The 55319-nt window shown below is 70.5% G+C and carries 55 protein-coding genes, 1 tRNA gene and 2 pseudogenes (2 of these 58 only partly in view); 36 read left to right on the top strand and 22 right to left on the bottom strand.

The annotated features are described in order from the left end of the window. From Leucomu_RS11050 to Leucomu_RS15975, 3 genes and pseudogenes are all read left to right on the top strand, one after another. Positions 1-1394, top strand: partial view of an L-aspartate oxidase gene (locus Leucomu_RS11050; protein WP_128387264.1) — the 3' portion only. 106 nt of this gene lie to the left of the window's left edge; 1394 of the gene's 1500 nt are visible here — the last part of the coding sequence; its start codon lies beyond the left edge, outside the window; it ends in the stop codon at positions 1392-1394. Next, the gene (gene nadC / locus Leucomu_RS11045; RefSeq protein ID WP_128387263.1) at positions 1388-2236 is read left to right on the top strand and encodes a carboxylating nicotinate-nucleotide diphosphorylase; all 849 of its coding nucleotides are present in this window, start codon (positions 1388-1390) and stop codon (positions 2234-2236) included. The genes Leucomu_RS11050 and nadC overlap by 7 nt, the downstream gene beginning before the upstream one ends. Continuing rightward, positions 2233-3413, top strand: a pseudogene (locus Leucomu_RS15975) (cysteine desulfurase family protein). The gene nadC and the pseudogene Leucomu_RS15975 overlap by 4 nt, the downstream one beginning before the upstream one ends. A gap of 95 nt (positions 3414-3508) precedes the next feature. On the opposite strand, the gene Leucomu_RS11035 reads toward Leucomu_RS15975, so the two are convergent. Continuing rightward, on the bottom strand, positions 3509-4783 hold the full coding sequence (locus Leucomu_RS11035) for a DUF4192 family protein (RefSeq protein ID WP_128387262.1): 1275 nt from the start codon (positions 4781-4783) through the stop codon (positions 3509-3511). A gap of 207 nt (positions 4784-4990) precedes the next feature. Next, positions 4991-6766, bottom strand: coding sequence for an FAD-binding protein (locus tag Leucomu_RS11030; protein ID WP_128387261.1), 1776 nt, complete (start codon positions 6764-6766; stop codon positions 4991-4993). A gap of 78 nt (positions 6767-6844) precedes the next feature. Between Leucomu_RS11030 and Leucomu_RS11025 the strand changes: the two genes are divergently transcribed. Next, positions 6845-7777, top strand: coding sequence for a LysR family transcriptional regulator (locus Leucomu_RS11025; RefSeq protein WP_017883069.1), 933 nt, complete (start codon positions 6845-6847; stop codon positions 7775-7777). Between the two features lie 36 nt (positions 7778-7813). On the opposite strand, the gene Leucomu_RS11020 is transcribed toward Leucomu_RS11025, so the two are convergent. The 3 genes from Leucomu_RS11020 to Leucomu_RS11010 are packed head-to-tail and all read right to left on the bottom strand — an operon-like array spanning position 7814 to position 10268. Beyond that, positions 7814-8497 carry a DNA alkylation repair protein gene (locus tag Leucomu_RS11020; RefSeq protein ID WP_128387260.1) on the bottom strand — a complete coding sequence of 228 codons (684 nt, stop codon included), beginning with the start codon at positions 8495-8497 and terminating at the stop codon, positions 7814-7816. Next, complete coding sequence (gene sufU, locus Leucomu_RS11015; protein ID WP_128387259.1) at positions 8494-8964, bottom strand: Fe-S cluster assembly sulfur transfer protein SufU; 471 nt, start codon at positions 8962-8964, stop codon at positions 8494-8496. The genes Leucomu_RS11020 and sufU overlap by 4 nt, the downstream gene beginning before the upstream one ends. Then, on the bottom strand, positions 8961-10268 hold the full coding sequence (locus Leucomu_RS11010) for an aminotransferase class V-fold PLP-dependent enzyme (protein WP_194294550.1): 1308 nt from the start codon (positions 10266-10268) through the stop codon (positions 8961-8963). The genes sufU and Leucomu_RS11010 overlap by 4 nt, the downstream gene beginning before the upstream one ends. Before the next feature lie 132 nt (positions 10269-10400). On the opposite strand from Leucomu_RS11010, the gene Leucomu_RS11005 reads away from it, so the two are divergent. Further along, complete coding sequence (locus Leucomu_RS11005) at positions 10401-11042, top strand: trimeric intracellular cation channel family protein (protein ID WP_128387257.1); 642 nt, start codon at positions 10401-10403, stop codon at positions 11040-11042. Between the two features lie 61 nt (positions 11043-11103). Here the strand turns inward: Leucomu_RS11005 and Leucomu_RS11000 are convergent, their stop codons facing one another. Together Leucomu_RS11000 and Leucomu_RS10995 are read right to left on the bottom strand one after the other, a co-directional pair. Beyond that, positions 11104-12375 (bottom strand): MFS transporter, encoded by a 1272-nt coding sequence (locus Leucomu_RS11000; RefSeq protein WP_128387256.1) that lies wholly within the window; start codon positions 12373-12375, stop codon positions 11104-11106. Between the two features lie 133 nt (positions 12376-12508). Further along, on the bottom strand, positions 12509-13468 hold the full coding sequence (locus Leucomu_RS10995; protein WP_164884544.1) for a DsbA family protein: 960 nt from the start codon (positions 13466-13468) through the stop codon (positions 12509-12511). A 104-nt stretch (positions 13469-13572) separates the two neighbouring features. Between Leucomu_RS10995 and rsmI the strand changes: the two genes are divergently transcribed. The 9 genes and pseudogenes from rsmI (at position 13573) to Leucomu_RS15540 (ending at position 22682) form a co-directional block, all read left to right on the top strand. Continuing rightward, entirely contained in the window at positions 13573-14406 is an 834-nt protein-coding gene (gene rsmI, locus Leucomu_RS10990) for a 16S rRNA (cytidine(1402)-2'-O)-methyltransferase (RefSeq protein ID WP_128387254.1), read from the top strand. Continuing rightward, positions 14403-14900, top strand: a complete 498-nt coding sequence (locus tag Leucomu_RS10985; RefSeq protein WP_128387253.1) for a hypothetical protein — start codon at positions 14403-14405, stop codon at positions 14898-14900. Before rsmI ends, Leucomu_RS10985 begins: the two co-directional genes overlap by 4 nt. Positions 14901-15003: 103 nt before the next feature. Continuing rightward, positions 15004-16053: an FKBP-type peptidyl-prolyl cis-trans isomerase gene (locus tag Leucomu_RS10980; protein WP_128387252.1), complete on the top strand. Its 1050-nt coding sequence runs from the start codon at positions 15004-15006 to the stop codon at positions 16051-16053. Positions 16054-16175: 122 nt separating this feature from the next. Next, on the top strand, positions 16176-17267 hold the full coding sequence (gene dxr, locus Leucomu_RS10975) for a 1-deoxy-D-xylulose-5-phosphate reductoisomerase (protein ID WP_017883079.1): 1092 nt from the start codon (positions 16176-16178) through the stop codon (positions 17265-17267). A gap of 54 nt (positions 17268-17321) precedes the next feature. Beyond that, positions 17322-18884 (top strand): M50 family metallopeptidase, encoded by a 1563-nt coding sequence (locus Leucomu_RS10970; RefSeq protein WP_128387251.1) that lies wholly within the window; start codon positions 17322-17324, stop codon positions 18882-18884. 126 nt (positions 18885-19010) lie between these two features. Next, the gene (gene ispG, locus Leucomu_RS10965; protein WP_128387846.1) at positions 19011-20141 is read left to right on the top strand and encodes a flavodoxin-dependent (E)-4-hydroxy-3-methylbut-2-enyl-diphosphate synthase; all 1131 of its coding nucleotides are present in this window, start codon (positions 19011-19013) and stop codon (positions 20139-20141) included. Between the two features lie 75 nt (positions 20142-20216). Further along, positions 20217-21025 (top strand): annotated as a pseudogene (locus Leucomu_RS10960) (LOG family protein); the annotation flags it as partial. Positions 21026-21157: 132 nt separating this feature from the next. Next, positions 21158-21430: a hypothetical protein gene (locus Leucomu_RS15545; RefSeq protein ID WP_228407396.1), complete on the top strand. Its 273-nt coding sequence runs from the start codon at positions 21158-21160 to the stop codon at positions 21428-21430. Between the two features lie 64 nt (positions 21431-21494). Then, positions 21495-22682, top strand: coding sequence for an amidase (locus Leucomu_RS15540; protein WP_128387250.1), 1188 nt, complete (start codon positions 21495-21497; stop codon positions 22680-22682). Here the strand turns inward: Leucomu_RS15540 and Leucomu_RS10950 are convergent. Continuing rightward, the gene (locus Leucomu_RS10950) at positions 22654-23571 is read right to left on the bottom strand and encodes a LysR family transcriptional regulator (protein ID WP_164884543.1); all 918 of its coding nucleotides are present in this window, start codon (positions 23569-23571) and stop codon (positions 22654-22656) included. The genes Leucomu_RS15540 and Leucomu_RS10950 overlap by 29 nt on opposite strands. Positions 23572-23727: 156 nt before the next feature. Between Leucomu_RS10950 and Leucomu_RS10945 the strand changes: the two genes are divergently transcribed. The 9 genes from Leucomu_RS10945 to Leucomu_RS10910 all read left to right on the top strand — a co-directional run bounded on the left by Leucomu_RS10945 (position 23728) and on the right by Leucomu_RS10910 (position 32295). After that, on the top strand, positions 23728-25317 hold the full coding sequence (locus Leucomu_RS10945) for an amidohydrolase (protein WP_128387248.1): 1590 nt from the start codon (positions 23728-23730) through the stop codon (positions 25315-25317). Positions 25318-25389: 72 nt separating this feature from the next. Continuing rightward, positions 25390-25560, top strand: coding sequence for a hypothetical protein (locus Leucomu_RS15535; protein ID WP_228407078.1), 171 nt, complete (start codon positions 25390-25392; stop codon positions 25558-25560). Beyond that, entirely contained in the window at positions 25557-26351 is a 795-nt protein-coding gene (locus tag Leucomu_RS10940) for an ABC transporter substrate-binding protein (protein ID WP_228407077.1), read from the top strand. The genes Leucomu_RS15535 and Leucomu_RS10940 overlap by 4 nt, the downstream gene beginning before the upstream one ends. A 53-nt stretch (positions 26352-26404) precedes the next feature. Further along, positions 26405-27370, top strand: a complete 966-nt coding sequence (locus Leucomu_RS10935; protein WP_128387247.1) for an amino acid ABC transporter permease — start codon at positions 26405-26407, stop codon at positions 27368-27370. Then, a complete protein-coding gene (locus Leucomu_RS10930; RefSeq protein WP_128387246.1) occupies positions 27367-28131 on the top strand; it encodes an amino acid ABC transporter ATP-binding protein in 765 nt (254 codons plus the stop codon). Before Leucomu_RS10935 ends, Leucomu_RS10930 begins: the two co-directional genes overlap by 4 nt. Then, positions 28128-28889: a cysteate racemase gene (gene cuyB / locus Leucomu_RS10925; protein ID WP_128387245.1), complete on the top strand. Its 762-nt coding sequence runs from the start codon at positions 28128-28130 to the stop codon at positions 28887-28889. The genes Leucomu_RS10930 and cuyB overlap by 4 nt, the downstream gene beginning before the upstream one ends. Next, positions 28886-29926 (top strand): P1 family peptidase, encoded by a 1041-nt coding sequence (locus tag Leucomu_RS10920; protein ID WP_128387244.1) that lies wholly within the window; start codon positions 28886-28888, stop codon positions 29924-29926. Before cuyB ends, Leucomu_RS10920 begins: the two co-directional genes overlap by 4 nt. Positions 29927-30206: 280 nt before the next feature. Further along, entirely contained in the window at positions 30207-31196 is a 990-nt protein-coding gene (locus Leucomu_RS10915) for a GGDEF domain-containing protein (protein ID WP_164884542.1), read from the top strand. 97 nt (positions 31197-31293) lie between these two features. After that, complete coding sequence (locus Leucomu_RS10910; protein WP_128387242.1) at positions 31294-32295, top strand: IS481 family transposase; 1002 nt, start codon at positions 31294-31296, stop codon at positions 32293-32295. A 75-nt stretch (positions 32296-32370) separates the two neighbouring features. Here the strand turns inward: Leucomu_RS10910 and Leucomu_RS10905 are convergent, their stop codons facing one another. The 3 genes from Leucomu_RS10905 to Leucomu_RS10895 are packed head-to-tail and all read right to left on the bottom strand — an operon-like array spanning position 32371 to position 36811. Next, positions 32371-34740 (bottom strand): ATP-binding cassette domain-containing protein, encoded by a 2370-nt coding sequence (locus Leucomu_RS10905; protein ID WP_128387241.1) that lies wholly within the window; start codon positions 34738-34740, stop codon positions 32371-32373. 38 nt (positions 34741-34778) lie between these two features. Beyond that, positions 34779-35558, bottom strand: coding sequence for a response regulator transcription factor (locus Leucomu_RS10900; protein WP_128387240.1), 780 nt, complete (start codon positions 35556-35558; stop codon positions 34779-34781). After that, positions 35555-36811, bottom strand: coding sequence for a sensor histidine kinase (locus tag Leucomu_RS10895; RefSeq protein ID WP_017883409.1), 1257 nt, complete (start codon positions 36809-36811; stop codon positions 35555-35557). Before Leucomu_RS10895 ends, Leucomu_RS10900 begins: the two co-directional genes overlap by 4 nt. Before the next feature lie 145 nt (positions 36812-36956). On the opposite strand from Leucomu_RS10895, the gene Leucomu_RS10890 reads away from it, so the two are divergent. Genes Leucomu_RS10890 through Leucomu_RS10875 form a run of 4 tightly spaced genes read left to right on the top strand, consistent with a single transcriptional unit; the run spans position 36957 to position 41106 of the window. Beyond that, positions 36957-37982 carry a tripartite tricarboxylate transporter substrate binding protein gene (locus Leucomu_RS10890; RefSeq protein ID WP_017883408.1) on the top strand — a complete coding sequence of 342 codons (1026 nt, stop codon included), beginning with the start codon at positions 36957-36959 and terminating at the stop codon, positions 37980-37982. Beyond that, complete coding sequence (locus Leucomu_RS10885) at positions 37979-38593, top strand: tripartite tricarboxylate transporter TctB family protein (RefSeq protein ID WP_017883407.1); 615 nt, start codon at positions 37979-37981, stop codon at positions 38591-38593. Before Leucomu_RS10890 ends, Leucomu_RS10885 begins: the two co-directional genes overlap by 4 nt. A gap of 1 nt (position 38594) precedes the next feature. Beyond that, positions 38595-40115 carry a tripartite tricarboxylate transporter permease gene (locus tag Leucomu_RS10880; protein ID WP_017883406.1) on the top strand — a complete coding sequence of 507 codons (1521 nt, stop codon included), beginning with the start codon at positions 38595-38597 and terminating at the stop codon, positions 40113-40115. Positions 40116-40134: 19 nt separating this feature from the next. Continuing rightward, positions 40135-41106: a CPBP family intramembrane glutamic endopeptidase gene (locus Leucomu_RS10875; RefSeq protein ID WP_128387239.1), complete on the top strand. Its 972-nt coding sequence runs from the start codon at positions 40135-40137 to the stop codon at positions 41104-41106. A 127-nt stretch (positions 41107-41233) separates the two neighbouring features. On the opposite strand, the gene aroQ is transcribed toward Leucomu_RS10875, so the two are convergent. Further along, the gene (aroQ, locus tag Leucomu_RS10870; protein WP_031289793.1) at positions 41234-41674 is read right to left on the bottom strand and encodes a type II 3-dehydroquinate dehydratase; all 441 of its coding nucleotides are present in this window, start codon (positions 41672-41674) and stop codon (positions 41234-41236) included. A gap of 125 nt (positions 41675-41799) precedes the next feature. On the opposite strand from aroQ, the gene trmB reads away from it, so the two are divergent. Both trmB and Leucomu_RS10860 read left to right on the top strand, forming a co-directional pair. Beyond that, positions 41800-42546 (top strand): tRNA (guanosine(46)-N7)-methyltransferase TrmB, encoded by a 747-nt coding sequence (gene trmB / locus Leucomu_RS10865; RefSeq protein WP_017883403.1) that lies wholly within the window; start codon positions 41800-41802, stop codon positions 42544-42546. A 30-nt stretch (positions 42547-42576) separates the two neighbouring features. Then, positions 42577-44091: an MFS transporter gene (locus Leucomu_RS10860; protein ID WP_128387238.1), complete on the top strand. Its 1515-nt coding sequence runs from the start codon at positions 42577-42579 to the stop codon at positions 44089-44091. A gap of 492 nt (positions 44092-44583) precedes the next feature. On the opposite strand, the gene Leucomu_RS10855 is transcribed toward Leucomu_RS10860, so the two are convergent. From Leucomu_RS10855 to Leucomu_RS15205, 3 genes are all read right to left on the bottom strand, one after another. Continuing rightward, positions 44584-44997 (bottom strand): rhodanese-like domain-containing protein, encoded by a 414-nt coding sequence (locus tag Leucomu_RS10855; protein ID WP_194294548.1) that lies wholly within the window; start codon positions 44995-44997, stop codon positions 44584-44586. Positions 44998-45315: 318 nt separating this feature from the next. Continuing rightward, a complete protein-coding gene (locus tag Leucomu_RS10850; protein WP_128387237.1) occupies positions 45316-46734 on the bottom strand; it encodes an MBL fold metallo-hydrolase in 1419 nt (472 codons plus the stop codon). A 193-nt stretch (positions 46735-46927) separates the two neighbouring features. Continuing rightward, complete coding sequence (locus Leucomu_RS15205; protein WP_017883397.1) at positions 46928-47113, bottom strand: hypothetical protein; 186 nt, start codon at positions 47111-47113, stop codon at positions 46928-46930. A gap of 109 nt (positions 47114-47222) precedes the next feature. Between Leucomu_RS15205 and Leucomu_RS10840 the strand changes: the two genes are divergently transcribed. The 7 genes from Leucomu_RS10840 to Leucomu_RS10810 all read left to right on the top strand — a co-directional run bounded on the left by Leucomu_RS10840 (position 47223) and on the right by Leucomu_RS10810 (position 51069). Continuing rightward, positions 47223-47519, top strand: a complete 297-nt coding sequence (locus tag Leucomu_RS10840) for a metal-sensitive transcriptional regulator (protein WP_128387235.1) — start codon at positions 47223-47225, stop codon at positions 47517-47519. A 58-nt stretch (positions 47520-47577) separates the two neighbouring features. Continuing rightward, positions 47578-47650, top strand: a tRNA-Arg gene (locus Leucomu_RS10835). 193 nt (positions 47651-47843) lie between these two features. Continuing rightward, positions 47844-48119, top strand: coding sequence for a hypothetical protein (locus Leucomu_RS10830; protein ID WP_128387234.1), 276 nt, complete (start codon positions 47844-47846; stop codon positions 48117-48119). A gap of 56 nt (positions 48120-48175) precedes the next feature. Continuing rightward, positions 48176-48421 (top strand): hypothetical protein, encoded by a 246-nt coding sequence (locus Leucomu_RS10825; RefSeq protein ID WP_128387233.1) that lies wholly within the window; start codon positions 48176-48178, stop codon positions 48419-48421. A 360-nt stretch (positions 48422-48781) separates the two neighbouring features. Beyond that, on the top strand, positions 48782-48988 hold the full coding sequence (locus tag Leucomu_RS10820; protein WP_128386390.1) for a hypothetical protein: 207 nt from the start codon (positions 48782-48784) through the stop codon (positions 48986-48988). A gap of 63 nt (positions 48989-49051) precedes the next feature. Beyond that, the gene (locus Leucomu_RS10815) at positions 49052-49711 is read left to right on the top strand and encodes an SOS response-associated peptidase family protein (RefSeq protein ID WP_128386389.1); all 660 of its coding nucleotides are present in this window, start codon (positions 49052-49054) and stop codon (positions 49709-49711) included. Between the two features lie 104 nt (positions 49712-49815). Next, positions 49816-51069, top strand: a complete 1254-nt coding sequence (locus tag Leucomu_RS10810) for a Fic family protein (RefSeq protein ID WP_128387232.1) — start codon at positions 49816-49818, stop codon at positions 51067-51069. Between the two features lie 103 nt (positions 51070-51172). Here the strand turns inward: Leucomu_RS10810 and Leucomu_RS10805 are convergent, their stop codons facing one another. The 7 genes from Leucomu_RS10805 to Leucomu_RS10780 all read right to left on the bottom strand — a co-directional run. Further along, the gene (locus Leucomu_RS10805) at positions 51173-52279 is read right to left on the bottom strand and encodes a helix-turn-helix domain-containing protein (RefSeq protein ID WP_164884541.1); all 1107 of its coding nucleotides are present in this window, start codon (positions 52277-52279) and stop codon (positions 51173-51175) included. Then, positions 52266-52901 (bottom strand): hypothetical protein, encoded by a 636-nt coding sequence (locus tag Leucomu_RS15200; protein ID WP_164884540.1) that lies wholly within the window; start codon positions 52899-52901, stop codon positions 52266-52268. Before Leucomu_RS15200 ends, Leucomu_RS10805 begins: the two co-directional genes overlap by 14 nt. A gap of 192 nt (positions 52902-53093) precedes the next feature. Further along, the gene (locus Leucomu_RS10800) at positions 53094-53417 is read right to left on the bottom strand and encodes a hypothetical protein (RefSeq protein ID WP_128387230.1); all 324 of its coding nucleotides are present in this window, start codon (positions 53415-53417) and stop codon (positions 53094-53096) included. A gap of 4 nt (positions 53418-53421) precedes the next feature. Continuing rightward, entirely contained in the window at positions 53422-53670 is a 249-nt protein-coding gene (locus tag Leucomu_RS10795) for a hypothetical protein (RefSeq protein ID WP_017883455.1), read from the bottom strand. A 3-nt stretch (positions 53671-53673) separates the two neighbouring features. After that, positions 53674-54204: a hypothetical protein gene (locus Leucomu_RS10790; RefSeq protein ID WP_128387229.1), complete on the bottom strand. Its 531-nt coding sequence runs from the start codon at positions 54202-54204 to the stop codon at positions 53674-53676. Further along, a complete protein-coding gene (locus tag Leucomu_RS10785) occupies positions 54201-54947 on the bottom strand; it encodes a hypothetical protein (RefSeq protein WP_128387228.1) in 747 nt (248 codons plus the stop codon). The genes Leucomu_RS10790 and Leucomu_RS10785 overlap by 4 nt, the downstream gene beginning before the upstream one ends. Before the next feature lie 81 nt (positions 54948-55028). Continuing rightward, positions 55029-55319, bottom strand: partial view of a hypothetical protein gene (locus tag Leucomu_RS10780; RefSeq protein WP_128387227.1) — the 3' end only. 501 nt of this gene lie beyond the right edge of the window; 291 of the gene's 792 nt are visible here — the last part of the coding sequence; the start codon falls outside the window, past its right edge — the gene reads right to left on this strand; the stop codon is at positions 55029-55031.

Raw genomic sequence — 55319 nt, 5'->3', positions numbered from 1 at the left:
CCGACGAGGCCGAGCGCGCCGCGTCGGGCGGCAGCACCGCCCTCGCGCAGGGCGGGATCGCCGCGGCGATCGGTTTCGGCGATACGCCGGCGGCGCACTTCGCCGACACCGTCGCGGCGGGGGCGGGGCTGGTCGACGCCGAGGCGGCGGAGGTGCTGACCGGCGAGGGCGCCCGAGCGGTGCGAGCGCTGCTGCGGGGCGGTTTCGACGCGGACCGCGCCGAGTCGGGGGCGCCGCGCCTCGGGCTGGAGGGGGCGCACGGCCGTGCCCGCATCGTGCACGCCGGGGGCGATCGCACCGGCGCAGTGCTGCACGAGCATCTCGTGGCGCGCGTGCTGGTCGAGGCGGCTGCGGGGCGGATCGAGCTGCTGGAGGATCGTGTCGCCGTCGAGCTGCTGAGCGAGGCGGGTGCGGTGCGCGGCGCGGTGCTGCGGAGCACCGTCGGTGAGGCGCTGGAGGATCGTCGCGCGGATGCGGTGGTGCTCGCGACGGGCGGGTACGCCGCGCTCTACGAGCGCTCGACCAATCCGACCTCTTCGCGCGGCGAGGGAGTGGTGCTGGCGGCGCGGGCGGGCGCGGTGCTCGCCGACCTGGAGTTCGTGCAGTTCCATCCCACGGTGCTGCACGGCTCGGGCGTGCTCGTGTCCGAAGCGGTGCGCGGTGCGGGCGCAGTGCTGCGCGACGGCTCGGGGGCGCGCTTCATGGTGGGGCGGCATCCCCTCGCGGAGCTCGCGCCGCGCGATGTGGTGTCGCGCGAGATGCAGCGGGCGATGCTGGAGCGTGGGGAGTCGCGGCTGTGGCTCGACGCGAGGTGCGTCGAGCGCGAGGGGGGAGCCGGATCGCTCGCCCGCCGCTTCCCCGGGATCACCGCCGCGGTCGCCGAGCACGGCATCGACTGGAGCCGAGAGCTCGTGCCCGTCTCGCCCGCGGCTCACTACACGATGGGCGGCGTCGCCTCCGACCTGCGGGGCCGCACCTCGGTGCCGGGACTGTTCGTCGCGGGAGAGACGGCGGCGACCGGCGTGCACGGGGCGAATCGCCTCGCTTCGAACTCGCTGCTCGAGGGGCTGGTCTTCGGCCGCCGGGCGGGAGACGCCGCCGCGGGCTTCGCGAGGGCCCGCGGTTCGTGGGTGCTCGAGGGAGCCGGCATGCGCGCGCTCGTCGCCGAGGCACGGCCGGGGGCGATCGCGACCGGCGGCCCCGACACGAGCCTCCGTGCGATGATCGCGCTCGCTGCGGAGGCGCGAACCGAGTCGCGCGGCGCCCACCAGCGGCTCGACGCGCCGCGCACCGACCCGGCGCAGGCCCGCCGCCGGGCCTTCGCGTTCGCCTTCGCGAGCGCCCCCGAGTCTTCCCCGGATCCTGATCGGCAGAGGAGCCTTGTGCAGTGCTGACCCCACACATCATCGAATCCGTCGTACGTTCGGCGCTCGCAGAGGACGCGCCGTGGGGCGACCTGACCGTCGAGCTCGCGATCCCGGCGAGCGCCGAGATCGATGCGCGCCTCGTCGCCCGGGAGTCCGGCGTCTTCGCGGGCGGACCGCTGATCGTCGAGACCTTCCGGCAGCTCGACCCGCGCATCGAGGTGACGGCGCTCGCCGACGAGGGCGAGGCGTTCGCCGCCGGGCGGGCCCTCGCCCGCATCGCCGGCCCTGCCCGCGGGGTGCTCACCGGCGAGCGGGTCGCCTTGAACCTCTGCCAGCGGATGAGCGGCGTCGCGACACTCACCGCCCGGTACGCCGCCGCCGTCGCCCACACGCAGGCCCGCATCGCCGATACGCGGAAGACCACTCCGGGCCTGCGGGCGCTCGAGAAGCACGCGGTGCGGGCGGGCGGCGGATCGAACCACCGCTTCGGGCTCTCGGACGCGATCATGGTGAAGGACAACCACCTCGCCGCCCTCGGAGCCGTCGACGACGCGTCGATCACGAGCGCGCTGCGGCGACTGCGGGAGCGCGCCGGCCACACCACCTCGATCGTGGTGGAGGTCGACCGTCTCGAGCAGATCCCGCCCGTGCTCGACGCCGCGCCGACCGGCATCCTGCTCGACAACTTCTCGATCCCCGAGCTGGTCGAGGGCGTGCGTCTCATCGACGGCCGGGCGATCGCTGAGGCGAGCGGGGGCGTCGACCTCGACACCGTCGCGGGGATCGCCGAGACCGGCGTCGACGTCATCTCGGTGGGCCGGCTCACGCACGGCGCACGCGCGCTCGACCTGGGGCTGGACGCGCCGTGAGCCTGCCGAGCCCCGCGCAGCACGCTCAGCGCTATCTCGACGCGGCTGCGACGGCGCCGCTCAGGCCCGAGGCGCGGGCGGCCGTGGTCGCGGCACTTGACGGGGGGCCCGCCAACCCGTCGAGCGTGCACCAGGCGGGATACCGCGCGCAGCAGACCGTGGAGGCCGCGCGCGCCGCGATCGCCTCGGCGATCGGGGCGCGGCCAGGCGAACTCGTATTCACCGGCGGCGGCACCGAGGCCAACAACCTCGCGATCATCGGGCTCTCGCTCGCCGCGCCGCGCGGTCGGCACCTCGTGACCACTCCGATCGAGCACCCCTCGGTGCTCGAGAGCTGCCGCTTCCTCGAACGGGTGCACGGCTTCGAGCTGAGCCTGCTGCCCGTGGACCGGCACGGGCGCGTCGATCCTGCGGACGTCGCCGCGACGCTGCGCGACGACACGACGCTGGTCTCGGTCGGCCTCGCGAACGCCGAGGTCGGAACCGTGCAGCCGATGCCCGAGATCGCAGCCGAGGCCGGGTCGCGCGGGGCGCTCGTGCACACCGATGCCGTGCAGGCGGCGGCCTCGCTGCCCGTGTCGTTCGGCGGCCTCGGCGCGACCGCATGGCCAGGCTCCGGGGTCGACGCGATGACGGTGGCCTCGCACAAGTTCGGCGGCCCGCAGGGGGCCGGCGCCCTGCTCGTGCGCGCCCATCTGCCGCTCGAACCCCTGCTGCACGGCGGGGGCAGGAGGGCGGCCGGCGCTCGGGCACCGAGAACGTGGCGGCGATCGCCGGTTTCGCGGCGGCCGTCGCCGCCTCCGCCCGAGAGATCGGCACCCGCGCCCTCGCGCTCGCGCGCAGTCGCGACGAACTGGTCGAGCGTGTGCTCGCCGAGGTGCCGGGAGCGCGGCTCACGGGGCATCCGAGCGAGCGGCTGCCGGGGCACGCCTCCTTCGTCATGGCCTCGGCGAGCGGCGAGTCGCTGCTGGTGGCGCTCGACGCGGCGGGGTTCGCGGTCTCGTCGGGATCGGCCTGCGCCGCGGGGAAGGATGAGCCGTCGCCCGCGCTGCTCGCGATGGGGCTCGCGCCCGAGCTCGCGCAGACGGCCGTGCGCTTCACCCTCGCGAGCGCCATCGACAGCGCCGACATCGAGCGCGTGGTGAGCGTGCTGCGTGCTGAGATCCACTCGCGCTGACCGGCACTGCGACTGGCGCTGCGAGCCGCGGATCGACCCGTGCATCGACCCGCGCGTCGGCAGCTCCCGCGTGCCCGGTGTCGCGCCTCCCGCCATCATGCCGCGCTCGAGACGGGGCTCGGAAGGGGGCGGGCGACGGGTGACGCGGCGATGAGCCGCTCGGTCATGCGTGCGAGCTCGTGCTGCGGATCGATGGCGAGCGCCTCGCCCAGCTGCTGCGCGGCCACGGACTGGGAGCCGCTCAACCACCACAGCCAGGCGCTGAAGGCGAGCAGCGCCGGCCGCAACTCGTCGGGCGTAACCGATACCGCCTCGATCACGCGCTCGCGCAGCGGCGGCAGCCGCCGCTGGTCGGTGAACTCGGGAGAGAGGTGGGCGAGCAGCCGACGCAGCGTCCAGCCCGCCTGCCTGGACGGCCCCGACCCGGCGTCGAGGTCGACGGGCACCGCCACGAACTGCGCCGGCCCCAGATCTTCTGCGAGCTCGACGGGGAAGAGCGGCCGCGTGAGCACCCCGAGGGCGAGCAGCAGCCACCGGTCGGGCAGTTGCGCGCAGCGGATCAGGCGCGCCGTCATGGCGGGGGCGAGGGGCCGCTGTTCGTCGCGCAGCGCCTCGACGACCCGCGCGGTGTCGTGCATCCAGGCGTAGGCTTCGGGCGGCGCGGGGTGCGTGCACTGCTCGGCCGACACCGCGGCGAACTCCCGTCGGGCCGGCACGGGGGCGCGCCCGCCGCCCGACGAAGCCCCTGCCGTGCGGGAACGAAAGTGCGCCGGTTCGAACGGGGGCAGCTCGGCGAGTGCCGCGAGCACCGCGTCGCGACGCTCGGGGGCCGGTTCGGGGATCGCCCCGAGCTCGGCCAGATCGCGAGGAGCCTCGCCGTTCGCACCCGCTTCGAGCGCGATCGGGCTCTCTGCGATCTCGCTGAGCGGGCGCCCGCCCCTGGGAGCCGTCGGGTCGAGGTAGCTGATCCAGCCGTCGGGAGCTCGGCAGCAGAGCTCTCGCAGGCGGACGCCGTCTCGTTTCAGACGGCGCTCGATGCGTCGCGCGAGCGACCGCCACGGCGGCCCGTCGGACTCGGCGAAGGTTCGGGTGCAGGTGATGACGACGGCCGGCGGCGAGGCGCGCTCGCCGTCGAGCCCGCGCAACGTGCCGCTGATGAAGTCGAGCAGCGGAGCGGTGTGCCCGGGCGTCTCGTCGGGCGGCAGGTCGAGGCGCATCGCCTGGCCCGTTCGCGAACCGGAGAAGAACACGACGAAGATGCTGTCGTCGGCGGTGTAGCCGACGAGGTGGGGGAGAGCTGCGAGGAAGTCTGCGGTGCCGCGGCAGGTCAGTACGCGGCGCTGATCGTCGGGGGTGCTGGAGGGTGTCATGATCCGATCCTGCGCGGGGCGGGCGCGCGAATCGGGCTTATGCACAGGCAGCCGGCCGATTCGGGTGGAACTCACTCGAATCGGCCGGCTGTGAGCGAAGTGCGGTGATCCGGATCCCGAGCCCGGGCCCGGATCTCAGACCCGACCCCCGGTCCCGACCGGGGCCAGGACCGACCCCGGCCCGCGGAGGCCCGTGATCGGGCCGGGCTACTCGACCAGCTTGCCCTCGACCGAGTCGTCGGCGTCGGCGTAGGCGAGTGCGCGGAACGACTCGGGAACCTCGGGCAGCGGCTCGAACACCGCACCGGCAGACGGCGACCACACGAAGTTGCCGCGCAGCTCATCGCTCTGCTCGGGGAAGTCGGAGCGGTTGTGGCAGCCGCGGGTCTCGCGCCGCTCGACGGCGCACTCCAGGGTCGCTCGGGCCGCCAGCATCGATCCGAAGAGGTCGAAGGCGTGCGCGAGATCGTCGAATCCCGCGATGTCGGGGTGGGCGGTGACCTTCGCCACGCGCTCCTCGAGGGCGTCGAGCTTCTCGAGGCCCTCGCGCAGGCCCGCCTCGCTGCGCACCACACCCGCGTGCTCGGTCATGAGATCGCGCAGCGCCCGCTGCAGACGGCGCGGGCTCTCGGTGCCGTCGCCCGTGAGCAGCGCCCGCATCTCGGCGCGCGCCTCGGCGACGGCGGTCGGATCGCGCGTGATCTCGGTGAGGCCGGTGACGTACTCGGCGGCGTCGGTGCCGGTGATCCGCCCGTACACGAGCAGCTCGATGAGGGAGTTGCCGCCGAGGCGGTTGGCGCCGTGCAACCCGCTCGACGCCTCGCCGATGGCGTAGAGCCCGTCGACGCCGGTGCCGTGATCCTCGGGGCGCACCCACACGCCGCCCATGGAGTAGTGGGCGGTGGGCGCGATCTCGATGGGCTGCTCGGTGATGTCGAGCATCTGCAGGTCGATGAGGGTGCGGTACACCCGGGGCAGCTTGGAGAGGATCTGCTCGCGCGGCAGGTGCGAGACGTCGAGGAAGACGCCTCCGTTCGTCGTGCCGCGCCCCTCGGCGATCTCGGTGTAGCTCGCGAGCGCGACGCGGTCGCGGGTCGAGAGCTCCATGCGCTCGGGATCGTACTTCTCCATGTAGCGCTCGCTGAGCGCGTTGCGCAGAATGCCTCCCTCACCGCGGGCCGCCTCGGAGACGAGGGTGCCGGCGGCCTCCGCCGGCTCGAGGATGCCCGACGGGTGGAACTGCACGAGCTCGGCGTCGCGGATGCGCGCGCCGGCGAGGGCTGCGAGGCGGAACGAGTCGCCCGTGTTCTCGTCGCGACGCGACGAGGTGTTGCGCCAGATGCGGGTGTGACCGCCGGCGGCGAGGATCACCGCGTCGGCGTGGATGACGACGGGGGTGCCGTCGACGATGTCGAAGCCGTAGGCGCCGAAGATGCGCCCGTCGCTGACGAGCAGGCGGGTGATGTAGATCGTGTCGACGATGGGCACGCGCAGCTCGGCGGCGCGGCGCATGAGGGTGCGCTGGATCTCGAGACCGGTGTAGTCGCCGGCGTAGCAGGTGCGGCGGTACTTGTGCGCGCCGAAGAAGCGCTGGCTGATGCGGCCGTCGTCCTCGCGGGCGAAGGGCATGCCCCAGCGCTCGAGCTCCTCGATTCCCTGAGCCGCGCCGCGGGTGACGACCTCGACAATGGCGGGGTCGGCGAGGAAGTAGGATTCGCGCAGCGTGTCGGCGGCGTGCTGCTGCCAGCTGTCCTCGGGATCGACGGTGCCGAGGGCGGCGTTGATGCCGCCCGCGGCGAGCGTGGTGTGGGCGTCGTGGGCGCGGCGCTTGCCGACGGCGAGCACCTGCACGCCGCGCTCGGCGAGCTCGATGGACGCGCGCAGGCCCGCGCCGCCCGTGCCGATGACGAGCACGGAGGTCGAGAGGAGCCGCTCGGGGCGGGTGGATCCGGGAGTGTCGGTGGTGGCTGCGATGGTGTTCATGCGGACCACGCTAGGCACCCACCGATGATTACTCCAATGAATAGATTGGATCATTATGATGCGGATAGGCTATGAAGTGTGAATCTCGAACAGCTCCGCGGCTTCGCCGAGGTGGCCCGCACCGGGCACTTCACGCGCGCCGCCGAGCACCTCCACCTCGCTCAGCCCTCCCTCAGCCGTCAGATCGCGAGCCTCGAGACCGAGCTCGGCGTCGAGCTGTTCCACCGAGCGCGCGGCAACGTGGCCCTCACCGCTGCGGGCGAGCGTCTGCTGCCGTTCGCGCGGCGCATGCTCGCCGACGCCGAGACCGCACGCGGCGAGATGGCCGAGCTCGCCGGCCTCAGACGGGGCAGGATCCGGCTCGGGGCGACCCCCACGCTGTGCACGAGCCTCGTGGCCGACGTGCTCGCCGAGTTCCGGGGCAGGCACCCCGGCATCGACATCGAGATCCTCGAGCGCGGATCGCGCAGCCTCCTCGCAGCGCTCATGGAGGGCGGGCTCGACCTCGCGCTCATCGTGACGAGCGTCTCGTCGGGCGCGGCCCGAGCGGTGCTCGAACGGGAGCCGATCCTGAGCGAGCGCCTCGTCGCCGTCTCGGCGGCGAGCGAGCCCGACCCGTTCGCCGGCGCCGCGCCGGTGGGCCTCGGCGAGCTGAGCCGGGTGCCGCAGGTCGTGTTCCCCGAGAACTACGACCTGCGAGTCACGATGGACGCCGCATTCCGCAGCGCGGGCGCGGCCCCGCTCGTGGCGGTCGAGGGCGCCGAGATGGACGCCGCCCTGAGCTTCGCCGAGCGGGGCATCGGCATCGCGGTGATTCCCGCGATGGTGGCCGCGGATCGCCCCAAGCTGCGCGTCACGCCCCTCGCAGGCGACGGTCTCACCCGTACGATCAGCATCGCGCGGCGCTCCGATATGGCGCCCACGCACGCGGGCGCGGCGATGCAGGCGATCATCCGCGAGGTCGCGGATCGGTTCGCCGCGGCCGAGAGCGGCCTCGTCGCGAGGGTCTGACCGTCGGGATGCGCTCCGCCCGCGGCGCCGTCGCGGTCAGACCCCGCGGCGCGACACGAGCTCGGCGATCGCGAGCGGCGCGTACGGCGACGTGCAGCCGGGCGGCGTGGGGTAGTCCTTGAGCACTTCGAGGCGCTCGGCGATGTCGATCGCCCGTGCGCGGTACTGCTCGTGGCAGACGCCGATCTGCGTGAGGCACCAGTTCATCGACCACTGCAGGCGCGGCGGCGCATCGCGCATGCCCAGTTCGATCACGTCGAGCAGCATCTCGACGTCGACGCCCTCGGGCTGCTTCATGACACGCTCCGCGGTCAGTTCCCAGCCGGCGCTCGCCACCACGGGGTCGTCGTCGATGAGCCAGACGAGGCGCAGCGCCTCGGCGTGGGGGCTCTTCTTCACGATGTAGTTGACGAGCCAGCCGTGCACCTTGGGGATGTATGCCTCTCGCAGCATGGAGTCGAGCTGGGCCTGCGTGAACGCGCGCGGCCTGCCGATGAGCGTGGCCACGAGCCGGGCGGGCGTGTACCCGGTGGCCCACAGCTCGAGTGCCAGATCCTGGTTCTTCTTCAGCGGCTTCGCGACTTCGCGCAGCCGCGTGAGGTTGACGCCGTGATCGTCGCCGTGCCGCTCGTTGACGACGCGGGCCTTCGGATCCTCGAGCGCCTCGAGCACCGCGACGATCTCCGAGACCGTGCTGTCGACCGTGATGCCGGTGCTCATGCCCGCTGCCCCTCGACCTGGCGCAGATCGGCCTCGAGCGCGACCCACCCCAGCATGGCGCACTTGACCCGCATCACGAACTTCGCGACGCCCTGCAGCGCGACCGCGTCGCCGAGCAGCTCCTCGTCGGGCTCGCCCTCGCCGCGCGCCTGGATCATCTCTCGGAACGCCGCGATGCGCTGCTGCGCACCCTCGAGCGTGAGATGCTCATCGCGCACCAGCTGCGAAAGGATCGAGGCCGACGCCATCGAGATCGAGCAGCCCTGGCCGTTCCAGGCGAGGCTCTCGATGCGCCCGCTCTCGGGATCGACCGCGATGGAGAGGTCGATCTCGTCGCCGCAGCTCGGATTGAACTCGTGGTGCGACGCGGTGAGCGCGCCCTCCGGGGCGTCGAGCGCGCCCTTGCCCACCGGGCGCTTCGAATGATCGAGGATGAGCTCCTGGTACAGTCCGTCGAGCGCGCTCACGCCGCCGCCTCCACTCCGAAGTACCGCTGAGCGCCGCGGAGCGCGTCGAGGAAACGATCGATCTCGTCCTCGGTGGTGGTCAGGTGCACGCTCGCGCGGGTCGACGATGCGATGCCGAAGGCGCGGTGCAGCGGCTGCGCGCAGTGGTGGCCCACCCGCACGAGCACCCCCTGCTCGTCGAGGAACTGGCCGACGTCGTGAGCGTGCAGGCCGTCGACCGAGACCGCGGCGAGCGCCACGCGCTGCGCGGGATCGGAGGGGCCGAGCAGGCGCACGCCGGGCGTGGCCTCGACGCCGGCGACGAGGCGCTCCACGAGTTCGTGCTCGCGCGCTGCGGCACGCTCCACGCCGACGGCCGAGAGGAACTCGACCGCGGCGCCGAGGCCGACGGCCTGGGACACGGGCTGCGTGCCCGGCTCGAAACGCATGGGCGGCGGCATGAACTCGGCCGACTCCATGGTCACGCGGGTGATCGCCGAGCCGCCCGTGCGCGACGGCGGCAGCGCGGCGAGCAGCTCGGGGCGGCCGTAGAGCACGCCGATGCCGTTGGGGCCGAGCATCTTGTGGCCCGAGAACGCCGCGAAGTCGACGCCGAGCGCGTCGAGGTCGACGGGGATGTGCGGCACCGACTGGCACGCGTCGAGCACGGTGAGCGCACCGACGCCGCGAGCGAGCTCCGCGAGCTCGGCGACGGGGGCCACGTAGCCCGTGACGTTGGAGATGTGGGCGAAGGCGAACACCCGCGTGCGCTCGTTCAGGGCTTCGCGAGCGTCGTCGATCGTCCAGGTGCCGTCCTCGCGCACGGGGATGTAGCGGAAGGCGGCGCCGGTGCGGGCCGCGAGCCGCTGCCACGGGATGAGGTTGGCGTGGTGCTCGGCCTCGGTGACCAGGATCTCGTCGCCCGGGCCCAGCGCGAAGCGCTCGCTGCCGGGCACGCCAAGTGCCGGGTTCGCGCTCGCCTCGCCGATGCCGAGCGCCACGATGTTCAGCGCGTCGGTGGCGTTCTCGGCCCACACGATCTGCTCGGGAGCGGCCGCGCCGACGAAGCCGGCGACCGCCTCCCGCGCCCCCTCGAAGGCCTCGGTGGCGGCCCCCACGGCCCCGCTCGTGCCTCGGTGCACGGCGGCGTTGGCGGTTTCGAGGAACCGCCGTTCGGCGTCGAGCACGCTCGACGGCCGTTGCGAGGTTGCAGCGGCGTCGAGATAGGCGGGCGGCTGCGGGGCCTCGGCCTGCAGCGCGAAGTACGGGAAGGCCGCGCGCAGCTCGGCGACCTCCGCGGGGGTGAGGGCAGACATGGTCTCCATTCTTCCACCCGAGCTGGTGCCCGGGGAACCGCCCGGTACAACGCTCGCGCCCGCGCGCGTATTCCGGCGCGGCCCGGAGCGGTGCGGATCCGCGAAACCGCGTCAGGGCGAGACGCCGGATAGAATCGCCCCGTGGTGAGCACCGTCGTCTACGAGATCCTGCAGCTGTCGGGCATCCTCGCCTTCGCGATCTCCGGAGCGCTCGTCGGCGTGCGCCGCCGCCTCGACATCCTCGGCGTGGTGGTCGTGGGATCGTTCACCGGTGTCGGAGGCGGCATCGTGCGCGACATGCTGCTCGGTGTGCACCCGCCCGTCTCGTTCACGCACTGGCCGAACCTCGCGGTCGCCCTCGTGGGGTCGCTCGCGGTCTTCTTCGTCCATCCCGGGATCACGCGCATCCGCCACTTCGAGGTGGTGTTCGACGCCTTCGGCCTGGGGCTCTTCTCGGCGAACGGGGCCGCGACGGCGCTCGCCGCCGGGCAGACCCCGCTCACCGCGATTCTGGTGGGCACGATCACCGCGATCGGCGGAGGTGTGATCCGCGACGTGCTCGTCAACACGGTGCCGGGCGTGCTCACGCGCGAGCTCTACGCCGTATCGGCGCTCGTGGGCGCCGGGCTCGCCGTCGCGATCATGGCCCTCGGCGGCAGCGACGGCCTCGCGTCGCTCGTCGGCGGTGCTGCGGCGATCGTGCTGCGGCTCACCTCGGTCGCCCGCGGCTGGCACCTGCCGAAGCCGCGCATCGGCCGGGAGCCCGGATCTGCCGAGAGCTGAAGCGCGCCGAGGCCGATGGCGCTCGAGCCGACTCGCCGCCCGCACCTTCCGCGCGACCGGCTCAGTCGAGGTCGATCGGGCCCGTGGTGATGCCCGGCTCGCGCCCCGCCGGTGTGAGCGCCCAGTTGGCCGCACCGGCGAGTACCGCGAGGGCGGCCGAGACGAGCGGCAGCACGAGCGCCGCGCGCGTGCCCAGGTCGGTGGAGACCACACCCGTGATGGCCGCCGCGAGAGACTGGCCCACCATCAGACCCGAACCGAGCATCGTCATCACGGTCGCCGAGCGCCCCTCGGGGCTGCGCCGTGCGCCGAAGCTGTAGAGCGTGACGAGCAGCGGGCCGATCCCGATTCCCATCATCGCGAGGCTCAGCAGCATGCGCGGCAGGTCGTCCGCGGTCTGCAGCAGGGCCGTGCCGGCGAGGATCATGAGCGCGAACACCAGCCACCGGGACCGCAGCGTGAAGCGCGCGGGCAGCAGCGCCACCCCGATCGCGAAGATCGCGGATCCGATGCCCATCACGCCGTAGACGAGGCCGGCGCTCTCGGCATCGCCGCGGTCCTGCATGAACGAGGTGAGTGCGGTGAGCATCGAACCGAAGAACAGGCCGACGGTGAAGATACCGAAGACGGTGACGAGCAGGGCGGGCCGCCACAGCTCCGAGGCGGGGGCGAGGGTCGCGGCGCGCTCCTCCGCGGTCTTCGCCGGCGCGCTGGTGCGGTGCATCGCGAACGCGGTGACGAAGCAGAGGGTGAGGATCGCGGCGCCCGCGATCGGGGCCCACGCGCCGAGCGTGGTCGCGAGCGCGCCCACCGCGACGGGGCCGAACACGAAGATGACCTCGTCGGCGGCCGACTCGTAGGCGAGCACCGTCGAGAGCAGGCGGGGCCGACGCTGCCTCGGCAGCTCGTTCGAGATGATCGTGACGAGCCGCGAGCGCGACATCGGGGAGATCTGGGGTGCGGTGGCGCCGACCGCGAACGAGGTGAGGAACAGCACCCAGGTGGGCGCCGGGCTGAACGCCACCCAGGCGAGCGCCCCGAGCAGCACGCTGTTGGCGGCTCCCGCGAGCAGCAGCGTGGGGCGCTGCCCGAAGCGGTCGGCGGCCGCTCCGATGAGCGGTCCGACGCAGGCGATGCCGAGCCCGACCATCGCCGAGTTCAGGCCGCCGAGCTCGACGGAGCCGCGGGCCGAGACGACGAGGGTGAGCACGCCGATCACCATCATCGCGAACGGCAGCCGCGCCACGAGCGCCACCGGGTAGTAGAGCATCCCGGTGCGCGAGGTCAGGGTGGAGGAGGGCTGCTGGGCGCCGTGCCGGTCGGTCTCATGCATAGCCGACCGAGTCTAGCAGCGCGGTCGGGGCGCATTCCGCGGTCGGGGTGCCCCTCGGCCGGGTGCACCTCGAAGGGGCGCACCCCGGTCGGGGCGCCTCTCCGCCTGCACTCGCGGCCCGATGGGTTCGGGATCAGCCGAGCTCGACGCCCTGCTGCTCGAGGAACGCGCGGAAGGCGGCGCCGTCTCGCGGGTCGCCCGAGTAGGGCACCCCGTCGACCACGACGAGCGGGGTGCCGGTCACCTCGAGCGCGGGATCCTGAGCCCCGGGCACCGGCGTGCTGAACACCCAATCGTTGAGCGCCTGGGCGAAGGGCACGAAGCGCTCCTGCTCGATGCACGAGCGGGCCGCGTCGTTCAGCCCGCCGGTCGCGCGGTCGAGCTCGGAGAGGATCGCGGTGTTGTCGTGCCCGGCCGTGCCCTCGCCGGGCTGGAAGCTCTGATCGAGCAGGGCCTGGTGCCCCGCCCATGCCGCCTCGGGCTGCGTGTCGGCGAGGCACTCGATCGCGCCCGCCGTGCGGGAGGAGTAGTAGCCGTCGGCCGAGGCGCGGTCGAGGAAGGTGAGCGGGTGGATCTCGACGGCCGTGTCGCCGTTCAGCACCGCCTGCTCGAGGGTGTCGGCGCTGGCCTCCTCGAAGAACGCGCAGAAGGGGCAGCGGTAGTCGAGGTAGACGCGGATGTGGTGCTGCGCACCGATGCCGGCCGCGTCGACCGGCGCGGGCACCGCGTCGCCGACGGGGGCGTCGGAGGGCAGCACGCCGACCTCGCCGCCCTGCTCGACGAACACGATCCCGCCGGTCGCGAGGTTCTCGGGCCACTCGACCGACGACCCCGATCCGTTCTCTGCCCCGTCGTCGTCGGTCTGCTCCTCGACGGGTCCGGCGATCGGCCCGCCGGAGCCCGCCGCGCCGCCGCGCAGCTGCACCGTGGTGTACCAGACCATGAGTCCGGTGAAGAGCAGGGCCACAAGGGCGGCGGCGATCCAGATCATCGCCTTCTTCGGCGCCCGGTCGGCCTCGACCGCCTGCGGCGCGGTAAACGGGTTGGCCGGCGGGAGGGGGCGCTGGGGATCCTGAGGAGGCGTTTCGCTCATGGTCGACATTCTGGCAGTGCCCGCTGAGTCTCCTCCTCACGAGGGCGCGGGATCCGCGACGGGCGCGAGGGGCGAGGAATGCGCGACGGGCATACCATGGAGGCATGATCCTGCTCGCGGCCACCCCCATCGGCAATCTGGGGGACGCCTCGCCGCGCCTCCGCGAGACCCTCGAGGCTGCGACGGTGATCGCCGCGGAGGACACGCGGCACACCGCCCAGCTGCTGCGCCTGCTCGACATCGAGAACCGCCCCGAACTGCTCGCGCTGCACGACCACAACGAGCACGAGAAGGCGGCGTCGCTCGTCGAACGGGCCGCCCGCGAGGACGTGGTACTGGTGAGCGACGCCGGCATGCCGACGGTCTCCGACCCCGGGTTCCGGGTGGTGCAGCTCGCGGCCGAGCACGGCGTCGAGGTGAGCGCGATCCCCGGCCCGAGCGCCGTCATCACCGCGCTCGCCGTCGCGGGGCTGCCGACCGACCGCTTCGCGTTCGAGGGCTTCCTGCCGCGCAAGGCGGGAGAGCGATCCCGGGCGCTCTCGGCGCTCGCGGCCGAGCGCCGCACGCTCGTGTTCTTCGAGGCGCCGACCCGTCTCGCGGCCTCGCTCGCCGACCTCGCGGCGGCCTTCGGCCCCGGTCGGCCGGCCGCGGTCTGCCGCGAGCTCACCAAGCTGCACGAGGAGGTGCGCCGAGGCTCGCTCGCCGAGCTCGCCGACTGGGCCGCCGAGGGTGTGCGGGGCGAGATCGTGGTCGTGGTCGGGGGCGCCCCCGAGGTCGCGGTGTCGGCCGAGGCCGCGCTCGCAGAGGTGCAGCAGCGCGTCGTCGAGGGCGAACGACTCAAGGATGCGACCCGAGCGGTCGCCGAGGCCACCGGCCTCTCGGCGCGCGAGCTCTACGCCGCGGCGCTCGAGGCCCGAGCGGAAGGAGCATCGGCATGAGCCCCGACGCGGGCACGGAGGCGGCCGAGCGCCGCAGGATCTCGACCGAGCTGTGGCGGCTCGTGCTGCCCGTGCTGTGGTTCGGCATGGTCGCGGCCATCTCGTTCATCGAGGCTCCGCTGAAGTTCCAGGCCCCCGGCATCACGATCCCGCTCGGTCTCGGCATCGGCCGCCTCGTCTTCGCCGTGCTCAACCTCGTGGAGGCGGCCATCCTGCTCGTGTACACGCTGCTGTGCTTCTGGCCCGCGGCCACCCGCATCGCCGGCGCCCGGCTCTGGAGCTGGATGGCGCTGCTGCTCGTCTTCGTCTTCAAGCTCACCGTGGTGCGACCGCCGCTCAACGCGCGCACCGACCTCGTGCTGCAGGGGGCGGATCCGGGGCAGTCGCCGTGGCACTACGTGTACATCGTCTGCGACCTCGCCACCCTGGTGCTGCTCGTGGTGGTCGCGGTGAGCGCCGCCCGAGCGGTGCTGCCGGCGAAGTCGAGGCGCTGAGCCGCCTCTCCCAGGAGACGGGCAGCCGGGTGCGGAATACTCGGGGACGATCCGCGGCCGCTCGGCCCCGTCGCAAGTTCACGTGTAAGGAAGTCAGATACCAGTGAAAATCTCCTCCGTTCTCCTGCCCGCGGCCGTCGCCGGGGCACTGCTCATGACCGGCTGCACGGGGGGGGGCGGCGGAACCGGGAAGGACGCGTCGGGCGAGGCCTGCGTGCCCGCCGGCGAGGCCAGCAAGTCCATCGCGGTGAAGGGCGGGGTCGGCTCCGACCTCGAGATCACCTCGAAGACGCCCGTCTCGGCCGACGAGATGGAGCGCTCGGTGCTCGAGAACGGCGAGGGGGACGTCGTCAAGAGCGGGCAGACCATCGCGGTCGCGATGTCGATGTTCAACGGCTCCGACGGCGCCAGCCTGCAGCAGTTCCCCGAGAGCGCGGTGCCGTTCGTCGAGGAGCAGCTCATGCCTTGGGCTTACGAGGGCATCCGCTGCGCGACGCCAGGCGAGCAGGTCGCTCTCGTCGCGCCCTACGCCGACGTCTTCGGCGAGCTGAAGGCCGAGGAGAGCGGCATCGAGGGTCTCACCGAGAAGGACTCGATCGTCGTCGTCATGGAGTTCGGCGAGATCACCGAGGGCGAGGACGCGACCGCCGGCGAGCCCGGCACGCTCGAGCCCGATCAGCTGCTGAAGAAGGCCGAGGGCAAGGAGCAGCAGGCTCCCGCCGGCTTCCCGAGCGTGGTGCTCGCCGACGACGGCGCGCCCACCATCACCGTGCCCGAGGGTGCGGAGCCCCCGTCCGAGCTGTCGATCGCGACCCTCATCGAGGGCGACGGCGAAGAGGTGCAGGAGGGCGACCGCGTCTACGTCAACTACCGCGGCGTGATCTGGCGCACGGGCGAGGAGTTCGACTCGAGCTGGAGCCGCGGCGAGCCGATCGATTTCCTCGCGAAGGAGGGCCCCGGCGGCGTCATCGGCGGCTTCGCGCGCGCCCTCGTCGGCCAGAAGGTCGGATCGCAGATCATCTCGGTGGTGCCCGCAGAAGACGGCGGCTACGGCGCCGCGAGCCTCGAGCAGATGGGTCACCAGCCCGACGACACGATGATCTTCGTGCTCGACATCCTCGGCACGGTGCACGCCGACGCCGACAGCGAGTAGCCGCAACGCCGCAGCCGGCCCCTGTGACGCACTCAGGGGCCGGGCTTCGGCGTCGCCTCCCCGCTCGCGTCCATGATCGTCTCGATGGGCTCGGGCAACGGCGTGCTGACAGAATGGGTGCCATGAGGCGCATCGTCATTCTCGGGTCCACCGGTTCCATCGGCGAACAGGCGCTCGACGTCGTCCGCAAGAACCCCTCCAAGTTCCAGGTCGTCGGGCTCGTGGCCGGCAGCCAGGCCGAACGGGTGCGCGAGCAGGCCGAGGAGTTCAACGTCGAGCACACCGCGCTCGGCGCCGCCGATGCCGCGAAGCTGATCCGCGACGTGCCGGCCGATGTGGTGCTCAACGGCATCACCGGCTCCATCGGCCTCGGGCCGACGATCGCGGCGCTCGAGGCGGGCCGCACGCTCGCTCTCGCCAACAAGGAGTCGCTGATCGTGGGCGGCGACCTCGTCACGGGCCTCGCGAAGCCGGGACAGATCGTGCCGGTCGACTCCGAGCACTCGGCGATCGCGCAGGCGCTGCGCTCCGGCAGCAGCGATGAGGTGCGGCGGCTCGTGCTCACCGCCTCGGGCGGCCCGTTTCGCGGCCGCAGCCGCGAGCGCCTGCGCGACGTCACCCCCGAGCAGGCGCTCGCGCACCCCACCTGGAACATGGGGCGCGTGGTCACCACCAACTCGGCCACGCTCGTCAACAAGGGCCTCGAGGTGATCGAGGCGCATCTGCTCTTCGGGGTCTCCTACGGCGACATCGACGTGGTGGTGCACCCGCAGTCGATCGTGCACTCCATGGTCGAGTTCATCGACGGATCGACCATCGCGCAGGCGTCGCCGCCCGACATGCGCCTGCCGATCGCGCTCGGCCTCAGCTGGCCGAACCGCGTCGCCCACGCCGTGCCGCCGCTCGACTGGACCGCCGCGACCTCGTGGGAGTTCGAGCCGCTCGACTCCGAAGCGTTCCCCGCTGTCGACCTCGCGAAGGAGGTGGGGCGCGCCCGGCGCACCTTCCCAGCGGTCTACAACGCCGCCAACGAGGAGGCCGTCGAAGCCTTCCACGCCGGCCGCATCGGCTTCCTCGACATCGTCGACACGGTGCGCGACGTGCTCGAGGCCCACACGGCGCCCGACATCCTGACACTCGAATCGCTCGCCGAGGCCGAGCGGTGGGCGCGCGAGCGCGCGCAGAAGACGATCGCCGCCCGCGGTTCGCGCTGATCCGCTGCGCCGGGCTCTCCGAGAGTCCACAGCGCCGAGCAGTAGCCTGAGCGGGTGATTGAGGTGCTGCTCTACGTGCTCGGGATCCTGATCGTGGTCATCGGGCTCGCGGTCTCGATCGGCCTGCACGAGATCGGCCATCTGCTGCCCGCCAAGCTGTTCGGCGTGAAGGTGACGCAGTACATGGTCGGCTTCGGCAAGACGCTGTGGTCGCGTAAGAAGGGCGAGACCGAGTACGGCGTCAAAGTGATCCCGCTCGGCGGCTACGTCGCGATGATCGGCATGTACCCGCCCCAGAGGCCGGGGGAGGCGCCGCGGGAGTCGACCACGGGCTTCCTCAACACGGTCGTCGAGGAGCGGCCCGCGTCGGCCCACCGCTCGCGGGCGGGCGACGTGATCGCCGAGGTGGAGCGGATCGGCGATCCCGACCCCGCTGCGACCGAGTCGGGCGGACCCGGCTCCGCAGGCACCACCGCCGCGAGCGGTTCGCGATCCGCCGAGGCCCAGGCCGACGCCGAGAGCGGCGCCGAACCCGAGGGCACCGGCGCCGCCGAGGGCCGCGGCGGCATCGCGGGCATGGTCGAGGAGGCCCGGATCGCGAGCGCCGAGACGATCGAGGCGGGCGATGAGCACCGCACCTTCTACCGGCTGCCGGTCTGGAAGAAGATCGTGATCATGCTCGGCGGCCCGTTCATGAACCTCGTGCTCGCCTTCGTCTTCTTCGGCATCGTGCTCGTCGGCTTCGGGGTGCCGCAGAGCACCACCACGCTCGGCAGCGTCAGCGAGTGCCTGCTGCCCGCGGGCAGCACGGCGACCACCTGCGGCGAGGGCGATCCCGCCGCCCCCGCCGCGGCGGCGGGCATGTTGCCCGGGGACCGGATCGTGGCCGTGAACGGCGAGGAGATCGAGAGCTGGGAGCAGTTCCGCGGCATCGTCGCGGGCTCGCCCGGGCAGTCGCTGCGCGTGCTCGTCGAGCGCGACGGGGCCGAGCAGACGCTCACGATGACCCCCGAGCCGAACGCCCGAGCCGTGCTCGACGATGCCGGTCGACCCGTCACGAACGACGCGGGCGAACCCGTCACCGAGACCGTCGGCATGATCGGCGCGGTCTCGGCCTCCGAGACGGTGCCCCAGCCGGTCACCGCGGTGCCGGCGTTCGTGGGCGAGAACGTGCGGCAGGTCGCCGGTGTGATCGTGCGACTGCCGCAGCGCATGGTCGACACGTGGAACGCGGCCTTCGGCGCCGAGGAGCGCGACCCCAACGGCCCCATGAGCGTCGTGGGCGTCGGGCGGCTCGCCGGCGAGATCGTGAGCCTCGACGAGGCGCCCGTCGCGGCCCGCGCCCAGAGCGTGATCGGCCTGCTCGGCTCGCTCAACGTGGCGCTGTTCGTCTTCAACCTCGTGCCGCTCATGCCGCTCGACGGCGGCCACGTCGCGGGAGCCCTCTACGAGGGGGCGAAGCGCGGCATCGCGCGCGTCCGCCGCAAACCCGATCCCGGGCCGGTCGACACGGCGCGCATGGTGCCGGTCACGTTCGTGGTGGTGGTGGCGGTGGGTGCGATGTCGCTGCTGCTCATGTACGCCGACATCGTGAAGCCGGTGAGCCTGCTCGGCTGAGGTCGGGCTCGTGCTCGGGCTCGGTCGCTGCGCCGCCGCGGGCGCCGGTTCGATCCGCCGGGGGCCATCGGGCGGCGCACAGCGGGCGGCGGTACACTCGACTCCGTGGCAGCAGTGAATCTAGGAATGCCGAAGGTCCCCGAGATCCTCGCCCCCAGGCGCAAGACCCGGCAGATCAAGGTCGGTTCGGTGATGGTGGGCGGCAACGCCCCCGTCTCGGTGCAGTCGATGACCACGACGCCCACCACCGACATCAACGCGACCCTGCAGCAGATCGCCGAGCTCACGGCGTCGGGCTGCGACATCGTGCGTGTCGCGTGCCCGTCGCGCGACGACGCCGAGGCGCTGCCGATCATCGCGATGAAGAGCCAGATCCCGGTCATCGCCGACATCCACTTCCAGCCGAACTACGTCTACGCGGCGATCGACGCCGGCTGCGCGGCGGTGCGCGTGAACCCGGGCAACATCCGCAAGTTCGACGATCAGGTCGGCGAGATCGCGAAGCGGGCGAAGGCCGCTGGCGTCTCGATCCGCATCGGCGTGAACGCCGGATCGCTCGACCCCCGTCTGCTGCAGAAGTACGGCAAGGCGACACCCGAGGCGCTCGTCGAGAGCGCGGTCTGGGAGGCCTCGCTCTTCGAGGAGCACGACTTCCACGACTTCAAGATCTCGGTCAAGCACAACGATCCGATCGTCATGGTGAAGGCCTACCGCCAGCTCGCCGAGCGGGGCGACTGGCCGCTGCACCTGGGCGTCACCGAGGCCGGACCGGCGTTCCAGGGCACGATCAAGAGCGCGACCGCGTTCGGCATCCTGCTGTCGGAGGGCATCGGCGACACGATCCGCGTCTCGCTCTCGGCGCCCCCCGTCGAGGAGGTCAAGGTGGGCCTGCAGATCCTGCAGTCGCTCAACCTGCGCGAGCGCAAGCTCGAGATCGTCTCCTGCCCGTCGTGCGGCCGCGCTCAGGTCGACGTCTACACCCTCGCCGAGCAGGTCACGAAGGGTCTCGAGGGCATGAGCGTGCCGCTGCGCGTCGCCGTGATGGGCTGCGTCGTGAACGGCCCGGGCGAGGCCCGCGAGGCCGATCTGGGCGTGGCGAGCGGCAACGGCAAGGGGCAGATCTTCGTGAAGGGCGAGGTCATCAAGACCGTGCCCGAGAGCGAGATCGTGGCCACGCTCATCGAGGAGGCGAACCGCATCGCCGACGAGATGGGCCATACGGCGGGCACGGGCGCGCCCGAGGTCGTCACCGCCTGAGCCCGCGACCCACCGCGCCTCTCCGACGATGGCGCAACCCCGGTCGTGTGTTCGCCCGCCTCGTGGACTCGAGGCATGAGCGGTGAACGAGGAGCAGAGGATCGCGAAGAGCTGCGGGGGCGGATCGCCGAGCTGCTCGACGAGGCGGGGGTGCGGGGGCAGCGCAAGCTCGTCACGCAGCTCGTCGACACGAGCCTCGGCCTCGGCCGCGACGGCACGAGCCGCGCGAATCTGAAGCTCTCGTCGGCGGCGCTGACCGAGATGCGCAGCGCCTTCCGCATCTTCGCGGCGCACGAGGGCACGCCCAAGGTCACGATCTTCGGATCGGCTCGCATCCTCGCCGGCGACCCGCTGTGGGAGCAGGCCGAGGCCGTCGCGCAGGGGCTCGCCGCGCTCGGCTGGATGCTCGTCACGGGGGCGGGGCCGGGGATCATGGAGGCCGCGGCTCGCGGCGCGGGGCCTGACCGGTCGCTCGGCGTCTCGATCAGGCTGCCCTTCGAGGAGAAGCCGAACGACATGATCAGTCAGGACGGCAACCACGTCGCGATGAAGTACTTCTTCACCCGAAAGCTGATGCTGGTCAAGGAGTCGAGCGGTTTCGTGTGCCTGCCAGGCGGGTTCGGCACGCTCGACGAGACGTTCGAGCTGCTGACGCTGCAGCAGACCGGCAAAGCCGTGCCGACGCCGATCGTGCTGCTCGACCGGCCGGGGGCACGTTCTGGCGGGGCTTCGAGGCGTTCGTGCGCGAGCAGCTCGCCGACTACGGCATGGTGTCGCCCGGCGATCTCGATCGTGTGCTCATCACCGACTCGGTCGAGGCCGCCGTGGCTGAGATCGCGGGCTTCTGGAGCAACTACGACTCGCTGCGGTGGGTGCCGGATCGCGCCGGAGCCGATACGTGCGAGCCGCGGGTGCGGGTCGAGATCGAGCCGGATCCTTCGGAGGCGGGCGGGGCCCCCGCGTCGCCGGCCAGACCCGCCCCGGCGGCGGATCCGCCCGGGCAGGCCGGGCGGACCGTGCTGAGCGGGCAGACCGCCCCGGCCGTGCAGTACGACCGCCTCGTGCTGCGACTGCGGCGGGCGCCCGACGAGGCGCAGCTCGACGAGCTGAACGCGCGCTTCGCGCACATGCTGGCGAAGGGCCGCATCGAGCTCGCGGACGCCTCCCCGGAGGAGCTCGCCGATCGGGATCGGACGGAGCTGCCGCGCGTCACCCTGGTGCCCGAGCCGCGCGCGATCGGCAGCCTGCACCTGCTCATCAGGGCGCTCAACGCGCTCGTCGCGGACTAGGGCGGCACCGTCGCAGGCCCCTGCGACTCCCGTTTCCGATCGGGCACCCGCTACTGTGGTGCGCGTGAACGGAACGGCTGCGCCTGCGGGCATCGTGATCACCGAGCTGTCGGGGACCGAGACGGGGGACGGCGCGCTGCGGGGCCTGCGCCTCGCGGTGAAGGACAACATCGACGTCGCGGGCGCCCCGACGACGGGCGGATCCCGCATCTGCGGCCACGAACCCGCGCTCGCGACCGCCCCGACGGTCGCCGCGCTCGCGAGCGCGGGCGCGCGGCCTGTCGCAAAGGTGAACCTGCACGAGTTCGCGTACGGGGTGAGCAGCGACAACCCCTGGCACGGCCGGGTGCCGAACCCGCGGTTCCCGGATCGGATCCCGGGCGGATCCTCGGGCGGCAGCGCGGCGGCGGTCGCGGCGGGCATCGCCGAGCTCGCCCTCGGCACCGACACGGCGGGCTCGATCCGCATCCCCGCGGCCTGCACGGGCGTCGTCGGCCTCCGGCCCCGCAACGGGTCGCTCGACCTCGCAGGGGTGCAGCCGCTGTGCCCGTCGTTCGACACCGTCGGGCCGATGGCCGCGAGCGTCTCCCTCGTGGCCGAGGCCTGGCGCGCGCTCTCCGAGCGGGCGAGCAGCCCGGGCGGGCCGCTCGCGCGGGCGGGCGCGGCAGGCGGTCGACAGGACGACCCTGCGGGCGGCGGGAGCGGGGCGCCGCTCCGCGTGGGCGTCTGCGGCGATCCCGACCCCGCCGCGCTGCGCATCCTCGAGGGGCTCGGCGTGCAGACGGTGCGGGTGGAGTTGCCGCTCGACGAGATCGAGGCGGCGTTCTGGCCCGCCTTCCGCGCCGAGATCGCCCGTGCGCACCAGGCCACCTACCCGCGTCTGGCGGGCGACTACGATCCGAACGTGGCCGCGAAGCTCGCCGGCACGCAGGGGATCCCGCTCGAGCGCTATCGCGCGAGCCGCGAGCGGCTCGCCGCGCTGCGCGAGCGGCTGCTCGGCGAGTGGGGCCGGCTCGGGGCGGTCGCCGTCGTGAGCCCGGTGCTCGGCATCCCCCTGCCGCGCGTCGGCGAGCGCGAGGAGGACTACCGGGATCTGCTCGGCCTCTACGCCGTGCCCGCCTCGGCCCTCGACCTCGCGGCCCTCGCGGTCGGCGACCTGCAGATCATGGCCCGCTCCGAGCGCGAGGCGCTCGACCTCGGCCTCTCACTCGAGAGGGCCGGTCTCACTCCAGTGGCGCCCCGTCTCGGGTGATCGCCTCGCGCATCCGGCGCAGTAGACGCTGCACGGGCTGCTGGGGGGCGCGCCGGGAGACGAGCGCCCACACCCGTCGCGAGAGCGCGATCTCGGGCACGTCGAGCACGCGCACGCCGGCTGGCAGTTCGCCGAGCGCCACCTCCGGCATGAACGACGCCGCGTAGCCGCTGCCGATGAGCTTCAGCGACACCGAGAAGTCGTCGCAGCGGGCGACGACCCTCGGCCGCAGCTCGCGGGCCGAGAACGCGCCCTCGATCTCGGCGATGTCGCTCGATCCGGGATGGTGCAGCACCCACGGGCGGCCGACGAGCTGCGACGCGCTCACCGGGCCGTGCCGGTGCGGATCCCAGCTCTCGGGCACCACGACGCGGTAGCGATCCTCGCCGAGGTACTCGGGGTGCACCGAGTCCGGCCACGACAGCCCGCTGTCGCCGACCTGGTAGACGAGCGACACGTCGACCTCCTCGCCGTTGCGGAGCGCCTGGATGGCTGGGGAGGGATCGCGGATCGTGAGGCGCACCCCGAGCAGCGGCTCGTCGACGAGCTGCTCGGTCAGCAGATCGGGGAAGACCCGGTGCGCGAGGCTCGCGTAGATGCTCAGGCGCAGCTCCTCCCGCGTGTCGAGCCCGGCGCCGGCCGCGGCCTCCAGCAGGGCGTCGAGCTCGGCGAGCACGTTGACGGCGTGCTGCGCCATGATCTCGGCGGCCTGCGTGGGGCGGGCGCTGCGCGCGGTGCGCTCGAACAGCCGCACCCCGGAATCGTGCTCGAGCGCCGCCATCTGCTGGGAGACCGCCGAGGGCGTGTAGCCGAGGCGGTTCGCGGCGCCGGCGAAGGATCCGAGGCGCACGACCTCGAGCAGCGTGCGCAGGTGGACGGGGTTGAGCATGGCGACTCCCGGCATCGAGAAGCGGAAAAAGCGTAAGATCTGCTGATGCTCAGCGTAGCCGATTCGCGCAGCGGTGGAGTGGAAGGCGCGGGCCTGCGTGCCCTAGCCTGAGCTAGAACGGGCTTCGAGGATGATGCGAGAGGGTAAGTGATACTGATGGTTTCCACGCTGTTCCTGCACGGGGCGATCCGCTCGCTCGAGTCCGAGACCGCGGTGCACGAGGCGATGCTCGTGGAGGACGGTCGCATCGTCGCTCTCGGCTCCGAGGGCGAACTGCGCGGAATCGCGCCCGCCGGCACCGAGACCGTCGAACTCGACGGGGGCGTCGTGCTGCCGGGCTTCCACGACGCCCACTTCCACATCGGCAACCTCGCCCGAGAGCTCGAGGCGCCCGACCTCCGCGGCGCGGCCTCGCTCGGCGAGACCCTCGACCGGCTGCGAGCCTGGGCCGACGCCCACCCGGGCGACGGATGGGTGCTCGGCGGCCGCTGGGACCGCAATCTCTGGCCCGCCGGCGAGATGCCGACCCGCCAGGCGCTCGACGCGCTCTTCGGTTCCCGCCCCGTGTCCCTGCCGAGCGTCGACGGCCACGCGGTCTGGGCGAACACGGCCGGCCTGCGCGTCGCCGGCATCGACGCCGGCACCCCCGACCCGGTCGGCGGCCGCATCGAGCGCGAACCCGGCTCGCAGGAGCCGACCGGCCTGCTGCTCGAGGCCGCGGGCGACGACATCCGCGACCGCTCCGAGGCCGCGCTCGTCGGCGAGCTGCACCGCCTCCTCGCGCGGGCCCAGCAGACGCTCCTCGCCTGCGGCATCACCCAGATCACCAACTTCGAGGGCGAAGACGTGCGCGCCGGGCTCGAACGACTACGGGCCGACGGGTGCCTCGCGATCCGCGTGCACGTCGGGGTCGCGATGGGCGACCTCGACCTCGCGATCGCCGAGGGCCGGCGCACCGGCCGCGGCGACGACTGGCTCACCGACGGTCCAGTCAAACTCTTCTCGGACGGCGCGCTCGGATCCCACACCGCGCATCTGCACGAGGACTTCGCGGGAGAGCCCGGCAACCACGGCATCGAAGTCATCCCCTTCGACGAGCTCTGCGAACTCGTCGAGCGGGCCGTGAGCCACGGCATCGCCGTCGCCACCCACGCGATCGGCGACCGGGCCAACACCCTCGTGCTCGACGCCTACGAGCGCCACCGCGAACTCACGGCCGCCGCCGGCCTCACCAATCGCGTCGAGCACGCCCAGCACCTGCGCTGGCAGGACGTGCCCCGCTTCGCCGAGCTCGGCGTCGTCGCCTCCCAGCAGCCGATCCACTGCACGAGCGACTTCCCGCTGAGCGTCGAACTGCTCGGAGACCGCGACATCGCGCACTACCCGTGGCGATCGCTGCTCGACTCGGGCGCGCTCGTCGCCTTCGGCTCGGACGCCCCGGTCGAACCGGCGAACCCGCTCTACGGGGTGCACGCCGCGGTGACCCGCCAGAACCGCGAGGGCATGCCGCCCGGCGGGCGCGAGCCCGAACAGCGGATCGCGCTGCTCGACGCGCTGCGCGCCTTCACCGAGGGCGGCGCCCGCGCCGCCGGCCTCGCCGATCGTGTCGGTCGGCTCGCCCCGGGCCTCCTCGCCGACTTCGTCGTGCTCGACCGCGACATCTTCGCGGTCGAACCCCACGAGATCCCGGATCTCACCGTGCGCACCACCGTCGTCGGCGGCCGGGTCGTCTACCGGGCCGACTGAACGGCTGCACCGCACCAGGATCCACGCCGCGCACGGGGAAGTGCGCACCCCAACCCACGAATGGAGAACCAGATGAAGAACAGCACGCGAGCACTGCAGCTCTCGGGAGCGATCGTCGCGAGCTTCGCCCTGCTCGGGCTGACCGCCTGCGGCGGGCAGTCCCTCAGCGACACCGGCAGCGGCGACGCCGCGGGCGAGGTCGAGTTCATGGCAGTACCCGACGAGGAGAGGCCAAAGATGTGATCGAGGGCATCGAGCCCTCCGCGGAGGCCGCCGCGCTGCTGCCCGACGAGTTCAAGGGTAAGGGCCTGCGCTGGGTCACCTCGGTCGGCTACCCGCCCATGGAGGAGTGGGCGAGCGACGGCGAGGGCATCATCGGCGTCGACCCCGCCATCGGCCACGCGATCTCGCGCACCCTCGGCGTCTCCATGACGATCGAGGATCAGGAGTTCAACTCGATGATCCCGGGCCTCATCTCGAAGCGCTACGACGTGCTCGCCAGCTCGATGACCGACAACGCCGAGCGCCGCGAGACCACCACCTTCATCAACTACGTGAGCGCGGGCAATGCGTTCCTCGTCTCCACCGGCAACCCCGAGTCGATCGAGACGCCCTCCGATCTCTGCGGCAAGATCATCGCCGTGGTCGACTCCGGCTCGTCGGCGCTGCTCGCCGAGGAGTTCTCGGCCGAGTGCGAGGCCGACGGCAAGGCGCCCTACGAGATCCTCGCCTTCGGCGGCGATTCCGAGGCCAATCTCGCCGTGCAGAGCGGCCGCGCCGTCGCCACCATCGGTGACTACCCGGTCGCCGCGGCTCGCGCGGCCGACCCCGAGAACAAGATGGATGCCATCGAGATCGAGGGCGGCGAGAGCCTGTGGGGCCTCGGCGTCGACAACTCCAACGAGGAGCTCGCGAAGGCCATCCAGGCGGCGCTGCAGGAGCTCATCGACAACGGCACCTACCTCGAGATCCTCGAGGCCTGGAGCGTCGAGGGCATGGCCGTCGAAGAGGCCACCATCAACGGCGGCGCCTGAGCCCCGACGCGGACACCGCACACGAGAACGTAGCAACCGAGAGGAGCACCGCGATGAGCGGCACTCGAAAAGAACCCTTCCTGGGGCCGGGCGGCGCGGCCGTCGAGATCGCCCCCAGGCTGCACGTGAGCCGATGGGTGGTGGGGGCCGTCGCGGTCGCCGCCGTGCTCTGGGCCATGTCCATCGTCGTGTTCAACGAGAACATCCGGTGGAACCGCGTGTGGGAGTACCTCTTCTCCCCGAGGATCCTCGAGGGCGTGGTTGTCACCATCTGGGTGAGCATCGCGGCCACGATCCTCGGCCTCGTGCTCGGTGTGGTGCTCGCGGTGATGAAGCTGTCGAAGAACCCGGTGCTGCGGTGGATCGCGGAGGGCTACATCTGGTTCTTCCGCGGCACCCCGGTGCTCGTGCAGCTCATCTTCTGGTTCAACCTGGCGTTCCTGCTGCCCTACATCACCCTGCAGGTGCCGTTCACCCAGATCGGCATGCGCTGGGACACGAACCAGCTCATCAGCGGGTCGGTGGCGGCGCTGCTCGGCCTCGGTCTCAACCTCGCGGCATACTTCGCCGAGACGGTGCGCGCCGGCATCCAGGCCGTCGACCGCGGCCAGCGCGAGGCCGCGCTCGCGGGCGGCATGACGCAGCGCCAGACCATGCGGCTCATCGTGCTGCCGCAGGCGCTGCGCATCATCATCCCGCCGACGGGCAACGAGTTCATCTCGATGCTCAAGACCACCTCGCTGATCGTGGTCGTCGCGGGCAACGACCTCATGACCAACGCGAGCCGCATCTACAAGCAGAACAACCTCATCATCGAGCTGCTCATCGTGGCGAGCCTCTGGTACATGCTCATGACAGCGATCGCCACCTACCTGCAGTCGCTGCTCGAGAAGCGCTTCGGCGAGGATCGGGTGCGGCTCGTGCGCGGGCCGGGGTTCAGCCAGCAGCTGATCCGCGCGGCCACGGGAGCGATCACCCTGCCCAGGGGCAAGAAGGCGGAGAAGGAGGCGGCGCGATGAGCGAGCTGTTGGTGGATGCGCGCGGAGTGCGCAAGTCGTTCGGCGAGAACGAGGTGCTGCGGGGCGTCGACTTCGAGGTGCGGCCCGGCGAGGTCAGCTGCATCATCGGACCCTCGGGATCCGGTAAATCGACCTTCCTGCGCACGATCAACGCGCTGGAGACGATCGACTCCGGCAGCCTCGTGGTGCGGGGCGAGCAAGTCGGCTACGAGCTGCGCGGCGGCAAGTACCACGAGTGGTCCGACCCGCAGCTGGCGAAGTTCCGGTCCGGGATCGGCATGGTGTTCCAGCGCTTCAACCTGTACGGCCACTTCGACGCGATCGAGAACGTGGCCGCGAGCCTGATCCACGTGAAGCGGATGTCGAGGGCCGACGCCCACGCGCGCGCCGAGCAGGAGCTCACCGGCGTGGGGCTCGCGGATCACATGCACAAGAAGCCGCACCAGCTCTCGGGCGGACAGCAGCAGCGCGTCGCCATCGCCCGCGCGCTGGCGATGGACCCCGAGCTCATCCTCTTCGACGAGCCGACGAGCGCGCTCGACCCCGAGCTCGTCGACGAGGTGCTCGAGACCATGCGACAGCTCGCCGACGGCGGCATGACGATGATCGTGGTCACGCACGAGATCGGCTTCGCCCGGGAGGTGGGCGACACGCTCAGCTTCTTCGACGAGGGCAGGGTGCTCGAGCACGGCACCCCCGAGAGCGTGCTCTCCGGCAGCGACTCGCAGCGGATCCGGGGCTTCCTGGATCTGGTCCGATGAGCGAGCTGCGCGCCGACCAGCGCGCGGTGATCGGGGTGCTGGGCGGCATGGGGCCGGCCGCGACGGCCGACTTCTACGCGAAGATCGTGCAGGCCACACCGGCCCAGCGGGATCAGGACCACCCGCGCACGCTCATCTGGTCGGACCCGTCGATCCCGGACCGCACGGGGGCGCTCATCGGGAGTGGCCCCCACCCGGGCCCGCAGCTCGCGGCGGGCGCGCGCATGCTCGAGCGCTCGGGCGCCGCCGTGATCGCCGTGCCCTGCAACACCGCGCACGCCTTCCTGCCCGAGATCCGCGCCGCCGTCCAGGTGCCCGTGCTCGACATGGTGCTCGAGACGCGGGACCGGGTGCTCGAGATGCTCGCCCCGGGCGGGCGGGCGGGCCTGCTCGCCACCCACGGCACCATTCGGGCCAGACTCTACGAGCAGGCCTTCGCCCAGCGCGGCGAACCCCTGCTCGCGCCCTCGGGCGAGCAGCAGGAGCGGGTCATGGAGGCGATCCGGCAGGTGAAGGGCGACCCCGAGAGCGCGGCGGCGGCGCAGACGCTGTGCTCGGCGGTGGCCGACCTGGCCGAGCGCGGGGCCGGCGTCGTGATCGCGGGATGCACCGAGATACCGGTCGCGCTCGCGGGGGCGGTGGGGCTCGCGGTGCCGGTCGTCGACTCGACCGAGGTGCTCGCGCAGGCCGTGGTGCGGTGGGCCCTGAGCCACTCGGGCAGGGAACAGGACGAGGAGACCGAACGATGGAGCGCATGACCGCGCAGGAGAGACCCCGGCTCGACGAGCTCGGGATCGGCGCCGGCAAGTACGCCCGCGGGGCGATCAACGCCATCACCGACGTGCCCGGCGTGCGCGTGGGCCACGCGACGATCTCCGACGGGCACTACAACACGGGTGTCACCGCGATCGTGCCCGACCAGCTCACACCCGAGCGGCGCTCGTTGCCCGCGGCGCTCGCCGTGGGCAACGGCTACGGCAAGATCGTGGGCGCCACGCAGCTGCAGGAGCTCGGCGCGATCGAGACCCCCGTTCTGCTGACGAGCACGCTCTCGGCGTTCCGGGTGGCCGACGCGCTCGTGGCGCAGCTGCTCGCGCAACCGGGCCACGAGCAGACGACCACGATCAACCCGGTCGTCGGCGAGACGAACGACGGCGCGCTCTCGGCGATCCGGGATCGCCCGGTGGGGCCCGAGCAGGTCGCCGAGGCGCTCGCCTCGGCCGCCGGCGGCCCCGTCGCCGAAGGCTGCGTCGGCGCGGGCACCGGCACCACCGCGCTCGGCTTCAAGGGCGGCATCGGCACGTCGTCGCGGCTCGCCCCCGTGGCCGACGCCGAGTACACGGTCGGCGCGATCGTGCAGAGCAACTTCACGGGCCTGCTGCGGATCGCCGGCGTGCCGATGCCGGCGGCCGAGATGCTGCCCGAGCCGTCGGCCGAGACCATCGGCAACTCGTGCATGATCGTCGTCGCGACCGACGCGCCGCTCGATTCGCGGCAGCTCGCCCGCGTCGCCCGCCGGGCCGTCTACGCGATGCGCGGCGTCGGGGCCGACTTCGACCAGGGCAGCGGCGACTACGCGATCTCGTTCTCCACCGCCGAGCGCGGCGCGGCGCCCCGCGATGAGGATCTCTCACCGCTCTTCCACGCCACGATGCTCGCGGTCGAGGAGGCGCTCATCAACTCGGTGCTGCGGGCGACCACCCGACGCGGGCCCGAGGGTCGCGTCGGGCACGAGATCCCGGTCGACGAGGTGCGACGGCGGCTCGCGGCGGCGGGCACGAGCGAGCTCGAGTAGAGCCGTCGGCGCCGTGTCCCGGGCGAGGGGCGCTCCCGAATGCTCGGGAGCGCCCCTCGCGCTGAGCGCGCCTCCGAGCCCGGCGGCGACCGCGCCTCCCGCCCGCGAGTGTTCCCGGAATACGAGGTATCGGAGCCGGAGGAGAGCGGGTAGAGTCGCGGGTGACGCACCGCTTCGTCGGCCCCTCCCGATCCGCGCGGACGCCCGATGCGCGGCCGAGCGAAAGACGCGTTCATCTCCTAGAATGGAGATGTTATACACGTGTCTCAAAGGTGTGGAGGTGGGTACGATCAGCAGGGCGGAAGACCTGCTCGCGTGGGTGCGCGAGCGCAGCACGATGTACTCGGTGGCGACAGCCGCCCTCTGCGCCGTCTTCACGGTGCTGCTCTGCTCCGATCTGTTCCTCGAGGGCGGCCCGCGACTCGGTTACCCGATCATCGTCACGCTCATGATCCTCTCGGCCGTCGCGGCCCTCGGGTTCCTGGTGCTCGGCGATCGCTTCGGGTTCTGGCCCGCCCTCGTGATCGTCACCGCCAACGGCGTGATGATGGTGCTCGACTTCACGCTGCTGCGCGTGCCGACCAACACCATCGGATCGGTCATCCAGATGCCGGTGCTCGCGCTCTACCTCGGCATCTTCCTGCGCCCCGCCGCCGCGAGGATCATCGAGGCGGGCGTGCTGATCGCGGTGCTCACCGCCGCGGTGCTCGGGCACACGGGCACCGACGTCTTCTACGGCGGCAGAAACCTGATCAAGATCCTGCTCTTCGTCTGGCTCTGCCTCGAAGCCGGCATCTACGCCCAGAAACGCTTCAAACGCGAGACGCACGTCGACATCCTCACCGGGCTGCTGAACCGGCAGGGCCTCGTCGACCGCGCCTACGCCGAACGGGCGCGCGCCACCCGCGCCGAGCGGCCGACCAGCGTCGCGATGATCGACCTCGACCGCTTCAAGCAGGTCAACGACACCCGCGGGCACAGCGCCGGCGACCACGTGCTGCGCGATCTCGCGGGCCAGTGGCGCGCGCAGCTGCGCGAGAGCGACGTCATCGCCCGGCTCGGCGGCGACGAGTTCGTGCTCGTGCTGCCCGACACCGACGTCGAGACCGGGCAGCGGGTCATGGAACGGCTCAACAAGCACAGCTCGCACCCGTGGTCGTGGGGGCTCGTCGAGTGGCAACCCGACGAGAAGCTGTCCCACGTGGTGGCGAACGCCGACCGCGAGATGTACCGCGACAAGGCCACGCGCCGCGAACCCGCCGACCGCTAGGTGTAGTTCCTTGGGACGTTGTGAACGCGTAGCAGACTAAAGAAGACCTCCGGCAGGATGTGGGTTACCACACACACGTCCTCAACCGGAGGTCTTCATGCCCCACGCTAACGCACCCCTCACCCCTATCGGCAGACAACGTCTCGCAGTATTGATTGTCGATCAGGGATGGACCATCCGCCGTGCCGCGGAACGGTTCCAAGTGTCACCCGCGACCGCTGCAAAATGGGCTGCGAGATACCGGGCCGATGACACCCTCCAGGATCGTTCCTCACGCCCGCACACCTCACCCAATCGCCTCTCGAAACGACGCGAGCATCGCATCATCAGTCTGCGTTTCACCCGTCAGTGGGGGCCGCATCGCATTAGTTACCACCTCGGTATCCCGCGTTCCACGATCGAGCGGGTCTTGAACCGATATCGAATGCCGCATCTGGCCCATCTTGACCGCGCGACCGGTCTTCCCGTGAGGAAGCCTCGCATCATGAGGTACGAGAAACAGATCCCGGGAGAGCTCGTGCACGTTGATATCAAGAAACTCGGCCGTATTCCCACTGGGGGCGGATGGCGTGTGCACGGACGCGGATCCGCGCAAGATCGTCAAGCGGGCAGTGCTCGTGACCGTGCGGCACGTACTGGCGCAGCATCCTCGCGCGGCTACGCGTTCTTACATCACGCGGTCGATGATTACTCGCGATTGGCGTACTCCGAGATACTGAACGATGAAAAGAAAGAGACCGCGGCAGCGTTTTGGGATCGGGCGCGTAAGTTCTTCACCCAGGCTGGAATCGTGGTGACCGCTGTCATGACAGACAACGGGTCTTGTTACCGATCCCACGCGTTCGCGAGCGCGCTCGGCCCCGGAGTCAAGCATCATCGCACGCGCCCGTATCGGCCACAGACGAACGGGAAAGTCGAACGTTTCAACCGCACGCTCGCAGCAGAGTGGGCGTACGCCGGCATGTATGAGAGTGATGCAGCCAGGGCCGCAACATACGACGCTTGGCTGCATCACTACAATCATCACCGACCCCATACCGGGATCGGTGGTCTCACACCGTCAGATCGTGTTCACAACCTCACGAGGAACTACAGCTAGCGGGCTACCCCTCGCCGCGCTCCGTGGGCTGCCGCCGTGGGCGGCACGAGCCGCTGTGAGAACGCTGGCGCGTTCTCACGACGCGGCTACATACTGCGCGAGGTGCTCGCCGGTGAGGGTCGAGCGGGCGTCGACGAGGTCGCGGGGCGATCCCTCGAACACGATCGTGCCGCCCTGCTGACCCGCGCCCGGGCCGATATCGATGATCCAGTCGGCGTGGGCCATGACTGCCTGATGGTGCTCGATGACGATCACGCTCTTGCCGGCGTCGACCAGGCGGTCGAGCAACCCGAGCAGCTGCTCGACGTCTGCGAGGTGCAGGCCGGTCGTGGGCTCGTCGAGCACGTACACGTCGGCGTCCTCGATCATGTGGATCGCGAGCTTGAGCCGCTGCCGCTCGCCGCCCGACAGCGTCGAGAGGGCCTGACCGAGCTTGATGTAGCCGATCCCCACGTCGACGAGGCGCTCGAGGATCTTGGCCGCCTTCGGGATCTTCGACTCGGGCGACGAGAAGAACGCGAGCGCCTCGGCCATCGACAGATCGAGCACGTCGGCGATGCTCTTGCCGCCGAGCGTGTACTGCAGCACCTTGGCGTCGTAGCGCTTGCCGTCGCACACCTGGCACACGCTCTCCATCGTGGCCATCATGCCGAGGTCGGTGTAGATGATGCCCGCCCCCTTGCACTCGGGGCACGCCCCCTCGGAGTTCGCGCTGAAGAGCGCCGGCTTCACGCCGTTCGCCTTCGCGAACGCGGTGCGCACCGGATCGAGGAGGCCGGTGTACGTGGCGGGGTTCGAGCGGCGCGAGCCCTTGATAGCGCCCTGGTCGACCGCGACGACCCCCTCGCGGTTCGAGACGTAGCCGTGGATGAGCGAGCTCTTGCCCGAGCCCGCGACCCCCGTGATCGCGCACAGCACGCCGAGGGGCACGTCGACGTCGACTCCCCGCAGATTGTGCCGGTCGGCCCCGCGCACCTCGACGGAGCCCGCGGGACTGCGCACGCTCTGCTTGAGTCTCGCGCGGTCGTCGAGGTGCTTTCCGGTAAGGGTGCCGGAGGCCCGCAGGGCGTCGACGGTGCCCTCGAAGCAGATCTCGCCGCCGCTCGTGCCGGCCCGCGGGCCGAGGTCGACCACGTGGTCGGCGATCGCGATCATCTCGGGCTTGTGCTCGACCACGAGCACGGTGTTGCCCTTGTCGCGCAGCTTGAGCAGCAGCTGGTTCATGCGCTGGATGTCGTGCGGGTGCAGACCGACGGAGGGCTCGTCGAAGACGTAGGTGGCGTCGGTGATGGGGGAGCCGAGATGGCGGATCATCTTGGTGCGCTGCGACTCGCCACCGGAGAGGGTGCCCGTGGGGCGATCGAGGCTCAGGTAGCCGAGCCCGATCTGCACGAAGGAGTCGAGCGTGTCGCAGAGCTTCTCGACGAGAGGCGCCATGCCCTGATCTTCGATGCCCCGCACCCACTCGGCCAGGTCGGAGATCTGCATGGCGCAGACGTCGGCGATCGAGCGCCCGTCGATCTTCGACGAGCGGGCGGTCTCGTTGAGGCGGGTGCCGCCGCAGGCGGCGCAGGCGTGGAACACGATCGCGCGATCGACGAAGGCGCGGATGTGCGGCTGCATCGCCTCGCGATCCTTCGACAGCATCGACTTCTGGATGCGGGGGATCAGGCCCTCGTAGGTGAGGTTCGTGCCCTCGACCTTGATCTTCGTGGGCTCTTTGTAGAGCAGGTCGTCGAGCTGCTGCTCGGTGAAGTCGCGGATCGGCGTGTCCATCGGCAGCAGCGCCGAGAACAGGCGCCCGTACCAGCCGTCCATGCTGTACCCCGGCACCTTCAGCGCCCCGCCCGCCAGGGTCTCGTCGGCGTCGTAGAGCTCGGCGAGGTCGAAGTCGCTCACCGAGCCGCGGCCCTCGCAGGTGGCGCACATGCCGCCCAGGATCTCGAAGCTGCGGCGCTCCTTCACTTTCTTGCCGCCCTTCTCGAGCGTGACGGCGCCGGCGCCGCTCACCGAGGCGACGTTGAACGAGAACGCGTTGGGCGAGCCGATGCGCGGCTGCCCGAGGCGGGAGAAGACGATGCGCAGCATCGCGTTCACGTCGGTGGCCGTGCCGACCGTCGACCGCGGGTTCGCGCCCATGCGCTCCTGATCGACGATGATCGCCGTGGTCAGCCCCTCGAGCACGTCGACGTTGGGTCGCGACTGCGAGGGCATGAACCCCTGCACGAAGGCGCTGTAGGTCTCGTTGATCAAGCGCTGCGACTCCGCGGCGATGGTGCTGAAGACGAGCGAGCTCTTGCCCGAGCCCGAGACCCCGGTGAAGACGGTGAGTCTGCGCTTCGGCAGTTCGACGCTCACGTTCTTCAGATTGTGCTCGCGGGCTCCCCTCACCCGGATGCGGTCGTGGCTGTCTGCGGGGTGTGCCGCGGTCTGCTGGTCGCTCATGGGGACAGGGTAGCGCGCGCCTCGGACATCGGGCTTCTTCATTCCTGATCGGCGCCGGGCGAGGGCACGAGGCGGTAGAGCACCTCGGGTCTGCCGCGCCTGCCGTAGCGGTGCGCGAGGTCGATGGCGCCCTCGGCGACGAGGTGATCGAGATACCGTCGCGCGGTGGCCCGCGACACCGAGCACCGCTCCGAGAGCTCGGCCGCCGAGAGGGGTGCGATTGGGTCGAGCGCCTCCACGATGCGGGCGAGCGTCACCTCCGAGAGCCCCTTCGGCAGCCGTGACGGGTGCGGGGCGCTCCGCTCCGCTGCGGGCGCCGACGGGCGAGCGGCGGGGCGGGGCGCCGTGCCTGGCACGCGGATCCGGCCCGTCGAGAGCAGCCGGTCGATCTCCCCCTGGGCGAGGGGCCGATCCCGCTCGTTCCGCTCTCGCGCCCGCCGCTCGGCGCGGTACACGCGCAGCCGATCGCGCAGCGCCTCCTGCGTGAACGGCTTCACGAGGTAGCCGACCACGTGGGCGGCGAGTGCCTGCCGCACGGTGACCTGGTCGCGGGACGAGCTGATCACGAGCACGTCGGGGGAGCGCACGCCGAGCGTGCGCAGCCGGTGCAGCACCTCGACGCCGCTGATGTCGGGCAGCCGCATGTCCAGCAGGATCAGGTCGATGCCGCCGCGGCGGCCCCGCAGCACCGCGGCGTCGCCGGTGCCGGCGGTGCCGGCCAGAGAGAAGCCCGGGGTGCCCGATACGAAGCGGCCGTGCAGCGACCGCGCCCCCGGGTCGTCGTCCACCACCAGCACGCGGATCGTCTCGTCGGTCATCGCCCCATCTCCATCTCGAACGAGAAGCGCGCCCCGCCCCACCGCGACCGGCCGACCTCGATCGATCCGCCCCGGGCGACGACCGCGCGGCGCACGAGATCGAGCCCCACGCCGCGACCGACGCCCGCCGGGTCCGGCTTCGACGAGAAGCCCCGGCCGAAGATCCGCTCGGCCTCCCGGAAGTCGACGCCCGGCCCGTCGTCCTCCACCGCGCCCAGCAGACGGCCGCCGCGCTGCGCGAGCGCGCAGCGCACCCGCGACGCACCCGCCTCGCCCGAGTTGCGGCACAGGTTCGCGATCACGAGCAGCGCGTCGCGGTCGATCTCGTCGGTCACGTCGATCTGGGTCTCGAGGCGCGCCCCGAGGGCCCCGAGCTCGGCGCGCAGGGCCTCCGCCGTGGCGCGCAGCAGCGGCTGCCCCGGCAGCACCTCGTCGTCGGTGCCGCCCGCCAGCACGGGCGCGGCCCCCTCGATGTAGTCGAGCGCCTCCCGCGTGTCGCCGTGCGAGACGAGCCCGTGGATGACGTGCAGCCGCGTGTGGAACTCGTGCGTCTGCTCCCGCAGCGCCGCCGCCGTGCGGCTCACGCGCTCGTGCTCGCGCGCGGCCTCGTCGAGGCGGCGGAAGCGGCGCTCGAGCGCCGCGGCGAGCAGCGAGCTCGCGAGCGTGCCCAGCACGACCGCGCCGAGCGCCCACGGCAGCAGCAGCCCGAGCGCCTCGTCGCGCTCCGCCGAGATGTGCGACTCGAGTATGCCGACCGAGAGGGTGCCGGTCACGCCGCCGTCATCGTCGTGCACCGGCACCTTCGCGCGCAGCGTGGGGCCGAGCGTTCCGGTCTCGGTGCCGAGGAACTCCTCACCGGCGAGCACCGCCGAGTTGTCGGTGGAGACCCTCCTGCCGCGCTCGTCGGGGGTGGGGTGCGTGACGCGGATGCCCTCGGTATCGGTGATCACCACGTAGTCGACGCCCGCGGCGTGCTCGACGACGTCGGCGAGCGGCTGCAGCTCGGCTGCGGCGAGCGCGCGCAGCTCGGCGCTGCCCACGCCCGCCGTCGGCCGCAGCGCGTCGCGCACCTGGCTCAACCCGGCCAGGGTGGTCGCCACCTCCCGCACCCGCTCGCCCGTCGCGGTGCGCACGCTGCGCTCCTGCACGGAGATCGCGATCGAGGTCGTGAGGCCCACCGAGAGCAGCACGATGAGGCTCGGCAGCAGCAGGATCGCGAGGCGCATCGCGAGCGGTCTGATCCGGATCGCCACCGCTCCCCCCCTCCGCACGGCCACACTGCCGAGTCGTGAGCATCAAAGAGCACAAACCCCTGCCGCGAGGGTGCTCCGGCCTGCTTCTCTGTACATTCTAGTAATCGCGGTCAGAGACAACGGAGTCGCCACGAAGGAGTGAACAATGACGGCAGTATCGACGGAGCCCGAACGGCAACCGTCCTCGCGCAGACGGTCCGGGTGGATCGCGCGGCTGATCGGAGGGGCGATCGCGGTCGCCGCGATCGGCGTCGCCTCGTCCGGCTCGATCAGCTCGGCGGCGCTCGGATCCGACATCCGCAACTCGATGACGATCATCGCGCCCGCCGCCGCGGGCGGCGGATGGGACGGCGTCGCCCGCGAGATGCAGCAGGGCATGAAGGCCAACGGCATCGTCAACAATGTGCAGGTGGTCAACATGCCCGGCGCGGGCGGCACGATCGCGCTCGGCAACCTCTCGGTGCTCTCGGGACAGCCGAACAACATCCTCGTCGGCGGCACCGGCCTGCTCGCCGCGACCATCCAGTTCGACTCGGCCGCGACCCTCGACGACGTGACGCCGCTCGCCACGATCGTCGAGGAGTACGATGTGATCGTCGTGCCCGCCGACTCCCCGTACGAGACCCTCGACGACCTGGTCGAGGCCTGGCGCGACGATCCGAAGGCCCTCCCCTGGTCGGGCGGAGGTTCCTTCGACCAGCTCGTCGTCACCGACCTCGCGCTCGCCGCCGGCGTCCACCCGATCGACGTCACCTACATCCCCTCCGACGGCGGCGGCGAGGCCATCCAGGCCATGCTCAACGGCACCGTCTCGGCGGCGGCGGGCGGCTACCCCGACAACATCGATCAGATCGAGTCGGGTCGGCTGCGCGCACTCGCCCTCGTGGCGCCGGAGCGTGTGGACGGCATCGACATCCCGACCGCGGCCGAGCAGGGCTACGACATCAGCCTCACTAACTGGCGCTCCCTCTCGGCCCCCGCCGGGCTGAGCGGTGAGGATCGCGAGGCGCTCGTCGAACTGGTGCTCGAGACGCTCGACACCCCCGAGTGGGCCGACGCGATGACCCGCTACCACTGGACCGAGAAGGTGCTCACGGGCGACGAACTCGACGCGTTCCTCGTCGAGGAGCACGAGCGCATCGCGCAGCTGTACGAGGAGATGGACCAATGACGCATTCGAACAACCCCACCGCGGTCTCGGCGGTCGTGGGAGAGGAGCTCGAGCTCGGCAGGGCGAATCCCGACGCCGCGCTGCTCAAGCAGCTCATCATGCCGGCGATCCTGCTCGCCTTCGCCACCTACCTGCTCGTCGGCATCCTCACGATGCGCGTGCCCGAGGGCGTCGTCTTCCCCGGGCCGCAGTTCTTCCCGGCGATCATCGCGGGCGGCCTGTATCTGTTCGCGGTGCTGCTGATCGTACGCGCCCTGCGCGAGCGCGCCGAGGCCTTCGCCGGGCTCGAGCGCTCGGCCGCCGAGATCGAGCTGCTCACCGACGAGGAGATCGCGGCGCTCGACGACGGCGGGGCGAAGCGCGTGGGCGTCGACTGGGGGTCGCTCGCCTGGATCGTCGCCTCGTTCATCGGCTTCGCGCTGCTGCTGCCGGTGCTCGGCTGGGTCGTCGCTGCGGCCCTGCTCTTCTGGTGCGTCGCGTGGGCGTTCGGGTCGCGGCGCCCCGTCTTCAACCTCGTCGTCGGCCTGACGGCGAGCTCGATCGCCTACATCGCATTCGACATGCTGCTCGGCCTCACCCTGCCGTCCGGCGTTCTCGGCTGGGGGTTCTGACATGGATACGCTGCAACTGCTCGCCGAGGGCTTCGCCGGGGCCCTGACCTGGCAGAACCTGCTCTGGGTGGTCATCGGCTGCCTGCTCGGCACCGCCGTCGGAGTGATGCCCGGACTCGGTTCGTCGATGGCGGTCGCCCTGCTGCTGCCCGTCACCTTCGCGCTCGAACCGACCGCCGCCTTCATCATGTTCTCGGGCGTCTACTTCGGCGGCCTCTTCGGCGACTCCACCATGAGCATCCTCATGAACATGCCGGGTCAGGCCTCGGCCATCGCCTCCACGTTCGAGGGGCACAAGATGGCGCTCGACGGCAGAGCCGCCCAGGCGCTCGCCACGGCCGCGATCGGCGCGTTCACCGGCGGCTTCATCGCCTCCATCGTGGTCGTCTTCATGGCGCCCGCGCTCGCCGACTTCTCGACCCAGTTCGGGCCCGCCGAGTTCTTCGCGCTGGCGCTCTTCGCCTTCGTCGCGACCTCGTCGGTGGTCACCGACAACCCCGTGAAGGGTCTCTCGTCGCTGTTCATCGGGCTCGGGATCGCAGTGATCGGCGTCGACGGCATCTCGGGCGCGCCGCGCTTCACGATGGACTCGCCCAACCTGTTCGACGGCGTCTCGCTCGTCACGGTGACCGTCGCGATCCTCGCACTCGGCGAGGTCATCTACGTGGCGTGCCTCGAACGGCACATCGGCGGCGGCAAGCTCATCAAGCCCAAGGGCCGCCCCTGGCTCTCGGGCCGCGAGTTCCGCGAAGCGATGCCCGCCTGGCTGCGCGGCACCGCGATCGGCCTGCCGTTCGGCGTCGTGCCGGCCGGCGGATCCGAGATCCCCACCTTCCTCGCCTTCGGCCTCGAGAAGAAGCTCGACGCGCGCCGCAAGAACCCGCAGTTCGGCAAGGGAGCGATCCGCGGCCTCGCCGCCCCCGAGGCCGCCGGCAACTCCACGACCGGCATGGCGATGGGCGCCCTGCTCGCACTCGGCCTGCCGATCTCGGCGACCGCGGCGATCATGCTCGCCGCCTTCCGCCAGTACGGGCTGCAGCCCGGCCCGCTGCTCTTCGAGCGCTCGTCCGAGCTGGTGTGGGCGCTGCTCGCGAGCTTCTTCATCGCGATGATCGTGCTGCTGATCCTCAACCTGCCCTTCGCGATGGTCTGGGCGAAGCTGCTGCTGATCCCGAGGCCCTACCTGTACGCGGGCATCACGATGGTCTGCGCGCTCGGCATCTACGCCACCTCGGGCAAGACCTTCGACCTCATGCTGCTGCTCGCGGTCGGCCTCGTCGGATTCGTGATGCGGGCCGTCGACTTCCCGCTCGCGCCGCTCATCATCGGCATGGTGCTCGGCCCCCTCGCCGAGACCAGCCTGCGCGACGCTGCGATGAGCGCCAACGGAGACTTCTCGGTGCTCGTGCAGGGGGCGATCCCGATCACGCTCTACGCGCTGCTGCTGCTCGTGATCGCGTTCGCGGTGCGCGGCAAGGTGGTCGAGCGGCGGCGCGCGAAGGCGCTCGCCCGGGTGGGCTGAGGGCGCTAGTCTGAGTGGCATGCGAAGCGCGACGGTCGGAGCCGGGGTGAGACCCGGGCCGGCCGTCGCGGCCGTGCTGACGGTGCTCGCGGCGCCCGCCTTCTTCGTGGCCGAACTGCCGCTGCTCGGGATCGCGCTGCTCGCGGGCGGCCTGCTCGTCGCGTGGGCGGTGTCGCGGGGCGGGGCGGGGGCCGTGCCTGTGGCGGGGGCCGCGTCTCGGGCGGGAGTCGGAGCCGGGCCGGTGGCCGGTTCCGGGGCGACGGCCGCTCCTGCCGGGCCGGCGTTCCCCGCGGGCGACGGACGGGGATCCGGCTCCGCAGCCCGCCCGCCGAACCTGCTGCGCGATCTCTCGCTGATCGCGATCGGGCTCCTGATCGTGCGCACGATCCCGCTCGCCGCCGAGCTCGACGACTGGTCGATGGTGAAGTTCACCCTCGCGCTGGGCGGGGCGGTCGCGGTGCCGTACGCGATCTCGCGGTGGGTGTACCGGGACCGCGCCACGGCGTTCCCCTGGAGAGGCGGAGGGCGCTGGGGGCGGATCCACTGGAGCTGGCTGATCGCGGTGCTGGTGCTGGGCTGGCTGATCCTGCCCTGGTACTTCATCAGCTCGGGCGTCTACCTCAACTGGCCCGAGGTCGACGATGCCGATCTCATCGCCAGGCTCTTCATCGGCGTCGGGGCCGTGGGCATCTGGGACGAGCTCTTCTTCATCTGCACCGTGTTCACGGTGCTGCTGCGGCACTTCCCACCGTGGCTCGCGAACGTGCTGCAGGCGATCGTGTTCGTGTCGTTCCTGTGGGAGCTCGGGTACCGCTCGTGGGGGCCGGCGCTCACCGTGCCGTTCGCGCTGGTGCAGGGCTGGATCTACCTGCGCACGCACTCGCTCGCCTACGTGGTAACCGTGCACCTGCTGTTCGACGCGGTGGTGTTCGCGGTGCTCGTGCACGCCCACAACCCGCACCTGTTCGACGTGTTCGTGACGGTGCCGTAGCGGGTCGCGGGCGCCTCTCCCCGTCGAGCCGGCCTGTTCGTATCGAGTCGGCCTACGATTCACGCGAATTTCGGGCCGGCTCGATACGAACAGGCCGACTCGATCCCGCGTATGGGGCGGACGCGGATCAACCCGCGGTGAGCGCCGCCAGGCGGCGCACCGCGAACTCGTAGCCCTGCACCCCGCAGCCCACGATCACGCACTGCGCGACGCCCGAGATGTAGGAGTGGTTGCGGAACTCCTCGCGAGCGTGCACGTTCGAGATGTGCACCTCGGCGACCGGCAGCGCGACCGCCGACAGGGCGTCGCGCAGCGCCACCGACGTGTGCGTGAAGGCGCCGGGGTTGATGACGATCGCGGCGCAGTCCTCGCGGGCGGCGTGGATCGCGTCGATGAGCACACCCTCGTGGTTGCTCTGCAGCGCCCGCACTTCGAAACCGAAGTCGGAGGCCACGCGCGACACGAGCGCCTCGACGTCGGCGAGCGTCTCGTCGCCGTAGATCTCGGGCTCGCGCGTGCCGAGCAGGTTGAGGCTCGGGCCGTTCACCAGGAGAAGTCGTCTGGTCATGGTGCGTTCCCTCCGCGTCGACGTGTGCACCCATGGTACCGCCGGGGTGTTTCGAACGCGTGTCGATCCTCGCCCCCCCCGCGGCGCCTCGGCGCCTCCCGGGGGCGGTGGGCTACCGTAGACGGGTGAACGACCAGCAGCCCCTGCCTCACAAGAGCTTCGACCCCACCACCTTCCGCGACAAGCCCGTCTCGTTCGTGCGCCGCAGCGGCCGCATGACGCCGTCGCAGGTGCGCGCCTGGGACGAGCACCGCGCCAAGTACGTGCTCGACATCCCGCACGGCGCCGCGGCGACGAGCGTCGCCGACGGCGTGACGGGAGATCCCGAGCAGATCTTCGGGCGGCGGGCGCCGCTCGTGGTCGAGATCGGTTCGGGCCAGGGACACGCGATCCTGCACGCCGCCGAAACCCGTCGCGACACCGACTTCCTCGCGATCGAGGTGTTCCGCGCGGGCCTCGCTCGCACCATGATCCGCGCCGAGCTCGCCGCGCTCGACAACCTGCGCCTCGCCGAGGTCAACGCCCCCGAGCTGCTCGAGAAGTACCTGCCCGAGGGCTCGGTCGACGAGATCTGGGTGTTCTTCCCCGATCCCTGGAAGAAGGAGCGCCACAAGAAGCGGCGCCTCGTGAGCGCCGACTTCGCCCGCATCGCGCACCGGGCGCTGCGGCCGGGCGGGGTGCTGCGCCTCGCGACCGACTGGGAGGACTACGCCGAGCAGATGCGCGACGTGCTCGACGCGGCGCCGGGCTTCGAACGCGACTTCGCGGGGGAGTGGTCGGATCGCTTCGACGGGCGCGTGCTCACCGCCTTCGAGCAGAAGGGCGCCGAGAAGGGGCGCGAGATCCGCGATCTCGCCTATCGGCGCGCGTGAATGTCGGGGGTCGCCTCTAACATGTGAACCATGAGCGAATCAGGCCCCTCCCTCTCGCAGCGTCTCGACGCCCTGCCCTTCACCCGCAAGCACGGCCGCGTGCTCACGGGGTCCGGGCTCGGCTGGGCGCTCGACGCCATGGACGTGGGCCTCATCTCGTTCATCATCGCCGCACTCGTCGAGCACTGGGGCATCTCGAAGGGCGAGAGCGGGCTCATCGCCTCGGTCGGGTTCCTGGGCATGGCGATCGGCGCGAGCCTCGGCGGCCTGCTCGCCGACCGCCTCGGCCGCCGACAGGTGTTCGCGATCACGCTGCTCGTCTACGGCGCGGCGACGGGCGCCAGCGCCCTCGTGGGCGGCATCGCGCTGCTGCTCGTGCTGCGCTTCTTCGTGGGCCTCGGCCTCGGCGCCGAGCTGCCGGTCGCGTCGACCTACGTGAGCGAGTTCGCGCCCGCGCGCATTCGCGGCAGGCTGATCGTGATCCTCGAGGCGTTCTGGGCCGTGGGCTGGACCGCCGCGGCGCTGATCGGCTACTTCGTGGTGCCGGCGTCCGAGAACGGGTGGCGCTGGGCGTTCGCGCTGGGGGCGATCCCGGCCGCGTACGCGCTCGTGGTGCGCTGGGGGCTGCCCGAGTCGCCGAGGTGGCTGGCCGGGCGCGGGCGCACCGCCGAGGCCGAGCGCATCGTCGAGCAGTTCGAGGCCTCGGCGCGATCCGGGCGAGCGGCTCGCCCTGGGACGACGGATCCCGCGGAGCCGGCACCCCTCGCCGAGCCTGCGGCCGAGACGGAAGCGGCGGCCGAGACCGGTGCGGCGGCAGCGCCTTCGGTCGAGGCGGCTCGGGATCGCGCCTCGCTCGCCCAGCACGCCGATGTCCCCGATTCCACCGCCTCGAGCCCCGGCGCTGCGGGCCGCCTCGCGCCCGCGGCGGCGCAGCGGCTCGGCTTCGGCGCCCGGGTCGGCGCGCTCTGGTCGGCCGAGTTCCGGCTGCGCACCGCCTCGATCTGGCTGGTCTGGTTCTGCGTGAACTTCGCCTACTACGGAGCGTTCATCTGGATCCCGAGCATCCTCGTCGACGCCGGCTTCGACCTCGTGCGCTCGTTCGGCTTCACGCTGATCATCACGCTCGCGCAGCTGCCCGGCTACGCGGTCGCGGCGTGGCTCATCGAGGTGTGGGGGCGCAGGCTCACCCTGTCGCTGTTCCTGATGGGGTCGGCCGTGTCGGCGGTGATGTTCGGAACCGTGCACGCCGAGGGAGCGATCATCGCTTCGGGCATGGCGCTCTCGTTCTTCAACCTCGGGGCGTGGGGCGCGCTCTACGCCGTCACACCCGAGATCTACCCGACGTCGCTGCGCGGCACCGGCGCCGGGTGGGCGGCCGGGGTGGGGCGGATCGCCTCCATCGTCGCCCCGCTGCTCGTGCCGATCATGCTCGTCGCCGGGGGAGCGGGGCTCACCTTCGCGGTGTTCGCCGTGTTCTTCGTGGTCGCGGCGGGCGCGGCGTGGGGGCTCGTCGACCGGCGCGGTCAGGCGCTCGACGACCGCTAGGGCACCGAAGCTCCGTCGCCGGGTCGTCGAGCCGTCGGGTTGCTGGGCCGTCGGGTCGCTGGGTCGCCGAGCCGCCGGGCCGTCGCTCTGTTGGGCCGCGGAGTCGCCGGGTCGCGGGGCCGCCGGGCTGCCGAGCCGCCGGGCTGGGCTGCCGAGCCGCCGGTCATCAGGGGGTCGCCGGGGTCCTGATCCGGAGCCCCGCGCGCACGCAACAGCACCGATCGACGCTCGCGCACCCCGAATCGGAGAGTCGAGGTGCGCGAGCGTCGATCGGTGCTGGAGGAGCGGAGGCCGGGTGTCAGCGCGGGCAGCGGCAACGCTCGGCGGCGGGCACCCCGGCCAGAGCTTGCTCGACGTGCTCGCCGCAGCCCACCCAGGTCGGCTTCTCGCAGTTCTGGCAGCTCACTCGCTGGCACATGGCGGTTCTCCTTCGGTCGGGGCTCCGCGGTCGCGGATCGCAGCTTCCATTGTGGGGGCTGCCGCCGCGATGCGCTATTCGGCGACGATCGGCAGACCGGTCGCGGCCGAGGCCTGCTCGACCGAGCCGAGGTTCGTGACGCTCGTGAACCCGGCCCGTTCCAGCAGGGCGACGGCCTGGCCGGAGCGGTTGCCCGAGCGGCAGTAGACGAGGTACTCGGCGTCGGGGTCGAGGCTCGGGATCGCGGCCTGCACCTCGCCGCCGGCGAAGTCGATCAATCGGGCGCCGTCGAGGTGGCCGGTCGCGAATTCCTCGGGCGTGCGCACGTCGAGCAGCATAGTGTCGGCGCTGAGCTCGACGGGACCACCAGGCTCTGCGGCGGCCGGTGCGCACGCGGTCAGTCCGACGGTCAGGGCGGCGGCCGCGCAGGGCAGGGCGATGAGCGGCCGGGCGGCGCGCAGGGTGTGCAGGAGGGTGCTGCGGGACATGGGGTTCCTTTCGGCGGGTGGGCGGGCGGCAGATAGGCAGGTAGGCGGACAGGGGGCGGGATAGCGGTCGCGAACAGCCGAGCAGCGGTCGTGCGCAGCCGGAGGCGGAAGGCGGGGCGCCGCGTCGAGAACGGCGCCCGCCAAGGTTGGAGCCCCTCGGGCGTGTCTCGCAGCTCCTTGCCTACTGCGCGCGCCTGTTCGAGGCGCCTCGCTGCGTTGTCGTCGTCAGATCTACAACCCGGCAAACCGTCCTCCTCCGCCTTGCGAAGCACCCCGCCCAAGCGCTGCTCGCGACGGCAACGATCTGCGAGACACGCCCTAGGCGACGACGGGGTCGTTGCCCGGCACCGCGACCCAGCCGAGGTAGCTGCCGTCGAGCTCGACGACGTCGTAGCCCTCTCGACGCAGCGCACTCGCGGTCACGCTGCCCCGCACACCGCTCTGGCAGTAGGTGACGATCGGACCGGTGCCCCTCTCGGGGAGCCGATCCCGCTGCCACAGCACGCGGCCGCCCGAGAGCTGGGCCGCACCGGGCAGGTGGCCCGCCGCGTACTCGGTCTTGTTGCGCACGTCGAGCAGCATGGCTCGCTCGATGTCGTCGAGCTGCTCGGGCCGCACGAGGGGCGGTCGCACGAGCTCGAGGCCGTCGAGCGACGTGATGAAGCCGCGCACGGTGTCGATGCCCACGCGCACCAGGTGGTCGCGCATGATCTCGGCCTCGGTGCGCGAACCGCTCAGCAGCACGAGCGGGCGCTGCTCGGTCTCGGGGTCGTAGACCCAGGCGCCGTAGCTCGCCGCCTTCGCGATGCCGGGGATGTTGAGCGAGCGCGGCACCGTGCCCTCGTGCACGTCGTGGTGATGACGGGTATCGACGAGGATCGCTCGCTCGGCGGCGAGCTCGGCGGCGAGCCGGTCGGCCGCGTACTCGACGAGTTCCGGCGCCTCGCCGAGGATGGCGGGGCCGATCCTGTTCTGCATCTTCATGCGGCCGAAGTAGGCATGGGCGTCGGGCTGCCCGCGCAGCAGCTCGTCGACGAAGCCCTGTTCGTCGTCGGCGGCGAGGTAGGGCGCCCACCACGAGAAGTTGCGCTCGTAGCCGACGGTCGACGACGGGATCGAGCCGAGGGATCTGCCGCACGCCGAGCCCGAGCCGTGGGCGGGCAGCACCTGCACGTAGTCGGGCAGGGTGAGGAAGCGGTCGCGCAGGCTCGCGAAGAGATCCTTCGCGCCCTGGAAGCGGGTGTCGACGCCGCCGGCGGCCTCGTCGAGCAGGTCGGGTCGGCCGAGGTCGCCGACGAACACGAAGTCGCCCGTGAGCAGGAAACCGGGTTCGTCGGTCTGCGCGCCGTCGGTGACGAGGAACGACAGGTGCTCGGGCGTGTGGCCCGGGGTGTGCACGGCCTCGACGGTGATGTTGCCCAGCTCGATGCGGTGCCCGTGCTTCATGCGCACCGCGCCGTCGAAGTCGGGGCCGTAAATCCAGTCGGGTCCGCCCTCGTCGCTGACGTGCACCTGGGCGCCGGTGCGATCGGCGAGCTCGCGGGTGCCGGAGAGATAGTCGGCGTGGATGTGGGTCTCGGTGACGGCGGTGATCGTCATGCCGTTGGCGGCCGCGAGATCGAGATACACGTCGATGTCTCGGCGGGCGTCGACCACGACGGCCCTGCCTCTGGCCTGGCAGCCGATGAGATAGCTCGCCTGCGCGAGATCCTCGTCGTAGATGCGTTCGAGCAGCATGGTACCTCCTGGGGTCGTCGAGCGTGTCAGCCGCAGTGGCAGCGGTCGGTCTCGGGGACGCCGGCCAGGGCCTCCTCGATGTGGTTGCCGCAGCCGGCCCAGGTGGGCTTGCCGCAGTCGGGGCAGGTGGTGCGTGCGCACATGATCGGTGATCCTTTCGGGTGGTGCGGGGATTCGGGGTCGGTGCTGCGGATCAGCGGCCGAACAGGCGCGAGAGCAAGCCGCCGCGAGAGGCCTGCGCGGCCTCGGTCTCGGCCCTGCTGTGCGTGCCGCCGCACCAGTCGTTCCTGGGCACGGAGGCTTTGACAGCCGCGACGTGCTGGCCGCAGCCGGCCCAGGTGGTCTTGCCGCAGACGCGGCATCGGGTGGGGCGGCACATGGGGTGTCCTTTCGCGGAAGCTAATACCCCTGGGGGTATCCTGTGATAGAGAAAATATACCCCATGGGGTATCCTGGCTGTCAAGTCAGATTTCGAATGGGAGAGCGACATGAGTGATGCGAGCATCGAAGAGGGGGCCGTCTTCGGCCACGACCCTGAGGCCAAGCGCAAGGTCGTCAACCGGCTGCGCCGGGCGCAGGGGCAGCTCGCGGCGGTGGTCGACGCCGTCGAGGGAGACGCGCACTGCCGCGACGTGGTGCAGCAGCTCGCGGCGGTCTCGAAGGCGCTGGATCGTGCGGGCTTCCTGGTGATCTCGTCGTCGCTCAAGGAGTGCCTCGCCAACCCCGGCGCCGAGGGCGCCCCGCAGCCCGACGAACTCGAGCGACTGTTCCTGTCGCTCGCCTGAGGGGGTGGCACGGGCGGCCTTCCGAAGTGCGCTAGGCTAGTCGCGGCTGCCCGTGCTCGCCTCCGTAGCTCAGGGGATAGAGCGCCGGTTTCCGGTACCGTAGGTCGGGGGTTCGAATCCCTCCGGGGGCACGAAAGCAGCCGCAAGAAACACCAGAACCCCCTCAACATCCGCAGAAACAAGCGGATGTTGAGGGGGTTTTCTTGTGCCTGTGGGGCGCGTGGATGGGCTCGCTATTGGCGCCAGTAAACACGCAGTACACACGGCGCGCCGTGCAGCGCATTCTCTGGCGGGGGTCGAGGGCATGGGCGATAGCCTCGTCTCATGCTGTATGCCACGATTCGTCTCGCTGAAACCCACCAGGTCACCGTGGAAGGGGAGTCGCTCGGCGAGATCCAGCAGCATCTCCGGGAGCAGTGCCCGGATGGGTTCGTGCTGACGCTGGCGCCCGTCTCGATGGCGAAGGCGTCGATGGCGATCACTGCGACCGGCACCTATGAGCGGCGCGACAAGGTGCAGGAGATCGAGGCACCCAGCTATGCCGAGTTACGGGCTGCGGTGCCCGAGGGGTGGCAGATGCTCAGCGTGCGGCGGGTCTGATGTCGGGGGTCGCGGCTACTCTCGCCCGCATGGGTGGGATGCCGTGGAGTCCGATGATGACGCTGACGCGCGTCAGCGATGAAGAGGCGTGGATGTACGACGGCTCGATCCGGGTCGCGATCATCCGCCGGGTGCGAATCGGGCGCCCGTCCGCGCTGCTCTGGCGCTCGGTGACCGGCGACGAGGATCCCGACGTACGCGCCCTCGTCGGGTACTTCCCGAGCGTGCAGATGGCTGCCGCGGTGACGTGGCGATCCTGGGATCAGCGACACAAACCCGTCGAGGGGCGCAGCCTGTCGTGATCGGATCGGCCCCCGCCGCGTAACATCATGTTGCACAATTGTGCCACATGATGTTACACTAGAGACGTCGGGGAGATACCCCGACAGAGAGGGAGGGAAACATGGAGATCATCGGGTTCTTCACCGCACTGGTCAACCTCATCACCGCCCTCATCCTCTGGCAGACCGCGAAGCGCAACCGGCGCAACCGCGACTGACAGAGAAGGGCCCCGAGTAGCCGTTAGATACTCGGGGCCCTACCCCTCCATCCTACGTCCACCAGGAGCCCCTCATGCAGACCCTCACCCTCACCCTCATCATCTCCATCGCCGCCGCGGTGATTGCTGTGGCCGCGCTCATCTACGCGATCCGAGGCCGACGATGACCAACCACGCCCGCGCCCTCACAGCCGCCGCCGACCGCCTCGAGCAGGCCCACGCCGCCCGCGACGCCGCGATCCTCGACGCCCACGCCGCCAAGATCCCCCAGACAGCGATCGCCGCGGCCGTGCGCCTCTCCCGCATGCAGGTGAGCCGCATCATCGCGGCGGCGAGCGCTGCCGCGGATCAGGAGTCGCGCTCGGAGTAGCCCATCGCCCTCGTGGGGCGCGAGGGGGTGTCCGCGGGCGGCGCGGCGGCGTAGCCTGTGCGCATGTGCAACAGCTACGGACTTGGCGGCTACCTCCACGACGGGGAGGAACCGCGCAATCCGCTCCGCCCACTGGACCAGCGCGAGTCCGAGCGCGCGATCGCGGAGTGGGCACAGGGCCGCGACGGCAGGGCCGCGATCACCGGATCGAAGGCCCGCAACCTGAACCCCATCATCCGCGCGGCCGAGGACGGTGATCGTGAGCTCGTGTTCGGGTGGTGGTGGCTCTGGCTTGACGGCAGCGGGCCGGTGAAGTTCTCCGCGTTCAACTCTCGCGACGACCGGCTGTTGCGCTCGTGGAAGAAGCCGTTCCAGCGCCGCGCGCTGCTGCCGGCGAGCTGGTACGTCGAGAAGAAAGGGCGCTTCGCGCTGCCAGACGGCGAGCAGTTCGGGATCGCCGCGGTCACCTCCACCGTCACCACCGACGACGGTGAACTCACAACGTACTCGATGGTCACCCGCGACGCCCCCACCGGCAGCGAAGCGGCCGAGTACTGGCCGCGGATGCCGCTCGTTCTCCCACGCGACGAGCACGGCGACTGGCTTGATCCCGAGCAGCCCGGCGACGCTGCGCTGGTAGCGAAGGTGCAGCGCGCGTCAGAGGGGATCTCGCACGAGCTCACAACGGCCCCATTGGCAAGATGCCATCGCTCTTTTGGATAGTGGCGGATGTAGGCGCAGATCCGCGCTGACTGAGACTGGGCTAATGTGCCTGGAGTTGTGACATTGGGTTGGACAATTTGAACTAGCATTAGTAGTGTGACCCAATGGAGACAACGCATCGCGCATACGCTGATAGTCACCCTTGGTTAACATTTAAGTTCGACAATCGCGATCTTCCGCCGCTAATTTGGGCCCAACTTGGCGAGTGCTACTCCAAGTCAATGCACCTCATCGGCACGCCTCTCATGCCAGGCACAGCAGATCATCTATCAGTAATTTATCTGCGCCGTGGGGCCCTTGCCTCGGCACAGATCGAGGGAAACACTCTTACCCAAGAAGAAGTCGACAAGCTGCTCGAACGAGGCAAGACGCAGCCGCCGTCGCGCGAGTACTTGGAGCAGGAAGTTCTCAATGTCATGGCAGCTCTAGAATCAGTGAGAGAGACTGCTGCTTCGGTCGACGGCGATTTCCGCTTAACTCCAGAGTGGATCAAGAGTATCCACGCCATGCTCATGGCCGACATGGAACTTGAAGACCATGTAGTCCCGGGTGAATTTCGCGACGTGAACGTAGGGGTAGGGCTCTATAGAGGTGCGCCCACAGAAGATGTCGAGTTCCTTATGCAGAAGCTCTGTGACTGGCTTAACGCCATTCTCGATGACGCCGCTAAGCAGGAGCAGCCAGAGAACCGATTCTATTTTGTGTTCCTTGCCGCAGTTCTTGCGCATCTCTATGTCGCTTGGATCCACCCGTTCGGAGACGGCAATGGTAGGACCTCGCGGCTTATTGAGTGCGCTATTCTCGCTACCTCCGGATTGGTGCCGTGGGTGAGCGCAAACGTGCTTTCAGACTTCTACAACCGAACCAAGTCTCGTTACTACACCAGGCTCAGTGAAGCCTCAATCCATGGAGATGTGGTGGGATTCGTCGCATATAGCGCTCAGGGCTTTCGTGATGAACTCCGTGCGCAGGTAGAAGCCGTCCAGCATCAACAGCGCCTGGTGGCATGGGTCAACTATGTTCACGAACGCTTCCGGAACGAACCTCAGAACCGAATTGCTAAGCGGCGACGTGACTTGCTGCTTTCGATGGATGAGGATGTCGAGTACACGCGCGATCAGTTGGAGATCATTACAGCTTGGCACGCGCGCGAGTACGCCAAACAGCATCAGCGAACGCTTTCCCGCGACCTGGGCAAACTCAAAGAACTGGGGCTCGTCGAAGAAGTTCGAAAAGGAGTGTTCGAAGCGAAGGTTTGGCTGATGAGTGCCTTCATGCCAGTACCTCAGCTTGGCACCGTCATGCCTGTTCGAGCAGATGCTGGTTCACTAGTGGCTGAGGGGGGAACAACGGAGTAACGCTGAACATCGAAAGCGCCCCCGCACTCGAGCTCGTGAGAGCAAGGGTGCGGGGGCGCAGTGCGTAGAGTCAGCGTCGGCGGGCAACCGTACTCAGTAAGAGCTAGCCGTGACCCGCCCAGGGGAGTTGGGCGACTGGGCGTGGCGTGCTCGAGGAAGGCTTACGCGTCGATGGAGACGGTGCGAGCGAACGAAGCATCATCACAGGGAGTGCCATCTCATTTTCGATCTCGGGCGCACTGTAAGGTGATGGGCCATAGCGCTCCTGCAAAAGCCTGAAGAGCAAGCGGGGTGACTCCGCGCCCACCTCGACCGGCTCGTTCTTTCGCCAACCCCTCGCAGAAAGCTGTTTCCACAGTGTCTGCGACCGGGCTGCGTCAATTTGCTCGACCGCCTGGGCTCGCATCAAGATCGCCTGAATCGAAAGCCCCCAAGTGGCCTTCACCCGGCGCAAATCTACTAACGTCGCATCGTGGGCGACATGCTCTCGAACCTGCGGGGCAGGGATCAGGAACGCGCCAGCGAACAGGTTAGCTTCACGCTCCGGGTCTGAGGAACGCCGGAAGCTGTGCAACACGAGATGCCCGAGTTCATGCGCAAGCGTGAATCGATCGCGGTCTCCTCGAACCTGCATCACACCGATCAGGGCGGCCTCGCCGCGACCTGCGGACCAAGAGACCCCAGAGTGCTTGACGAAGCCGTCATCATGGCCATTCATAGTCGCCACCGCCACCCCTGCACGCTCAAGCGCACGTGTGACATTGGAGATCGGAGCGTCTGCAGCGATTCCCAGAATCTCACGAGTCTGCTGCGCAAGTTCATCGATGCGGGCTACATCGAGCAGTTCAGCATCATCCTGAACTGCCAGTAGCTGCTGGCGGGGATAACCAGAGCCATCAAGCAGCGATTCTGTGACTCGGAACGCCTCCGAGAAGAGCTCATGGACGCGCGCCGTATCAGACACCCGCGCGCCCGACTGCTTGCGATAATGCAAGCTATCGCGGGGAATTGAACGCGGAGTTACCGTGAAGTACTCGAGCGGAAGTGCCAACGCCGAAGAGAATGCCACCGCGAGCTGCTCCGTGAAATCTCGCTGATGCTTCTCCACCATCGAGACCATCGATTGCGCTACGCCAGCCGTCTCCGCGAGCGCAGTCTGAGTCACCCCGGTGAGTGCGCGAGCGGAAATGAGGCGCTCAGGCAGAAACACTGCCGGCCCCTTCCTGCGTTTCCTCAGCCGCTTCACGCTTACTGGGCATAACCAGATCCTCCTCGTCGTCGCGCGTATCGAACCCGCCATCCTCAAAGAACTCGAGATCATTGAGCGGAATCGAGAGGTCCGTCTGGGCCTTTTCGCCGTACTTCCAGGTCCCGACTGGATGCACAACACGCATGAAAGCCGTACCGGCCGCGAAGTCCGCGGTCCAGAGCAGGAGAAGCATCTCAACACTGCGAGCCACCAGTGCCTCATCATCGAACAGGCCTTGATTCGAATACCAGTACTGCCGCGCAAGGTTCGTACCCGGGGCCGGTACGACTCCCGAAGTGTGCAGGAATCGAAGCGCGAGGCCTTCGGTGCGCAGGTGGATCGGCGTATTGTTGCGCTGCCCTAGATCCAGCGCCCATGGCCCCAGATCCACACCGCACAGGCGCTTGTGCATGCGGGCACGAGCCATATGCACGCGAGTCGGCTGATAATGGTCGGTGTGAGGGATCTCAAGCACTGAGGCGGCAGATTCGGCGGTCGTTACAGCATCTTCGCTGATCTTGGCCAGGGTTCCGGCGATGGGTGCGAGTGCCAGTCGCACCCGCTCATGCAAGGGTGTGTCCATGCGAGTGATAATATCACAATGTATTACACACCTCCTGGAATCCTCCAACTCCAAGGCTGTGGCACAGCCTTGCGTGAAACGCAGAAACGCGACCCCGCCGCTCCGAAGAGCAGCGGGGTCGCGTTTCAATTGCTGTCATATTCTGACAGAACTGGTGCGGTTGGCAGAATATGACAGCCAACGTAACCAGCGTCAGTCGACGGCGTAGCGGGGCACGTAGTGCGGGCGCGCATCGGATCCGAGCATGATGCGTTCAACGGCCGGCCAGCGATCGCCGAGCCACTGCGCGAGCCTCTGGTAAGCGAGGATCACGAGCGCGATCACGAGCGCCTGCAGCAGCGCGAGTGCCGGCACCGACACGATGCCGGCCTCCGCGATCACGCCGTCGACCCACGCGAGCGCGGCGGCCAGCGCGGGGATCTGTGCGACGAGGCGGGCGACGAGCACGGCGATCAGGGCGGCCATGATCGTGCGCCGGTCCTGGTTCTTGCGATCGGTCTTGGTCTGGGTGGTCATGGGGTTACTCCTTCATGAAGGGGGGCAGGGTGTCTTGGGTCCAGGTGCCGGTCTTGAGCATCTCGACGCGGTGCGCGTGCAGGCTCTCCTTGAGTTTGCGGTTCTCAGTGAGCGCCGCGGCGTGCGCGTCGACTTGCTGGCGGCGCTGCTCGGTGGACTGTTGGATGCGGTTGGCGAGGATGCGGCCGAGCCACACGAGGAGGGCGCCCGCGAGGGTGTACCAGAGCTTGTCGGGGCTGTCGATGATTCCCACCGGCTACCCCCTCGGCTTGAACGGGTACCGCCAGATCATCCCGAGACGGAGCGCGAGCACGCAGGAGGCGATGAGGATCACACCGGCCTGGGTGAGTCGCGACCCGGTGGACTGGAAGTGGAGCACGATCACGATGTACGCGTACGCGGCGAGACCGGCGACCATCGCGACGATCGCCCACCGCTCGAGCTCCCACCATTCCCGCCAGCCCGCGAGCATGCCGAGCGCACCACCGACGAGGAACATCAGGCCAACGACGGTCATGCCGCCGGCCCCGAACACGCCCTCGAGCGATTGCGGCGGCCACGCGAGCGTCACCACCCCCGTCGCGACGAACAGGGCGTAAGCGCAGGCGTACACCGTGGACGCGTAGCGAGGTTCGGGGACGAGGCGCAGCCAGCGCGCCCGCACCCACCCCGCCACGGCGCGGGCAGGCTGTGCGCCGTGCTCGCGCGCCCACACGATCGCAGTGAGCGCCGCGAGCACGAGCAGCGCGAACCCAGCTGCGGCGAGCGCGGTCGCGATCGGGCTCACGCGTACTTCTCCTTGAGCTCGAGCCAGCGCTCCACGGTGACTTCCATCGGCTGTCCGAACTGGCTCGCGAGTGCGTTCGCGTACTGCTTGCGGGCGCCGTTCTTGTCGTACTCCTCCCAGGAGCCCTTCACGCCGGGGCGGTAGATCGCGTATGCGGGAGAGCCGTCCTGCCGGGCGCCAGTGGTCAGAACAATGAGATGCATGGGGTCGTCCTTTCGTCGTCGCGCACGCGCGAGCGCCGCGGCCTTCTGAGACGCGGCGAGCGCCGGCGTCTTGGAGGTGTGGAAGGCGCCCACGGTGAGCGCCTTCGGGCGGAGCGCGCCGAGCACACCCCGCGGGATGAGGTCTGCGATCTGCACCGCGCCCGGGTTCTGGGTGAGGCAGCGCAGCATCCCGTTCGCGAGCACCTCGAGCAGGGTCGCGATGTGCGAGAGCGGGTACCAGACCGACCCGAGCTCCCAGATCACGACGTCGCCCGGGCGGAAGGGTTGGCCGGCGGGGATCTTCTCGAACCACTGCCCGAGGCCGGAGCGGTCGAAGTGGTGCCAGACGTTGCAGGCCCAGCCCGCGTGCGGGCCGGTGCCGCCGGCGTTCGTGTATGTCGGCCACGACGGAACGCCGAGGAAGTTCGTCGCGTAGTGCGACCACTGGTCCCAGCACTGCGCGCCGAACACCCGGTCGACGTCGATCCACTGGTAGCGGACGCGCTGCACGTAGGCCGCCAGATCTGTTGCGGTTGCCATACGGTTCCTTCCTCGAATGCGAAGAGCCCCGCTACTCAGCGGGGCTCTCGATGGGATCGGGTAGTGCCGCGTGAAGTTCACCTACCGGTTGAGGGGCACTACGCGCCACAGGATCGTGACCGCCCGTTCAACGGCTGACCCGATCTGCATGTAGCGGCCGTTGACCCGAGTCGTTCCGCCTGACGAAGCTGCGATCGAGGCCACGCTGAAGAACCCATATCCATTGCCCGTGTTGAGGGGTGTGACCTGCAGTTTTTCGCGGGTGGGGTCGATCTCAACCGGCACGTCGTAGTTCACGACGCGCAGCCTGATCTCACCGAAGGTCGCATTCCACGCTGCCGCCGGATTCGTCATGATGCCAGCGCGAGAGAG

Source organism: Leucobacter muris (genome assembly GCF_004028235.1).
Classification (GTDB): Bacteria; Actinomycetota; Actinomycetes; order Actinomycetales; family Microbacteriaceae; genus Leucobacter; species Leucobacter muris.
This window is presented reverse-complemented; position numbering and strand designations above follow the sequence as displayed.

What these genes read in the sequence shown, in the direction of transcription:
- Leucomu_RS10830 (WP_128387234.1), top strand. Translation starts at nt 47,844, where the DNA reads ATGCTGTATGCCACGATTCGTCTCGCTGAAACCCACCAGGTCACCGTG.
- Leucomu_RS10855 (WP_194294548.1), bottom strand. Translation starts at nt 44,997, where the DNA reads ATGTCCCGCAGCACCCTCCTGCACACCCTGCGCGCCGCCCGGCCGCTC.
- Leucomu_RS10900 (WP_128387240.1), bottom strand. Translation starts at nt 35,558, where the DNA reads ATGACCGACGAGACGATCCGCGTGCTGGTGGTGGACGACGACCCGGGG.
- Leucomu_RS10930 (WP_128387246.1), top strand. Translation starts at nt 27,367, where the DNA reads ATGAGCGAGCTGTTGGTGGATGCGCGCGGAGTGCGCAAGTCGTTCGGC.
- Leucomu_RS15200 (WP_164884540.1), bottom strand. Translation starts at nt 52,901, where the DNA reads ATGGACACACCCTTGCATGAGCGGGTGCGACTGGCACTCGCACCCATC.
- Leucomu_RS11030 (WP_128387261.1), bottom strand. Translation starts at nt 6,766, where the DNA reads ATGAACACCATCGCAGCCACCACCGACACTCCCGGATCCACCCGCCCC.
- Leucomu_RS10880 (WP_017883406.1), top strand. Translation starts at nt 38,595, where the DNA reads ATGGATACGCTGCAACTGCTCGCCGAGGGCTTCGCCGGGGCCCTGACC.
- Leucomu_RS10785 (WP_128387228.1), bottom strand. Translation starts at nt 54,947, where the DNA reads ATGGCAACCGCAACAGATCTGGCGGCCTACGTGCAGCGCGTCCGCTAC.
- Leucomu_RS10860 (WP_128387238.1), top strand. Translation starts at nt 42,577, where the DNA reads ATGAGCGAATCAGGCCCCTCCCTCTCGCAGCGTCTCGACGCCCTGCCC.
- aroQ (WP_031289793.1), bottom strand. Translation starts at nt 41,674, where the DNA reads ATGACCAGACGACTTCTCCTGGTGAACGGCCCGAGCCTCAACCTGCTC.
- Leucomu_RS10875 (WP_128387239.1), top strand. Translation starts at nt 40,135, where the DNA reads ATGCGAAGCGCGACGGTCGGAGCCGGGGTGAGACCCGGGCCGGCCGTC.
- Leucomu_RS15535 (WP_228407078.1), top strand. Translation starts at nt 25,390, where the DNA reads ATGAAGAACAGCACGCGAGCACTGCAGCTCTCGGGAGCGATCGTCGCG.
- Leucomu_RS10800 (WP_128387230.1), bottom strand. Translation starts at nt 53,417, where the DNA reads ATGACCACCCAGACCAAGACCGATCGCAAGAACCAGGACCGGCGCACG.
- Leucomu_RS10950 (WP_164884543.1), bottom strand. Translation starts at nt 23,571, where the DNA reads ATGCTCAACCCCGTCCACCTGCGCACGCTGCTCGAGGTCGTGCGCCTC.
- dxr (WP_017883079.1), top strand. Translation starts at nt 16,176, where the DNA reads ATGAGGCGCATCGTCATTCTCGGGTCCACCGGTTCCATCGGCGAACAG.
- Leucomu_RS11010 (WP_194294550.1), bottom strand. Translation starts at nt 10,268, where the DNA reads ATGGAGACCATGTCTGCCCTCACCCCCGCGGAGGTCGCCGAGCTGCGC.
- Leucomu_RS10935 (WP_128387247.1), top strand. Translation starts at nt 26,405, where the DNA reads ATGAGCGGCACTCGAAAAGAACCCTTCCTGGGGCCGGGCGGCGCGGCC.
- Leucomu_RS10945 (WP_128387248.1), top strand. Translation starts at nt 23,728, where the DNA reads ATGGTTTCCACGCTGTTCCTGCACGGGGCGATCCGCTCGCTCGAGTCC.
- Leucomu_RS10850 (WP_128387237.1), bottom strand. Translation starts at nt 46,734, where the DNA reads ATGCTGCTCGAACGCATCTACGACGAGGATCTCGCGCAGGCGAGCTAT.
- Leucomu_RS10920 (WP_128387244.1), top strand. Translation starts at nt 28,886, where the DNA reads ATGACCGCGCAGGAGAGACCCCGGCTCGACGAGCTCGGGATCGGCGCC.
- cuyB (WP_128387245.1), top strand. Translation starts at nt 28,128, where the DNA reads ATGAGCGAGCTGCGCGCCGACCAGCGCGCGGTGATCGGGGTGCTGGGC.
- Leucomu_RS10815 (WP_128386389.1), top strand. Translation starts at nt 49,052, where the DNA reads ATGTGCAACAGCTACGGACTTGGCGGCTACCTCCACGACGGGGAGGAA.
- Leucomu_RS10890 (WP_017883408.1), top strand. Translation starts at nt 36,957, where the DNA reads ATGACGGCAGTATCGACGGAGCCCGAACGGCAACCGTCCTCGCGCAGA.
- Leucomu_RS11020 (WP_128387260.1), bottom strand. Translation starts at nt 8,497, where the DNA reads ATGAGCACCGGCATCACGGTCGACAGCACGGTCTCGGAGATCGTCGCG.
- Leucomu_RS10885 (WP_017883407.1), top strand. Translation starts at nt 37,979, where the DNA reads ATGACGCATTCGAACAACCCCACCGCGGTCTCGGCGGTCGTGGGAGAG.
- Leucomu_RS10995 (WP_164884544.1), bottom strand. Translation starts at nt 13,468, where the DNA reads ATGAGCGAAACGCCTCCTCAGGATCCCCAGCGCCCCCTCCCGCCGGCC.
- Leucomu_RS10905 (WP_128387241.1), bottom strand. Translation starts at nt 34,740, where the DNA reads ATGAGCGACCAGCAGACCGCGGCACACCCCGCAGACAGCCACGACCGC.
- Leucomu_RS15205 (WP_017883397.1), bottom strand. Translation starts at nt 47,113, where the DNA reads ATGTGCCGCCCCACCCGATGCCGCGTCTGCGGCAAGACCACCTGGGCC.
- Leucomu_RS10825 (WP_128387233.1), top strand. Translation starts at nt 48,176, where the DNA reads ATGACGCTGACGCGCGTCAGCGATGAAGAGGCGTGGATGTACGACGGC.
- ispG (WP_128387846.1), top strand. Translation starts at nt 19,011, where the DNA reads ATGCCGAAGGTCCCCGAGATCCTCGCCCCCAGGCGCAAGACCCGGCAG.
- Leucomu_RS10910 (WP_128387242.1), top strand. Translation starts at nt 31,294, where the DNA reads ATGCCCCACGCTAACGCACCCCTCACCCCTATCGGCAGACAACGTCTC.
- Leucomu_RS11035 (WP_128387262.1), bottom strand. Translation starts at nt 4,783, where the DNA reads ATGACACCCTCCAGCACCCCCGACGATCAGCGCCGCGTACTGACCTGC.
- Leucomu_RS10810 (WP_128387232.1), top strand. Translation starts at nt 49,816, where the DNA reads ATGGAGACAACGCATCGCGCATACGCTGATAGTCACCCTTGGTTAACA.
- Leucomu_RS10820 (WP_128386390.1), top strand. Translation starts at nt 48,782, where the DNA reads ATGACCAACCACGCCCGCGCCCTCACAGCCGCCGCCGACCGCCTCGAG.
- Leucomu_RS10840 (WP_128387235.1), top strand. Translation starts at nt 47,223, where the DNA reads ATGAGTGATGCGAGCATCGAAGAGGGGGCCGTCTTCGGCCACGACCCT.
- Leucomu_RS11000 (WP_128387256.1), bottom strand. Translation starts at nt 12,375, where the DNA reads ATGCATGAGACCGACCGGCACGGCGCCCAGCAGCCCTCCTCCACCCTG.
- rsmI (WP_128387254.1), top strand. Translation starts at nt 13,573, where the DNA reads ATGATCCTGCTCGCGGCCACCCCCATCGGCAATCTGGGGGACGCCTCG.
- Leucomu_RS10985 (WP_128387253.1), top strand. Translation starts at nt 14,403, where the DNA reads ATGAGCCCCGACGCGGGCACGGAGGCGGCCGAGCGCCGCAGGATCTCG.